51 protein-coding genes (2 of these 51 cut by a window edge) are annotated in these 56,995 nt (G+C 70.7%); 25 read left to right on the top strand and 26 right to left on the bottom strand.

What is annotated here, in order from left to right:
• Positions 1–173, bottom strand: partial view of a glycoside hydrolase family 2 TIM barrel-domain containing protein gene (locus GB932_RS02905; protein ID WP_156759213.1) — the 5' end (the start) only. Its footprint begins 2,779 nt before the window's first position; the window shows 173 of its 2,952 coding nt (coding positions 1–173); it begins with the start codon at positions 171–173; its stop codon lies off the left edge, out of view.
• Positions 174–367: 194 nt separating this feature from the next.
• Between GB932_RS02905 and GB932_RS02900 the strand changes: the two genes are divergently transcribed.
• From GB932_RS02900 to GB932_RS02885, 4 genes are read left to right on the top strand one after another with little or no spacing between them, the layout of a single operon-like run.
• Positions 368–1,633 (top strand): extracellular solute-binding protein, encoded by a 1,266-nt coding sequence (locus GB932_RS02900; RefSeq protein ID WP_156759212.1) that lies wholly within the window; start codon positions 368–370, stop codon positions 1,631–1,633.
• A 13-nt stretch (positions 1,634–1,646) separates the two neighbouring features.
• Positions 1,647–2,582 carry a carbohydrate ABC transporter permease gene (locus tag GB932_RS02895; RefSeq protein WP_156759211.1) on the top strand — a complete coding sequence of 312 codons (936 nt, stop codon included), beginning with the start codon at positions 1,647–1,649 and terminating at the stop codon, positions 2,580–2,582.
• The gene (locus tag GB932_RS02890) at positions 2,576–3,475 is read left to right on the top strand and encodes a carbohydrate ABC transporter permease (protein WP_156759210.1); all 900 of its coding nucleotides are present in this window, start codon (positions 2,576–2,578) and stop codon (positions 3,473–3,475) included. Before GB932_RS02895 ends, GB932_RS02890 begins: the two co-directional genes overlap by 7 nt.
• Before the next feature lies 1 nt (position 3,476).
• Positions 3,477–6,500: an alpha-mannosidase gene (locus GB932_RS02885; RefSeq protein ID WP_156759209.1), complete on the top strand. Its 3,024-nt coding sequence runs from the start codon at positions 3,477–3,479 to the stop codon at positions 6,498–6,500.
• A gap of 131 nt (positions 6,501–6,631) precedes the next feature.
• Here the strand turns inward: GB932_RS02885 and GB932_RS02880 are convergent, their stop codons facing one another.
• From GB932_RS02880 to GB932_RS02845, 8 genes are all read right to left on the bottom strand, one after another.
• Positions 6,632–8,674, bottom strand: coding sequence for a beta-galactosidase (locus GB932_RS02880; RefSeq protein ID WP_231915971.1), 2,043 nt, complete (start codon positions 8,672–8,674; stop codon positions 6,632–6,634).
• Positions 8,675–8,819: 145 nt separating this feature from the next.
• A complete protein-coding gene (locus GB932_RS02875) occupies positions 8,820–9,464 on the bottom strand; it encodes a hypothetical protein (protein WP_197517267.1) in 645 nt (214 codons plus the stop codon).
• A 5-nt stretch (positions 9,465–9,469) separates the two neighbouring features.
• Positions 9,470–10,309 carry a carbohydrate ABC transporter permease gene (locus tag GB932_RS02870; RefSeq protein ID WP_231915978.1) on the bottom strand — a complete coding sequence of 280 codons (840 nt, stop codon included), beginning with the start codon at positions 10,307–10,309 and terminating at the stop codon, positions 9,470–9,472.
• Between the two features lie 47 nt (positions 10,310–10,356).
• Complete coding sequence (locus GB932_RS02865) at positions 10,357–11,340, bottom strand: carbohydrate ABC transporter permease (RefSeq protein WP_156759205.1); 984 nt, start codon at positions 11,338–11,340, stop codon at positions 10,357–10,359.
• A gap of 55 nt (positions 11,341–11,395) precedes the next feature.
• A complete protein-coding gene (locus GB932_RS02860) occupies positions 11,396–12,694 on the bottom strand; it encodes an ABC transporter substrate-binding protein (RefSeq protein ID WP_156759204.1) in 1,299 nt (432 codons plus the stop codon).
• A gap of 166 nt (positions 12,695–12,860) precedes the next feature.
• Positions 12,861–14,153: an ABC transporter substrate-binding protein gene (locus GB932_RS02855; RefSeq protein WP_231915970.1), complete on the bottom strand. Its 1,293-nt coding sequence runs from the start codon at positions 14,151–14,153 to the stop codon at positions 12,861–12,863.
• A gap of 234 nt (positions 14,154–14,387) precedes the next feature.
• Entirely contained in the window at positions 14,388–15,302 is a 915-nt protein-coding gene (locus GB932_RS02850; RefSeq protein ID WP_156759203.1) for a DUF6807 domain-containing protein, read from the bottom strand.
• Positions 15,295–16,419: a Gfo/Idh/MocA family protein gene (locus GB932_RS02845; protein WP_156759202.1), complete on the bottom strand. Its 1,125-nt coding sequence runs from the start codon at positions 16,417–16,419 to the stop codon at positions 15,295–15,297. Before GB932_RS02845 ends, GB932_RS02850 begins: the two co-directional genes overlap by 8 nt.
• A gap of 412 nt (positions 16,420–16,831) precedes the next feature.
• Here GB932_RS02845 and GB932_RS02840 point away from each other — a divergent pair, with 412 nt between their 5' ends.
• Positions 16,832–17,260: a DoxX family protein gene (locus tag GB932_RS02840; protein WP_156759201.1), complete on the top strand. Its 429-nt coding sequence runs from the start codon at positions 16,832–16,834 to the stop codon at positions 17,258–17,260.
• Positions 17,261–17,414: 154 nt separating this feature from the next.
• On the opposite strand, the gene GB932_RS02835 is transcribed toward GB932_RS02840, so the two are convergent.
• Positions 17,415–19,184 (bottom strand): ABC transporter ATP-binding protein, encoded by a 1,770-nt coding sequence (locus GB932_RS02835; RefSeq protein ID WP_156759200.1) that lies wholly within the window; start codon positions 19,182–19,184, stop codon positions 17,415–17,417.
• A 58-nt stretch (positions 19,185–19,242) separates the two neighbouring features.
• Here GB932_RS02835 and GB932_RS02830 point away from each other — a divergent pair, with 58 nt between their 5' ends.
• Positions 19,243–19,914, top strand: a complete 672-nt coding sequence (locus GB932_RS02830) for a rhamnogalacturonan acetylesterase (protein WP_197517266.1) — start codon at positions 19,243–19,245, stop codon at positions 19,912–19,914.
• The gene (locus GB932_RS02825) at positions 19,914–20,930 is read left to right on the top strand and encodes a LacI family DNA-binding transcriptional regulator (protein ID WP_156759199.1); all 1,017 of its coding nucleotides are present in this window, start codon (positions 19,914–19,916) and stop codon (positions 20,928–20,930) included. Before GB932_RS02830 ends, GB932_RS02825 begins: the two co-directional genes overlap by 1 nt.
• 79 nt (positions 20,931–21,009) lie before the next feature.
• On the opposite strand, the gene GB932_RS02820 is transcribed toward GB932_RS02825, so the two are convergent.
• Positions 21,010–22,026, bottom strand: coding sequence for a LacI family DNA-binding transcriptional regulator (locus GB932_RS02820; protein ID WP_156759198.1), 1,017 nt, complete (start codon positions 22,024–22,026; stop codon positions 21,010–21,012).
• A 178-nt stretch (positions 22,027–22,204) separates the two neighbouring features.
• Positions 22,205–23,899: a glycoside hydrolase family 13 protein gene (locus tag GB932_RS02815; RefSeq protein WP_156759197.1), complete on the bottom strand. Its 1,695-nt coding sequence runs from the start codon at positions 23,897–23,899 to the stop codon at positions 22,205–22,207.
• A 121-nt stretch (positions 23,900–24,020) separates the two neighbouring features.
• On the opposite strand from GB932_RS02815, the gene GB932_RS02810 reads away from it, so the two are divergent.
• The 5 genes from GB932_RS02810 (at position 24,021) to GB932_RS02790 (ending at position 30,863) form a co-directional block, all read left to right on the top strand.
• Complete coding sequence (locus GB932_RS02810) at positions 24,021–25,265, top strand: sugar ABC transporter substrate-binding protein (protein ID WP_156759196.1); 1,245 nt, start codon at positions 24,021–24,023, stop codon at positions 25,263–25,265.
• A gap of 103 nt (positions 25,266–25,368) precedes the next feature.
• Positions 25,369–26,982, top strand: a complete 1,614-nt coding sequence (locus GB932_RS02805; RefSeq protein ID WP_197517265.1) for an ABC transporter permease subunit — start codon at positions 25,369–25,371, stop codon at positions 26,980–26,982.
• A complete protein-coding gene (locus tag GB932_RS02800; protein WP_156759195.1) occupies positions 26,982–27,866 on the top strand; it encodes a sugar ABC transporter permease in 885 nt (294 codons plus the stop codon). The genes GB932_RS02805 and GB932_RS02800 overlap by 1 nt, the downstream gene beginning before the upstream one ends.
• 107 nt (positions 27,867–27,973) lie before the next feature.
• A complete protein-coding gene (locus tag GB932_RS02795) occupies positions 27,974–29,590 on the top strand; it encodes an alpha-amylase family glycosyl hydrolase (protein WP_197517264.1) in 1,617 nt (538 codons plus the stop codon).
• Positions 29,591–29,708: 118 nt separating this feature from the next.
• Positions 29,709–30,863: an AI-2E family transporter gene (locus GB932_RS02790; RefSeq protein ID WP_156759193.1), complete on the top strand. Its 1,155-nt coding sequence runs from the start codon at positions 29,709–29,711 to the stop codon at positions 30,861–30,863.
• Between the two features lie 89 nt (positions 30,864–30,952).
• Here the strand turns inward: GB932_RS02790 and GB932_RS02785 are convergent, their stop codons facing one another.
• The gene (locus GB932_RS02785) at positions 30,953–31,228 is read right to left on the bottom strand and encodes a TetR/AcrR family transcriptional regulator C-terminal ligand-binding domain-containing protein (protein ID WP_156759192.1); all 276 of its coding nucleotides are present in this window, start codon (positions 31,226–31,228) and stop codon (positions 30,953–30,955) included.
• Between GB932_RS02785 and GB932_RS02780 the strand changes: the two genes are divergently transcribed.
• The gene (locus GB932_RS02780; RefSeq protein ID WP_156759191.1) at positions 31,229–31,501 is read left to right on the top strand and encodes an alpha/beta fold hydrolase; all 273 of its coding nucleotides are present in this window, start codon (positions 31,229–31,231) and stop codon (positions 31,499–31,501) included.
• Between the two features lie 66 nt (positions 31,502–31,567).
• Here GB932_RS02780 and GB932_RS02775 read toward each other — a convergent pair whose 3' ends face one another.
• From GB932_RS02775 to pgm, 4 genes are all read right to left on the bottom strand, one after another.
• Positions 31,568–31,777, bottom strand: coding sequence for a toxin-antitoxin system, antitoxin component domain protein (locus tag GB932_RS02775; RefSeq protein WP_156759190.1), 210 nt, complete (start codon positions 31,775–31,777; stop codon positions 31,568–31,570).
• Positions 31,778–31,906: 129 nt separating this feature from the next.
• Positions 31,907–32,380: a helix-turn-helix domain-containing protein gene (locus tag GB932_RS02770; protein ID WP_156759189.1), complete on the bottom strand. Its 474-nt coding sequence runs from the start codon at positions 32,378–32,380 to the stop codon at positions 31,907–31,909.
• A 157-nt stretch (positions 32,381–32,537) separates the two neighbouring features.
• The gene (locus GB932_RS02765) at positions 32,538–34,637 is read right to left on the bottom strand and encodes a PhoX family protein (RefSeq protein WP_231915968.1); all 2,100 of its coding nucleotides are present in this window, start codon (positions 34,635–34,637) and stop codon (positions 32,538–32,540) included.
• Between the two features lie 218 nt (positions 34,638–34,855).
• Positions 34,856–36,499, bottom strand: coding sequence for a phosphoglucomutase (alpha-D-glucose-1,6-bisphosphate-dependent) (gene pgm / locus GB932_RS02760; RefSeq protein WP_156759188.1), 1,644 nt, complete (start codon positions 36,497–36,499; stop codon positions 34,856–34,858).
• 83 nt (positions 36,500–36,582) lie between these two features.
• Between pgm and pheA the strand changes: the two genes are divergently transcribed.
• The 7 genes from pheA to GB932_RS02725 are packed head-to-tail and all read left to right on the top strand — an operon-like array spanning position 36,583 to position 44,433.
• A complete protein-coding gene (gene pheA, locus GB932_RS02755; RefSeq protein ID WP_156759187.1) occupies positions 36,583–37,533 on the top strand; it encodes a prephenate dehydratase in 951 nt (316 codons plus the stop codon).
• Between the two features lie 36 nt (positions 37,534–37,569).
• Positions 37,570–38,181, top strand: coding sequence for a phosphoribosyltransferase (locus GB932_RS02750; protein ID WP_156759186.1), 612 nt, complete (start codon positions 37,570–37,572; stop codon positions 38,179–38,181).
• A 42-nt stretch (positions 38,182–38,223) separates the two neighbouring features.
• Entirely contained in the window at positions 38,224–39,312 is a 1,089-nt protein-coding gene (locus tag GB932_RS02745; protein ID WP_231915967.1) for a FecCD family ABC transporter permease, read from the top strand.
• Entirely contained in the window at positions 39,309–40,112 is an 804-nt protein-coding gene (locus tag GB932_RS02740; protein ID WP_156759185.1) for an ABC transporter ATP-binding protein, read from the top strand. Before GB932_RS02745 ends, GB932_RS02740 begins: the two co-directional genes overlap by 4 nt.
• Positions 40,109–41,122 carry an ABC transporter substrate-binding protein gene (locus tag GB932_RS02735; protein WP_156759184.1) on the top strand — a complete coding sequence of 338 codons (1,014 nt, stop codon included), beginning with the start codon at positions 40,109–40,111 and terminating at the stop codon, positions 41,120–41,122. The genes GB932_RS02740 and GB932_RS02735 overlap by 4 nt, the downstream gene beginning before the upstream one ends.
• Before the next feature lie 3 nt (positions 41,123–41,125).
• Positions 41,126–42,805, top strand: a complete 1,680-nt coding sequence (locus GB932_RS02730; protein WP_156759183.1) for an ABC transporter ATP-binding protein/permease — start codon at positions 41,126–41,128, stop codon at positions 42,803–42,805.
• Positions 42,802–44,433, top strand: coding sequence for an ABC transporter ATP-binding protein (locus tag GB932_RS02725; RefSeq protein WP_156759182.1), 1,632 nt, complete (start codon positions 42,802–42,804; stop codon positions 44,431–44,433). Before GB932_RS02730 ends, GB932_RS02725 begins: the two co-directional genes overlap by 4 nt.
• A gap of 49 nt (positions 44,434–44,482) precedes the next feature.
• On the opposite strand, the gene GB932_RS02720 is transcribed toward GB932_RS02725, so the two are convergent.
• Positions 44,483–45,529 (bottom strand): LLM class flavin-dependent oxidoreductase, encoded by a 1,047-nt coding sequence (locus GB932_RS02720; RefSeq protein ID WP_156759181.1) that lies wholly within the window; start codon positions 45,527–45,529, stop codon positions 44,483–44,485.
• Between the two features lie 35 nt (positions 45,530–45,564).
• Positions 45,565–47,655 (bottom strand): acyltransferase family protein, encoded by a 2,091-nt coding sequence (locus GB932_RS02715; protein ID WP_156759180.1) that lies wholly within the window; start codon positions 47,653–47,655, stop codon positions 45,565–45,567.
• Positions 47,656–47,732: 77 nt separating this feature from the next.
• Here GB932_RS02715 and GB932_RS02710 point away from each other — a divergent pair, with 77 nt between their 5' ends.
• Entirely contained in the window at positions 47,733–49,529 is a 1,797-nt protein-coding gene (locus tag GB932_RS02710) for a cation:proton antiporter (protein ID WP_156759179.1), read from the top strand.
• Positions 49,530–49,533: 4 nt separating this feature from the next.
• Here the strand turns inward: GB932_RS02710 and GB932_RS02705 are convergent, their stop codons facing one another.
• Positions 49,534–49,944: a VOC family protein gene (locus tag GB932_RS02705; protein ID WP_156759178.1), complete on the bottom strand. Its 411-nt coding sequence runs from the start codon at positions 49,942–49,944 to the stop codon at positions 49,534–49,536.
• A gap of 90 nt (positions 49,945–50,034) precedes the next feature.
• On the opposite strand from GB932_RS02705, the gene GB932_RS02700 reads away from it, so the two are divergent.
• Positions 50,035–50,973 carry a helix-turn-helix transcriptional regulator gene (locus tag GB932_RS02700; protein WP_156759177.1) on the top strand — a complete coding sequence of 313 codons (939 nt, stop codon included), beginning with the start codon at positions 50,035–50,037 and terminating at the stop codon, positions 50,971–50,973.
• 307 nt (positions 50,974–51,280) lie between these two features.
• Here GB932_RS02700 and GB932_RS02695 read toward each other — a convergent pair whose 3' ends face one another.
• On the bottom strand, positions 51,281–52,057 hold the full coding sequence (locus GB932_RS02695; protein WP_156759176.1) for an SDR family NAD(P)-dependent oxidoreductase: 777 nt from the start codon (positions 52,055–52,057) through the stop codon (positions 51,281–51,283).
• A 61-nt stretch (positions 52,058–52,118) separates the two neighbouring features.
• Here GB932_RS02695 and GB932_RS02690 point away from each other — a divergent pair, with 61 nt between their 5' ends.
• Complete coding sequence (locus tag GB932_RS02690; protein WP_156759175.1) at positions 52,119–52,700, top strand: TetR/AcrR family transcriptional regulator; 582 nt, start codon at positions 52,119–52,121, stop codon at positions 52,698–52,700.
• A gap of 317 nt (positions 52,701–53,017) precedes the next feature.
• Here GB932_RS02690 and GB932_RS02685 read toward each other — a convergent pair whose 3' ends face one another.
• The 3 genes from GB932_RS02685 to GB932_RS02675 form a co-directional block, all read right to left on the bottom strand.
• Complete coding sequence (locus tag GB932_RS02685) at positions 53,018–54,412, bottom strand: dicarboxylate/amino acid:cation symporter (RefSeq protein ID WP_156759174.1); 1,395 nt, start codon at positions 54,410–54,412, stop codon at positions 53,018–53,020.
• Positions 54,413–54,600: 188 nt separating this feature from the next.
• Positions 54,601–55,026, bottom strand: a complete 426-nt coding sequence (locus tag GB932_RS02680; RefSeq protein WP_156759173.1) for a type II toxin-antitoxin system VapC family toxin — start codon at positions 55,024–55,026, stop codon at positions 54,601–54,603.
• The gene (locus GB932_RS02675; RefSeq protein ID WP_156759172.1) at positions 55,023–55,274 is read right to left on the bottom strand and encodes an antitoxin; all 252 of its coding nucleotides are present in this window, start codon (positions 55,272–55,274) and stop codon (positions 55,023–55,025) included. Before GB932_RS02675 ends, GB932_RS02680 begins: the two co-directional genes overlap by 4 nt.
• Positions 55,275–55,483: 209 nt before the next feature.
• On the opposite strand from GB932_RS02675, the gene GB932_RS02670 reads away from it, so the two are divergent.
• Positions 55,484–56,353, top strand: coding sequence for a hypothetical protein (locus GB932_RS02670; protein ID WP_156759171.1), 870 nt, complete (start codon positions 55,484–55,486; stop codon positions 56,351–56,353).
• 28 nt (positions 56,354–56,381) lie between these two features.
• Here the strand turns inward: GB932_RS02670 and GB932_RS02665 are convergent, their stop codons facing one another.
• Both GB932_RS02665 and GB932_RS02660 read right to left on the bottom strand, forming a co-directional pair.
• Positions 56,382–56,537, bottom strand: a complete 156-nt coding sequence (locus GB932_RS02665; RefSeq protein WP_156759170.1) for a hypothetical protein — start codon at positions 56,535–56,537, stop codon at positions 56,382–56,384.
• Between the two features lie 23 nt (positions 56,538–56,560).
• Positions 56,561–56,857 carry a HigA family addiction module antitoxin gene (locus GB932_RS02660; protein ID WP_156759169.1) on the bottom strand — a complete coding sequence of 99 codons (297 nt, stop codon included), beginning with the start codon at positions 56,855–56,857 and terminating at the stop codon, positions 56,561–56,563.
• A gap of 118 nt (positions 56,858–56,975) precedes the next feature.
• On the opposite strand from GB932_RS02660, the gene GB932_RS02655 reads away from it, so the two are divergent.
• On the top strand, positions 56,976–56,995 hold the 5' end (the start) of the coding sequence (locus GB932_RS02655; RefSeq protein WP_156759168.1) for a DNA alkylation repair protein. Its footprint extends 604 nt past the window's final position; the window shows 20 of its 624 coding nt (coding positions 1–20); it begins with the start codon at positions 56,976–56,978; the stop codon falls past the right edge of the window.

Raw genomic sequence — 56,995 nt, 5'->3', positions numbered from 1 at the left:
TCGCCCCACTCCGAGACGTCGCCGGAGTCCCAGGCCCCCGTCGGGGCGGCGCGCAGCGCGGGATTCAGGCGGAACCGCCACGTGCCGTCGAGCTGCTGGGCCGGCGCATCGGAGCGCAGGCGCGCGCGGGGCGGGAGGCTCCCCGCGCCGGGGGACATACGGGCGATCTGCATGGGGCTCCTTCTCGACGGCGAGAGACGTGGGCGAGCCTATCGCGGCGGCGGCGATCGGTAAACGCTTGCCGAATGGAGGCGATCGGACTACCGTATCGACGACAGGATGTCCTGACAAAGCGACATGGGGCGTCCTGATCCCATCCCCACACAGCCAGCGCGTTCGAGGGTGAACGCGAGATCGGATGTCACACATGAACCGTTCACGCACATTCCGCGCGGCGGCCGTCGCCGGCGTCGCCGTGGGAGGCCTCGTCCTCGCCGCCTGCTCGGGCGGTGCGGGCGACGGCGACGAGGTCGTCCTCGAGTTCGTCCAATCGGGCGACGTCAACCAGGGCGGCGGCTACGCGAAACTCGCTGAGAAGTACTACGAGGAGACGGGCGTGCGCGTCGACGTGGTCGAGGTGCCGAACGCCGACCTGCGCACGCGCCTGCGCACCGCGGCGCAGGCGAACGACGTGCCCGCTCTCGCGGCGTCGCCGTCGACGGACCCGGCCTGGACCGAACGGCTCCTCGATCTGACCGACGTCTTCGAGGGTGCGAACATCATCGACACGCTCAGCGTCGCGGATCCGACCGACGGCGCCGTGAAGGCGCTCCCGACGACCCTCACCGCCGTCGGAATGTTCCTCAACACCTCGCTCTGGGACGAGGCCGGCGTCGAGTATCCGACCTCGCTCGACGAGGAGTGGACCTGGGACGAGTACGTCGAGCGGGCGAGCGAGGTCGTCGAGAAGACCGACGCCGAGTACGGGGCCGTCATGGATCGCTCAGCCCACCGGCTGCGCGCGTTCCTGTTCGAGTTCGGCAGCCAGGGCGTGACAGAACAGGCCGATGGGTCGTGGGCGCTCGATGACGAGGGCGCCGAGGCGTTCGAGTACTTCAAGGGCATGCACGACTCGGGCTTCATGCCCCCGGCGGTGTGGGGCGCAGGCGACGACCCGAGCGCCACGTTCAAGAGCGGGCGGGTCGCGGGCTACATGTCGGGCGTCTGGCAGATCGCCGACTTCCAGGACAACATCGCCGACTTCGAGTGGGCGTCCGTGCCGCTCCCGCAGCAGCCAGTGCGGGCGACGAACTACGGCGCGGCGAGCTGGATCGTCGCGTTCGACGGCAGCGGCGTCGAGGACGAGACGCGTGACTTCATCGAGTGGCTGTACTCGGAGGAGAACTACCGCGAGTACTGCGAGGTCTCGGGCTGCCTGCCCGCCGTCGAGGGCCTGGAGATCGAGTACGAGGCGGACGCCGAGGCCTTCGAACTGTACAACGGCGAGATCGCCGCGTCTCCGCCTATCTCGGCCGTGCAGACGACCGACGGCCTCATCAACGGCTACCTCGGGCGCGCGATCGACACCGAGCCGCTCGAGGACGAGATGGTGCGCTACCTCACAGGTGAGGCCACGCTCGAGGAGGCCGTCGAGGGCGTGAACGAGGCGTCGACCGCGCAGATGACCGACTGATCGGGGCCGGAACATGACGATCGCTCCCTCACCGGGCGCCCCCGCACGCGCGGGGGCGCCCGCCCGGCGCCGCCGCCGCGCGTTCGGGCGCTACCGGCTGGCGCCGTTCCTCTTCACCGTCGCCACGGCGGCGCTGTTCGCGCTGTTCTTCCTCTGGCCGGGGGTGCTCGGACTGTCGTACTCGCTCACCGACTACCGCGGCTGGGGCGAGCCCGAGTTCGTCGGGCTCGACAACTACGCGTCGCTGCTGCGGGATCCCGACTTCTACGGCGCGCTCGGGCGCACGCTCATCTACGCGCTGTTCTCGGTGCCGCTCGGCTACTGCCTTTCGCTCGCGATGGCCGTCGCGCTGAACGCCGTCGGCTCGAAGGGCAAGACCGCCGCGCGCATCATCTTCTTCCTCCCGTGGCTCGTATCGCCCATCGTCACGGGTGTGATCTGGCGGTGGATGTTCGGCGAGAGCTTCGGCTTCGTCAACTACCTCATCGGGCTCATCGGCGGCGGCGGGCTGCCGTGGTCGTCGAACTCCGACCTGTCGCTGCTCGTCGTGATCGTCGCATCGGGGTGGGCGGGCGCGGCCTTCAACATGCTCCTGTTCATCGCGGCGCTCAACAACGTGCCGCAGTCGTACTACGAGGCCGCGGAGCTCGACGGCGCGAACGCGTGGCAGCGCTTCTGGCACATCACGCTGCCGAGCATCGCGCCGACGTCCGTGCTCGTCGTGCTGCTGTCGACGCTGTCGCAGATGAAGGAGTTCGCCATGATCCAGGCCCTCAACGGCGGCGGACCCGGTACGAGCAACCGCCTCATCGTGCAGTACATCTACGAGACCGGATTCGAGAGCTCCGAGATCGGGTACGCGAGCGCCGCTTCGATGGTGCTGCTCGTCGTGCTGATGATCATCGCCATCGTGCAGCTCTGGGTGAGCCGAAGGAGCAGCGCATGGTGACCGCACCGCCGACCAGGAGCACCTACGCCCTCACCGTCCCGGGGGGAGGCTCCCGGCCACGCCGGCGTGCCACGGGACGCTGGCGCCGAGCCGTCCTGCCGACGACGTTCCTCTGGGTGCTCGCCGTGCTCATGGCGTTCCCGCTGCTGTGGTTCCTGCTGTCGTCGTTCAAGCCGGGGAGCGAGCTGTTCAGCTACCCGCTGTCCTTCCTCCCTCGGGAGTGGACCCTCGACGCCTACGCACAGGCGTTCGAGCGCCTCGACTTCTTCCGATACCTCGCCAACAGCGCGATCGTCTCGACGGTCTCGACCGTCGTGACGGTGTTCCTCTGTGCGACGACGGGATACGCGCTCGCGAAGTACCGCAATCCGTGGCTGAGCGTTCTGGGCCTGTGCATCCTGTCGATGACGATGCTGCCGGGCGAGGTGATCCTCAACCCGCTGTTCATCGTGATCCGCGATCTCGGCATGTACAACTCGCTTCTCGGCGTGATCGTCCCGAGCGTCGTCACCCCGACGGGCGTCTTCATGTTCCGGCAGTTCTTCGTGTCGATCCCCGACGAGCTGCTGCAGGCGGCGCGCATCGACGGCGCGAGCGAGTACGGCATCTTCTTCCGCATCATGATGCCGCTGGCGCGCCCCATCATGCTCACTCTCGCCATCGTGTCGTTCCAGTGGCGCTGGAACGACTACATCCTGCCGTTGATCGTGCTCGGGGATCCGCAGAACTACACACTGCAGATCGCCCTGCGATCCCTCGTCGGCGCCGAGAACATCGAGTGGAGCATCCTCCTGGCGGCATCCGTGCTCTCGATGATCCCGCTCGTCGCGCTGTACCTCGTCTTCCAGCGGTACATCACGTCGTCGAACATCAACGCCGGACTGAAGGACTGACGTGCACGACGCGCCGCGACTCGCCCTCGACCGGATCGATCGCTTCCTCGGGGAGTTTCTCCCACGGGGCGTCGTCGCGGATCGTGTGCCGCTCGAGATCGCGGCGTGGGAGGTGACGGGCGAGCCCATCGCGTTCGACCGGATGCGGCGGGACGCCGAGTTCGCTCCCGCCGTATCGGGCGATACGTGGGGTGCGCCGTGGGGCACGACGTGGCTGCGCGTGCGCGGATCCGTGCCGGTGAGCTGGGCGGGCGCGGGCCGCGTCGAGGCGTCGATCGACCTGGGATTCAACGCTGCGAAGCCGGGATTCCAGTGCGAGGGCCTCGTACGCACGCCCGACGGCGCCGCGATCAAGGGGCTCGAGCCGCGCAACCATCACGTGCCGCTCACCACGGCACCCGGCGAGACGTTCGAGCTGTTCGTCGAGGCGGCATCGAACCCCGACCTGTCGGGAGGCGACGACTTCCGCAGCCCGCTCGCCTTCGCCGAGACGCCGTACGGCGACCCCGCGACGGCCGGCGACGGGCGGCTCTACCGATTCGGCGCGATCGAGGTGCGGGCGATCGACATCGAGGTCGAGTCGCTGCTGCGCGAGGCGACCGTACTGCGAGGGCTCGCGGACGAGCTGGCCGAGACGGATCCACGCCGTGCGCAGGTCATCGGTGCCCTCGAACGCGCGCTCTATGCGATCGACCCCGACGATCCCTCCCGCGATGCGGCCGCGGCCCGCGGGATCCTCGCCCCCGTCCTCGCCGCACCCGCGGCGGCATCGGCGCACCGGATCACGGCGACGGGGCACGCGCACATCGACTCCGCGTGGCTCTGGCCGAGCCGTGAGACGGTGCGGAAGGTCACGCGCACCTACGCGAACGTGCTCGCGCACATGGACGATGACCCGGAACTCGTCTTCGTCAGCTCGTCGGCGCAGCACTTCGCGTGGGTGAAGGAGGCGGATCCCGAGCTGTTCGAGCGGATCCGCGCGCGCGTCGCGGAGGGGCGCTTCGTGCCGGTCGGCGGCATGTGGGTCGAATCGGACGTGAACATGCCGTCGGGCGAATCGCTCGCGCGGCAGCTGCTGTACGGGACGCGGTTCTTCCAGAAGGAGTTCGGCGTGCGCAGCGAGGTGGGCTGGCTGCCCGATTCGTTCGGGTACCCGGGATCGCTGCCGCAGATCCTGCGCCGCGCGGGGATCCGGTGGTTCTTCACGCAGAAGATGTGCTGGAACGACACGAACACGATGCCGCACCACTCGTTCCGATGGGAGGGCATCGACGGCTCGCGGGTCTTCACCCATTTCCCACCGAACAACACCTACTCGGGCGATATGCGGCCGGCCGAGCTCGCACGGAGCGTGCGGAACTTCGCCGACCACGGCGGCGCGACGATGTCGCTCATGCCCTACGGATACGGCGACGGCGGCGGAGGGCCGACGCGGGAGATGACCGAGGCGGCGCGCCTGCAGGCCGACCTCGAGGGATCCCCCCGCGTCGTGATCGGCACGCCGCACGACTTCTTCGCAGCCGCCGAGGCCGAGTACCGCGACGCACCGGTGTGGTCGGGCGAGATGCACCTGCAGTTCCACCGCGGCACCCTCAGCTCGCAGTCGCGCACGAAGCGCGGAAACCGCCGGAACGAGTGGCTGCTCGTCGAGGCCGAGATGTGGTGCGCCGCCGCCGCGCTGCGGGCCGGGGCGGCGTATCCGCACGATGAGCTCGATTCCCTGTGGCGCGAGGTGCTGCTCCTGCAGTTCCACGACATCCTCCCCGGCAGCGCGATCGCGTGGGTGCACCGCGAGGCCGAGCGCTCGCACGCGCGTGTGACCGAGACGCTCGAGCGGATCATCGGCGACGCCCTGCGCGCCCTCGTCGGGGCGGGCGAGCGGCGGATCGCCGTGAATCCCGCGCCCGTCGCGCAGGAGGGCGTGCCCGGGCTCGCCGGCGGGACGCGCGCCGCCGTCGCCGTCGAGGCACGCGAGACGGCGGACGGGATCCGCCTGACCTCCGACGCCCTCGATGTGCGGATCGCGCCCGACGGCACGATCGCGAGCCTCGTCGACCGACGCTCCGGCCGCGACCTCCTCGCGCCCGGGCACCCCGCGAACGTCCTGCAGGTGCACGTCGACGCCCCCGCGCGATGGGATGCGTGGGATCTCGACCGCTCGTACCGCCTCGCGACCACGACGCTGCGCGGATCCGCACGCCTCGAAGGCGACGCTGTGCGCGTCGATCTCTCCCACGGCGAGAGCCGCATCACGCAGACGATCTCGCTGGATCCGACGGGCGCCGCCGTGCGGATCCGCACGGCCGCCGACTGGCGCGAGCGCCGACGCCTCCTGAAGCTCGCGTTCCCGCTCGACCTGCATGCGCATGACGCCGCGTTCGAGACGCAGTTCGGACACGTGCGGCGCGCGCTGCACCAGAACACGTCGTGGGACGCCGCGCAGGACGAGTCGTGCGCGCACCGCTGGGTGCACGTGGGCGAGCCCGGCTTCGGCGCCGCGATCGTCAACGACGGCATGTACGGCCACGACGCGGCGCGCGCGAGCGCCGACGGGCGCGTGATCACGACGGTCCGGCAGTCGCTGCTGCGGGCCCCGACGTTCCCGGATCCCGACGCCGACCAGGGCGCCCACGAGTTCGTGTCCGTCATCGCGCCCGCCGCAACGACCGACGAGGCGGCCGCGTGGGGAATGCGGGTCGGTGCGCCGCTGCGCGAGCTCGTCGGCGGATCCGCGCCCGAGGCCCTGGTTCGCACAGTCGGCGACACCTCGGCGACCGTTTCGGCGGTCAAGCTGGCGGCCGACCGGTCCGGCGACGTCATCGTACGGGTCTACGAGCAGCGCGGCGCCCGCGCCCGCGCGCGGCTCGAGTGGGGTTTCGGCGCCGTCTCGGCTGCCGAATGCGACCTCGTCGAGGAGCCGCTGGGCGTGGGATCCGGGGCGCTCGTCGGGGCCGACGAGAACGGGGCCGACGTCGTTCTGCGGCCCTTCGAGGTGCTGACGCTGCGCGTCACCACGGGCGGGTGAGGCGCGGCCGCGGCGGTCCGAGACGAGGAGAATGCGCGGAGACAAGGCGGGTTCCGCATCAGATCGCGGATCTCGGCGAGATCGCCTTGTCTCAGCGCGCCGCGTCGCAGACGGCGTGGCCGGATCCTGGATCAGCGTGGGGCGCGGAGGAAGGCGAACTCCTGCGGGGCGAGCGCGCGGGTGCCGAAGGCCTCGCCCGTGCCGAGCAGCGTGCCCGGGGCCGTGACCTCCACCGGCTCGGTGCCGTGGTTGATGACCGTCAGCAGCTCGCCGCGGCGGGCGACCTCGACGCCCGCGGGGACGTCGTCGAGCTCGCCGGCGACGCCCGCGTCGTCGAGCAGCGCCTCGAGAACGCCGTCGATCGCCTCGGCGTCGGGCATCGTCGCGAGGTACCAGGCGGATCCGGATCCGTGCGCGCGCCGCGTGACCGCGGGGCGTCCCTCGGATGGCCCCGATGCGAACGTCGCGACCTCCTCGGCGTCGTCGGCCCAGACGGCTTCGGCGACGAACGTCCCGGATCCGCGGAGCCGCCCGTCGAACGCGGCTGAGGCGCCCACACCGCCGATCGGCGCGGCGACCTGATCGGATCCCGCCCCCGCGGATCCCTCCTCGCCCGCGCGCTCGGCGACGACGTCGCGCGCCGGCGGGACGAGGGGACGGAAGTCCTCGAACGCCACACCGAGCGCCGGGCCGAGCTGCGTGAGGAACCCGCCATCGCGGAACCGGTCGTTCTCGTCGACGATGTCGGTGAAGGGGCCGGCGGCGAGCACGCCGCCGCCCTCGACGAACGACGTCAGCGCCGCGGCGCCGGCGTCGCGCAGCAGGTACAGGAACGGCGCGATCGCGAGGCGATAGCGGGAGTCGACCCGCTCGGGCGGCACGAGGTCGACCATGATGCCGCGGCACACGAGCGCCGCGTGCCAGTCGCGCACGAGCTGCAGATAGTCGAGGCGCGTCGGGTGCCCCTCGCCCTCGACGGCCCACCAGTTCTCCCAGTCGAACACGAGCGCGACGGGGGCGTCGTCGCCGGGCGACGGCAGCTCGGGCAGCTCCGCGAGCCGCTCGCCGAGCGCGACGGCCTCCTGCCACGTGCGGGTGCGCGTGCCGGCCTGCGGCACCATCGCGGAGTGGAACTTCTCGGCGCCCGCGCGCGACTGCCGCCACTGGAAGAACATGATCCCGTCGGCGCCGCGGCCGATCGACTGGGCGGTCTCGGCGGCGAGCTGACCGGGCATCTTCGACGGGTTCGACGGACGCCAGTTGACGGCGTCGGTCGCCTGCTCCATGAGGATCCACGGCTGACCGCGCTTGAGTGAGCGCACGAGGTCGCGCTGGAACGCGGTTGTGAACCGGCGCTGCGGATCCAGGGGATCGGGGTAGCAGTCGTCGGTGATGACGTCGATGTGCGGCGCCCACGAGGCGTAGTCGGCGGGCGGGAACGCGCCCATCATGTTCGTCGAGACGGGCTGCGGCGCACCCGCCGCGCGGATGATCCGCTTCTGGTCGAGGAAGACGTCGAGCCACGTGTCGGACATGAAGCGCTTGTAGTCGAGCACCTGCGAGGGGTTGCGGATGAAGGGGGCGTTCCTCGGCGGGAACACCTCGTCGAGGGATCCGTATCGCTGTGACCAGAACGCGGTGCCCCAGGCGTCGTTGAGGGCGTCGACGGATCCGTAGCGCTTCTCGAGCCAGACGCGGAACGCATCACGCGCGGCGTCGGAGAAATCCTCGTTCAGGTGGCAGCCGAGCTCGTTGTCGACGTGCCACATGACGACGCCCGGGTGGTCGCCGTAGCGCTCGGCGAGGCGGCGTACGAGCTCGGCGGCGAGGCGGCGCCACGTGGGCGAGGCGGGGGAATGGTGCTGGCGGGATCCGTGCCAGTACGGGGATCCGCTCTCATCCGCGGCGAGGATGTCGGGGTGCGCGGTCGTCATCCACGGCGGCGCGGAGGCGGTCGCGGTGGCGAGGTTCACGCCGATCCCGCCGGCATGCAGCAGATCGATGATGCGGTCGAGCCAGGCGAAGTCCCACGTATCGGGGGAGGGCTGGAGGCGCGACCACGAGAAGATCCCGAGGCTCACGGTCGTGACGCCGGCCTCGCGCATGAGGGCGACGTCCTCGGGCCAGATGTCCTCTGGCCACTGGTCGGGGTTGTAGTCGGCTCCGTACAGCACGCGTTCTCCTTCGGACAGCATTCGGTGGCCACGACACGCCCTGCCGGCGTGGGGATATCGTGCGTGTCGTGGCAAGTCATGGGGGGCGATCCACGCGGTAGCCGCGACACGCCCTACGCCCGCGCGCAGGCAGGGCGTGTCGTGGCTATCCGTTTCGGCGGCGGGCGCGGGCCGGGATGGCGACCGCCGCGAGCGCGGCGCATCCGAGCGCCGGGACCGCCAGCGGGATGAGCATCCACGCCGCGAGGCCGACGAAGGCCGCCGCGATCACGTGGTAGATCGCGCCGACGGGATCCGCTGAGACGGCTCCCGGGATCGCGCGGACGGCGCCGGACCAGCCGGCCGCCGGATCCCACGCGCCGCACGCGAGCAGCAGCGCGCCGCCCGCGAGGCCCGCGACGACCCATCCGGCCGCCGAGATGGCGGATCCGCCGGGCAGCGCGCCGGATCCCGCGAGCGCGATGTCGAGCGCGAGCGCGCCGGCGAGGATCGCGACCGCGACGCCGACGAGCAGGCCCGTCGGCAGGGCGCGCACGAGGTCGCGCCAGAACGCCTCGAGCGGGGAGCCATCGCCGTGCACATAGCGGCGCAGGTGACGGATCCCGGCCACCAGCGCGGCGGGCAGGGTCACGACGAAGACGCCGGCGACGGCGACGAGGATCCCCACGAGGAGGGCCTCGCCGAACAGGGCGAACGCGCCCATCGCGCCGGGATTGCGGGCCGGCGCGTCGTGCGTCGGACCGGATCCCGATGCCGCCGCGCGGCGCGCGGCGCGTTCCACCCTGCCCATGATCGTCAGCCCTTCAGACCCTGTGTGGCGACGCCGTTGACGAGGAACCGCTGGAACACGATGAAGAACAGCAGCACCGGGATCATCGCGAGGAACGACGCGGTGACGGTCGCGCCATAGTCGCTCGTCGACGTCTGGTCGTTGTAGAGCTTCAACGCGATCGGCAGCGGATAGTTCTCCGGGCTGTTGAGATACAGCAGCGGGGCGAGGAAGTCGTTCCAGGTCCAGATGAACGTGAAGATCGCGCTCGTGATGAGGGCCGGCTTGATCAGCGGGAGGATGATCGACCAGAAGATGCGGGCGTGGCCGGCGCCGTCGATGCGCGCGGCCTCATCCATGTCGCGCGGCAGGTTGCGGATGAACTGCACCATGAGGAACACGAAGAACGCTTCGGTCGCGAGGAACTTCGGCAGGATCAACGGCACGAACGTGTCGACGAAGCCGAGCTTGTTGAACCAGATGTACTGCGGGATGATCACGACGTGCACCGGCAGCAGGAGCGTGCCGATCATCGCCGCGAAGAAGATCCCGAGGCCCTTGAACTTGACGCGCGCGAACGCGTAGGCGGCGAGCGAGGACGACAGCACGGTGCCGATGACGGCCGAGACGGCGAGGATCGTCGAGTTCGCGAAGAACCGCCACATCGGCACGCCGCCGATGCCCTCCGACACGGTGCCGTAGTTCGCGAGCGTCGGCTCCCACGGGATCAGGCCCTGGTTCTGGCCGAACTCGGCGTTGGGCTTGAAGGTCGACAGCAGCAGCCATACCAGCGGATAGATCACGACCGCGGTGATGGTCAGCAGGGCGATGAACCAGATCACGGTCTGCCAGCCGCGGCGCGTCATCTTCTTGCGCGGCTGTGCGCTGCCGGTGGTGACGATGGCGGTGGAGGTCATCGGTCATCTCCCGAGTAGTGGACCCAGGACTTCTGGGTGCGGAACAGGATCAGGGCGATGATCGCGACCGCGATCATGATGACCCACGCGATCGCCGAGGCGTAGCCCATCTGTGAGTTCGAGAAGCCGCGCTCGTAGAGGTAGAGGGTGAGGAAGTTCGTCATGCCCGCGGGGCCGCCGGTGCCGTTCGAGATGATGTACGCCGACGCGAACACCTGGAACGCGCCGATCAGCTCGATGAGAAGGTTGAAGAAGATCACGGGCGAGAGCATCGGCAGCGTGACAGCCTTGAAGCGGCGCAGTGCTCCGGCACCGTCCATCTCGGCAGCCTCGTAGAGTTCTTTCGGCACCTGCTTGAGGCCGGCCAGGAAGATCACCATGGTCGCGCCGAACTGCCAGACGGCGAGCAGGATCATCATCGGGACGACGAGGCTGACGTTGCCGATCCAGCCGCCGAGGTTGATGCCGAACAGCGACAGGGTGGTGTCGACGGGGCCGTCGGTGTTGAACATGGCGCGCCACACGATGGCGACGGACACGGACGCGCCGACGAGCGATGGAGCGTAGAACGCCGACCGGAAGAACGCCGCCCCGCGGTCGCGGTAGTTCAGCAGCAGCGCGATCGCGAGCGCCGCGGCCAGCTTGATCGGCGTGCCGACGAACACGTAGACGAGCGTGATCATCGCCGACTGGATGAACTTCGGGTCGTCGGTGAACAGCCGCACATAGTTCGCCAGGCCCACCCATTCGGGCGCGGAGAAGAGGTTGTACGACGTGAACGACAGGTACAGGGAGTACGCCATCGGCCCGAGCGTGAGGCCGAAGAAGCCGACCAGCCAGGGCAGCAGGAACGTGTATCCGGTGAGGGTCTCCCGGAGGTGCTTCTTCCGCAGCGCGGGCGAGGCCGCGGGGCGCGTCCCGTTGGGCCGCCTGCCGCCGGATCCGGCGGTGACGACTCTTCTCGTCTCAGTCGTGCTCATGATCTCCCGATCGGTGGGGGGAGGGCGGGGCGCGAGGCCCCGCCCTCCGGGGGCGTTAGCTGAGGGCGGCGTCCATCTCGGTGAAGAAGCGGTCGACGGCGTCGTCGACGCTGATGGTGCCGTAGCCGAGCTCGATGCCGAGCTGGCGGAACTCCTCTTCGAGGTTGCCGTAGCCGACGACCGGGATCGGCGGCGCGTCGCCGAGGCGGTCGGCGATCGACGCTTCGTAGTCCCTGACCTGCTGCGAGAGCTCGTCGAGCTCTGCGGCCTCGAGGGCGGTCGTCGAGGCGGGCAGGCCGCGGTTGGTGCCGAAGACCTCACCCGAGTCGGGCGAGTTGACGAGGAAGTCCACGAGCATCGCGGCGGCCTCGGGGTGGTCGGTCGTCGCGGCGACCGAGTGCAGCATCGACGGCTTGAGGTAGAGGTCCTGCGCGCCGTCCTCGAGGACGGGCGGCGCCTGCAGCGTCAGCTCGGTGTAATCCTCGCCGAGGTTGCCGAGGTAGCCGGCGCCGAAGTTGTCCCACGTGCCCTCGCTGAGCACCTGGGCCGTGTCGAAGCCGCCCAGCGGATACGACTCCTCCGCCTTGCTCGCCGGGAACGACGCGCCCTCGCGCAGTTCGGATCCCTGCTCCCAGAAGGCCCGCAGGTCGTCCTCGGTGAAGTTCGGTTCGCCCTCCTCGGTGAAGAGGTCCTCGCCCTGCGCCCGCTGCTGCAGCTCGAAGAGCTGGATGCGGCCGGTCCAGTCGCTCGCGCCCCAGACGTCGTGCCCGCCTGCCTGGGCCGTCTCGGTGGCATCGATGATCCACTGCGTGTACTCGTCGTACGTGCCGCCCGCGAAATCGTCCACACCGACAGCGTCGAGCAGCTTCGGATTGCTGAACAGCCCCCACGCGTTGGTCGACGTCGTGATGCCGTAGTTGGCGCCGTCGAGCTGGCCGATCGCGAGGATCTCCTCCGACAGCGACTCGTCGCTGATCTCCTCGCCCACATGCGGCGACAGGTCGAGCAGGAGGCCGTTCTCGGCGTACTGGCGCAGGTACGAGTAGTCGAACTGCATGACGTCGGGAAGGCCGCCGCCGGCTGCCTCGGTCTGACGCTTCTCCCAGAAGCCGGGGAAGTCGAGGAACGAGCTGTTGATGGTGATGTTCGGGTGCTCGTCGGAGAACCGGTCGAACATCTCGTTGTACAGTGCGGCCCGCACATCGTTGCCCCAGAACGCGAAGTCGAGGGTGATCTCCTCGTCGGGGTCGTAGCCGTCGGATCCGCCATCGGATCCCCCCGAGCAGCTGGTCAGCACGAGGCCGCCGGCGACCGTGACGGCCGCCGCGGCGAGGAATGTGGTCTTGCGGAACATCGGTGTCCTCTCAGAACGTCTTCGTTCGAACCCGGATCTGCGAAGGCCGGGCGGCGCCAGGGAAAGCGCTTGCCGAGTATGGTACGTCGTTTCCGAAACGATTCACAAGGGGGAAGGCGATACCGGCCCCGCGTCGTTGTCGAACCGTGACGCGGGGCCAGCTGCGTCAGTCCTGGAGGATGACGTCGGCCTCGCTGAATAACAGCGCGACGGCGTCGTCGACCGTTGTCGTGCCGAGCCCGAGCTCCTTGCCGAGATCCCAGAACTCCTGCTCAAGGGATCCGTATCCCACGACGGGCGCGGGGGGCGCGTCGCCGATGCGGTCCTCGACAGAGGCGAGGAAGTCGGCGACCTGCTGGTCCGGGCCCTCGAGGGTCGTGCCCGCGAGCTTCGTCTCAGATGCGGGGAAGCCGACCGACGTGCCGAAGATCTCGCCCGCCTCGGGGCTGTTCACGACGAAGTCGAGGAAGATCGCCGCGGCCTCGGGGTGGTCGCTCGATTCCGAGACCGCCATCTGCAGGCCGGCCTGGCGGTAGAGGTCCTGAGACCCCTCCGACGCCGTCGGGGGCGCGACGATCGAGATGCTCTCGGCACCGGAATCGCCGAGGTAGGAGGCGATGAAGTTGCTCCAGCTCGCCTCGCTCGCCGTGAGGTTCGCGCCGAAGCCCGACACGGGGCTGATCTCCTCGAGTGCCTGCTGCGAGACGACGACGCTCTCGCGGTCGGCCGCGCCGGACTCCCAGAACTCGGCGAGCTCCTCCTCCGTGAAGCCCAGCTCTCCGTCCTCGGTGAAGAGGTTGCCGCCCTCGGCGCGCAGCACCATCTCGAAGTTCTGGATGCGCTGCGTGTAGTCGGTGCCGCCGTAGACGTCGCCGCCCGTGGCATCGGTGACGCCCGCCATCCACTCCGAGTACTCCTCGTAGCTCGTGCCGCCCTCGTAGGGGTCGATGCCGTGCTCGGCGAGGATGTCGTCGTTGAGGAAGACCGACCAGGTGCTGTATCCGATCGGCAGGGAGTACTGCGCGCCCTCGAGCTGCCCGGTGCCGAGCAGGCCCTCGTCGATCGCGTCGGTGTCGACGTACTCGCCGTACTCGCCGAGGTCGGCGAGCAGGCCGTTCTGCGCGTACTGGCGCAGGTACGTGTCCGAGAACTGCCACACATCGGGCAGCCCGCCGCCCGCGGCCTCGGTCTGGCGCTTCTCCCAGTACGAGGGGAAGTCCGAGAATGAGCCGTTCACCGTGATGTTCGGGTGGTCCTCGTTGAAGGCGTCGATCAGCGATTGGTAGCGCTGCGCACGGTCGTCGTTGCCCCACCAGGTGAAGGTGAGCTCGACCTCGTCGCCGGGCTCGTAGTCGCCGCCTCCGCCGCCGGCTGAGCAGCCGGCGAGGGCGATCGAGGCGACGCCGATTCCGGCGGCGATCGAGGCGGTGCGCCTGAGGTGTGGCTTCATTGCGTTCATGCTCCTCGTGCTCCTTTGCGGGCGATGCGAGCGCGATCCTGGGCGGGAAAGCGCTTCCCTGCACACGCTAGGGCACTCCGAAACGTTTCACAAGGGCCGATCTTGCCGGGCCACCTGCACAACGACGCCAATTCTGTGTCCGGGTCGACCGGTGCCCGCAGGATTCCGCAGGTCCGGGCCGATGCCGGTACAGAATTGGCGTCGTTGTGTATCGAAGGTGTATTGACGGGGGCGTCAGGGGGCGAGCTCGGACGCGAGCTCCGCGATCTCGTCCGGCGCGCAGACCCGGTCGATCACGACGAAGCGGTGCGCGAGGGCGAGCGAGGACCCGGGGGCGAGCGCGACCGTCTCGGCGAACGTCGGCGACGGGGCGAGCACGGGCGTCGGCTCCGAGCGCACGAACCAGCGGATCGCGGGATCCCCGGTCGAGGTCCCGGCGTACGCGAGGATCGTCGCGCCGCCGTCGACCTCGTCGTGCTGCCCCGAGAACGCGAGCCACGGCGCGTCGGATCCCATGACGGCGTCGGCATCGGCGCCCGCCAGCCCCGCATGGTCGGGCGTCGTGACGGATCCGCCCGCGAACGAGCGCGCGAGGCGGAGGAACATGCCGGAATAGCCGGCGTTCTCGCGCCCGTTCGTCGTCGGGCTGCCGAGCACGAGCTCGCGGCCTGCGATCGAGGTGAGCGTCGTGCGCAGGTCGAGGCTCCACAGCCCGTGTGTGGCATCGAGGCCGTGGAAGCGGTGCGTGCGGCGCTCCGACAGCCACTCCTCGCCCGCCTGCGTGATCCAGGTGAGCTCCTCGTCGATTGTCGCCGAGGGGCCGCCCACGAGCCGATTGAAACGTTCGTGGCGGATCCGGCCGACGTTGTCGAGCGGGAGGTATCCCGCGCCGCGCACGTACGTGTTGCCGCCCCAGAAGTTCTGGCCCGATACGTCGGTGAGGGTCATCTGCAGGCCCTTGTGCCAACGGTGGTCCCACGGCCGATAGCCCGTCAGGGGTGCCCCCGACAGCGTGCGCAGCGGGTGCAGGAACGGCTTCGGCCCCTCGAATGCGGGCGTGTCGTCGTCGAACACGTAGCGCGCGATCTCCGTGCCGGCCGCCGTGACCGTGAGCGCTGATCGACCCTCGGAGACCTCGAAGTCAGCCACGGGCCGACCGGATCGTCCCGGCGTGGATCCTCGCGGTCGCGTCGGCGGGGGCGGATCCCGCCATCGATGCGTAGAACGGATCCCCGGGGGCGAGCTCGTCGCGCGCGACCGAGCGCCCCGTGAGCGCCGACTTGTACATGCCGGCCGCGAGCTCCATGATCCGCCTGCCGTCGTCGCCGCTCGCGATCGGGCGCTCGCCATGCCGCATGCAGTCGATCACGTGGGCGAACTGCGGCGCATGGGATCCGCTCGACACGTTCTCCGTCGGCGCCCACGATGCGGCCTCGTCGGAGGGGACGCCGGGGGCGGGCGTCCACGTCCAGTGCGCGTTGTCATACCCGTAGAGGTGCTCGACCTCGACGGTCGCGCGCTCGAAGTCGATGCGCACCTGGCTCGTCTCGCGCGGCGAGAGGAGGCTGTTCGTGATGGAGCACATCGCGCCCGACGCGAAGCGCACGCTCGCCATCGACACGTCCTCGGTGTCGGTCTCGCGCGCGAGCGTCGACATGACGGCTGAGACGTCGGTCCACTCGCCGAGCAGCGACATCAGCATGTCGACCTGGTGGATCCCGTGGCCCATCGTCGGGCCACCGCCCTCCGTCTCCCACTTTCCGCGCCACGGCACGGCGAAGTACGACGGATCCCGGTACCAGAGCGTGTCGCAGCGCGCGACGAGCGGGCGGCCGAGGGCGCCGGTCGCGATGAGCTGGCGCAGGCGCACGGCGGCGGAGCCGAAGCGGTGCTGGAAGACGTACGACGCGTACGGGCCGCTCTCGCCCTCGTGCGACGCGATCTCGTCGTAGTCGGCGAGGGAGAGCGTCGGCGGCTTCTCCGACAGCACCCACGCACCCGCGTCGAGGGCGGCGATGGCGGCCTCCTTGTGCGCGATGGGCGGCGTCGCGAGCGTGACGAGGTCGGGCTTCTCGGCGGCGAGCAGCGCGTGGATGTCGGGGTAGACCGCGGGAACCCCGAACTCCTCCGCGAGGGCGCGGGCGGACTCCTCGCTGAGGTCGGTGACGGCGACGACCTCGACGAGGTCTCCGAGCGCCGCGAGGCTCGGCAGGTGCTGCACCCGGGCGATGGCTCCGGTTCCGACGACGGCGACGCGAATGGGCATGAGGCTCCTCTGCTGCGCGAGTGGGAAAGCGCTTGCCGACAGTGTATGCGGCGACGCGGGGAGGGTGCCAGTGGGATGCGCATCGTGCTGACCCCGGCCACCTGCCGGAGCGCCCGCGAGTCGACAGCCTCCGGCGTCCTCTGGCAGCACGACGCAGTCGATCTGGGCCGAATCCGCGCGAGGAACCGGGTTCTCGCCCGCCCGCCGTCAGATCGACTGCATTGTGTTGGCGCAGGCGCAGGCGCAGGCGCAGGCGCAGGCACCCGCGGTGCGCGAGCGTCTGCACCCTGCGCGGATCCTGTGCGCATTCTTGGTGCATCCTGTGCGGCGCGGCGCTCCCGTACGCTCGGAGGCGCCGCGCCGGCGATTCGGTGGCGGCATCCGCCGACGCCCCCTCAGAAAGGCTCCCCGAATGCCGTCGCAGAAGACCTCCCGCGCCCTCAACGACATCGGCCTCGTCGTCCTCCGCATCGTCGTCGGAGGGATCGCGTTCGCCCACGGCCTGCAGAAGATCCTCACGAACGGCGTCGACGGCACCGCCGGCTGGCTCGGATCCATGGGCGTCCCGCTCCCCGACGTCGCGGCCGTCGTCGTCATCGCGATCGAGCTCATCGGCGGACTGATGCTCGTGCTCGGCCTCGCCCAGCGCGTCGTCGGCATCCTCCTCGCCGCAGACATGATCGGCGCGATCGCCCTCGTGCACGCGCCCTTCGGCGTCTTCGTCGCCGATGGCGGATGGGAGCTCGCCGCGCTCCTCGGCGCCGCCGGCCTCGCACTCTCCCTCACGGGAAGCGGCGCCTACAGCATCGACGGCGCGATCGCGTCCCGCCGGCGCCGGTAGCGGGCCGCGCCTCGGCGCGCCAGCTCCGCGCGGCGGCGCCCCCGCGCTCCCGAGTGCGTACATGCCCGGCCGTCGCGCCTGTAGGGCGGATCCGCACTCGGGAACGCGGCGGCCGCCCGCGATCGCGTCCCGCAGCAGGCAGGGTGCCGTGCGCCTACACCGCCTGCGTGCGGTGGAGCTCGGCGTAGCGGCCGCGGCGCGCGACGAGCTCGTCGTGCGGCCCCTGCTCGACGATGCGCCCGCGCTCGAGCACGACGATGCGATCGGCGCTGCGGATCGTCGAGAGCCGGTGCGCGACGACGAGCGTCGTGCGCCCGCGCATGAGCCGCTCGAGCGCCTCCTTGACGAGCGCCTCCGACGACGGATCCAGCGCGCTCGTCGCCTCGTCGAGCAGCAGGATCCGCGGGTCCCGCACGAGGGCGCGCGCGATCGCGATCCGCTGGCGTTGGCCGCCCGACAGGCGCGCGCCTCGCTCGCCGACGACGGCGTCCCACCCGTCGGGGAGCTGCGAGACGAACTCCCATGCGTTGGCGTCGACGAGGGCCTCGCGGATCCGGTCGTCGGGCACGTCCTCGAGGCCGTAGGCGACGTTGTCGCGGATGGATCCCTCGAACAGCACCGACTCCTGCGGCACGACCGACACGTGGCGGCGCACCGACCGGAGGTCGAGCTCGTTCGCGTCGCGGCCGTCGATGAGCAGCCGCCCCGAGGTGGGGCGGATGAAGCCGAGCACGAGGTTGAGCATCGTCGACTTGCCGGATCCGCTGGACCCGACGAACGCGACGGTCTCGCCGGGCGCGATCTCGAGCGACACCTCCCGCAGGGCGGGGGCGTCCGCGTCGGGGTACACGTGCGACACGCGCTCGAGGGCGATCGCTCCCGTCACGCCGTCGACGTTGTCGCGCCCGTCGTTCTCCTCGAGGTCGGGCTCCTCGAGCACCTCGGCGATCGACCGCACCGATTCGACGCCGCGCGTCGCGACGGGGATGAGCATGAGGATCTGTGTGAGGCCCTGGGTGAGCAGGGCGAAGTACGCCGAGAGCATGACGACCTCGCCGGGCGAGATCGGCAGGATCCCCGTGAGGGCGAAGGTGGCCGCGAGCACGAGGCAGAAGGCGCCGAGCAGCTGCATCGCCACCCACGACATCGAGGCGATGCGCCCGTTGAGCATGTCGAGGACGAGGCCGATGCGCCGCACCTCATCGGCGCTCGACTCGACGCGGGTCACTGCAGTCCGCTCGAGGCCGTGCGCGCGGGTGATGGGGATGAGCGTCGCCATCTCGCCGACGCGGGCCGCGAAGCCCTCGACCTCGCGGCGGAAGCGCTCGTTGTGCACGCGCGATCGGCGTGCGGAGAACCAGCGGATCCCGAGGGCGAGCGGCACCGCGAGCAGGTAGACGGGCAGGAACTCGGGCACCTTGATCGCCGTCATCGCGAGCGCGCCGATGAGCACCATGATCGCCGACAGCAGCGGCTGCCCGATCTGCTGCAGCATGATCTCGATGTTCTCGACGTCGCGGACGACCTTCGTCTGCACGATCGACGCGCTCGTGCGCGAGTGGAACCCGATCGACAGGCCCTGGAGGCGCTCCGCGAGAGCGCCGCGGAGGTTCGCTCCGGTGTCGCGCACGACGCGCATGAACATCCGCGTGTACAGCAGGTGGTGGGGGTAGTTCTGCAGCAGCAGGGCCGATGCGAGGGCGAACCACCACCAGATCGCCGAGACCTCGCCGCCGAGCGAGACGATGTCGACGATCGCCGCCGTGACGACCGGCAGCGCCCACATGGGGATCTCCTTGAGGGCGAACGCGCCGAGGGCGACGGCCATTCGGCCGGGTCGGCGTGCCAGCAGGCGGAGGATCGTCCGCACCGGCCTCTGCCCGTCGACGACGAGTCGCGTGCGGGAAAGCGCTTGCTGAGGCATGATGTCCATCATGCCGTGTGGACATGCGATGCGGCGGCTCGACGATGAGAGGGAGACGATGACGTACCACCTGGCCGGCGACTCGACGGTCGCGGCGTGCCCGCCCGAGGAGCACCCCATGTCCGGGTGGGGGCCGCACCTCGCGCCCCACGTCGATGCGCCCGTGCGCAACCTCGCCTTCGGCGGCGCGACGACCGAGTCATTCCTCGCCACGTCGTGGTCCGAGCTGATCGGCGGCGTCGAGGCAGGCGACACGGTCGTGATCCAGTTCGGGCACAACGACCAGAAGGATCCCGCGCTGCTCGACGCCCGCGGTGGATACACGGATCGCCTCCGCCGCATGGTCGCCGAGGCGCGCGAGCGCGGCGCGACGGCCGTGCTGTGCACGTCATGCGAGCGGCGCTGGTTCGACGGATCCCGCGTCACACCGACCCACGGCGACTACCCCAACGCGGTCCGCGACCTCGCGGTCGAGCTCGGAGCGCCGCTCATCGACCTCACGGCCTTCACGACCTGGCTCTACGAGGACGCCGGGCCCGACGGATCCGTCGCCCTGCTCAGCCACTTCGCGCCGGGCGAGCATCCGCACTGGACCGAGGGCCTCGCCGACGACACCCACTTCCACGAGCGCGGCGCGCGGCGCATCGCGGCGTACGTGGGGCGCCAGCTGCGCGCGATCGCGCGCCTCGACGGCGACGGGCAGCCGCGGGGAAGCCAACTGGTGCACTGATGGACGCGCCCACCCTCAAGAGGATCGGGATCCGCGACGTCGCCGAGCACGCCGGCGTGTCGATCGCGTCGGTCTCGAATGCGCTCAACCGGCCGGAGCAGGTCAGCGACCGGCTGCTGCAGCGTGTGCGGGCGTCGGTCGACACGCTCGGCTATGCGCCGATGCCCGCCGCCCGCCAGCTCCGGCAGGGACGCAGCGGCCTCATCGGCATGACGGTCATCAACATCTCGAACCCGTTCTTCGGCGCGCTCATCGCGGGCGCCGAAGACGCCGCGTCCGAGGCGGGCATGCGCGTGCTCGCCGCGAACAGCGACGACGACGCGGCGCAGGAGCGCGACCACCTCGGACTCTTCGAGAGCGTGCAGGTCGAGGGAGCCCTCGTCGCGCCGTTCAGCGACACCCACACGCCCGTGAACCGACTCCGCGGGCGCGGGATCCCCGTCGTGCTCGTCGACGCGATGGACGACGCCGGCGAGCTGACCTCGGCGTCGTTCGACAACGTCGCGGGCGGACGCCTCGCCGCCGAGCATCTGCTCGCCACGGGGCGCCGACGCGTGCTGTTCCTCGGCGCGCGCGACGAGCTCGCGCAGGTGCGGGATCGGCGGCTGGGCGCGCGCGACGCGCTCGCCGCGGCCGGGATGGACCTTCCCGCCGAGCGGCTGCCTCGTACGGATCCTGCGTCCGGCCTCGAGTACGGCGCGCGGCTCGCCGCGGCGGATCCGGCTGACCGCCCCGATGCGATCATCTGCTCGAACGACCACCTCGCGATGGGGCTCGTGCGGGCGCTGCTCGACGGCGGCGTGCGCGTGCCGGAGGACATCGCGGTCGTCGGCTACGACGACACGCAGCTCGCGGCGGTCGCGGCCGTGCCGCTCACGTCGGTGCGGCAGCCGGCCGCGGCGATGGGGCGGCGGGCGGTCGAGCTGCTGCTGGGGCGGATCCGCGCCCCGCGCGCCCCGCGCGCGACGGTGGTCTTCGCGCCCGAGCTGACGGTCCGCGCCTCGACGGTCGGCTGAGCCCCGCACGTCCACAGCTCTTCGTCGAGTCCGCTGCGATTCGCTGCGGACTCCGCGAAGACCTGGGGAGATGAGTCGCCTACTCGGGCCGCGGGCGCGCGGTCGACGCGCGCACGACGAGCTCGAACGGCATCGACGTCTCGGATGGCGCGACGCTGCCCGGCTCGAGCTCGGCCATGAGCACGTCCACAGCGAGCGCGCCCTGCCGGCGCGGGAAGTGCGCGATGGTCGTGAGGCCGAAGAACTCCGCCATATCGTGATCGTCGATGCCGACGACAGACACGTCCTGCGGCACGACGAGCCCGAGGTCGCGGGCCGCGAGGATCGCGCCGAACGCCATCTCGTCCGACGCCGCGAAGACGGCGGTCGGGCGCGTGTCGGCGGGCGCGCCGAGCAGCTGCTTCGCGGCGCGATAGCCACCGGGGACGGTGAAATCGGCGCCGACGACGAGGGACGGATCCGCGGGGATCCCCGCCGCCGACAGGGCCTCCTCGTAGCCGTGGCGCCGCTTCGTCGGCAGGTGGAAGTCGACGTCGTACGCCGTGTCGCCGCCGATGTGCGCGATGCGGGTGTGGCCGAGACCCAGCAGGTGCTCCGTCGCGAGGCGCGCCGCGCGCACATCGTCGACGGCGAGCGTGTGCACCCCGTCGATCGGTCCGCCGACGCCGACGAGGGGCTTGCCGAGCGCGTGCAGGTGGGCGACCTCGGTCTCGGTCAGCTCGAGCGAGACCGCGATGACTGCGTCGACGCGGCGGCGCAGCAGGAAGTTCTCGAACACCTCCCGCCGCTCGAAGCCGTCTCCCTCGAGGTTGTACAGCGTCACGTCGTAGCCGGCGCGCATGAGGCGCTCCTGTGCGCCCGCGAGCACCTGCGTGAAGAACCACTTGTCGAGGAACGGCAGCACGAGCCCGACGTTGCGGTTGCGCCCGCTCGCGAGGGTCGACGCGGCCTGCGAGACGACGTATCCCAGCTCGTTCGCCGCCGCGATCACGCGCTCGCGGGTGACGGGGGAGACGGATCCCCGGCCCGACAGGGCGCGCGAGACGGTGGCGTTCGATACGCCGGCGGCCCGGGCGACCTCGGCGATGTTCACGATCGCATCATCTCATCTCGCCTCGGTGTGCCCCCAACACAACGCAGTCGATTCGGCAGCCGGCGGCGAGCGGATCGGCGTCCTGGCGCGGCCTCGGCCGGTCGCACATCGCGGATGGACTGTGTTGTGCTGGAAGCGGCGCGGGGAGGGGCGCCGGAATCGCCGAGCATCACGGTCCGGCTCACATGCGCGCCCAGACGGTCGTGTCGTACGGGACCCGGCCGTCGTCGAGCGCGCCGCTCGCGACGAGCACCTCGGCGCCGTCCGGCAGGGCGAGGGGATCCGCGCCGAAGTTGGCGACGACGCTCACCTCGCCGACGCGGAACGCGAGCGCATCGTCGGGCATCGGGTCGATCCACTTGAGCTCGCTCGTCGCGACGCCGAGGTCGCGACGCAGACGGAGGAGCTCGCGGTAGAGCTCGAGCGTCGAGCCCGCGAGCCCGCTCTGCTGATCGCGCGCGAACGCCGCCCAGTCATCGGGCTGCGGCAACCACGACGCCCCCGTCTCGCTGAAGCCGAACGCGGGGCGGTCGGACTCCCAGGGGATCGGCACGCGGCAGCCGTCGCGGCCGTAGCGTTCGCCCTTCAGGCGGAACCAGGTGGGATCCTGCCGCGCCTCGTCGGGCAGGTCGATCGCCTCGGGAAGCCCCAGCTCCTCGCCCTGATAGAGATATGCGGATCCGGGCAGGGCGAGCATGACGGCCGTCGCCGCGCGGGCGCGGTGCAGGCCCTCGCCCTGATCGGGGCGGCCGGGCGACCTCGGCCCGATGCCGTGTCCCTGCGGGAAGTCGGCGGCGAGCGAGAGGCGCGTCGCGTGCCGGATCACGTCGTGGTTCGACAGCACCCACGTCGAGGGTGCGCCGACGGCGTGGAAGGCGCGCAGAGACTCGGTGATGACGGTGCGCAGCACAGCCGGATCCCAGTCGCTCATCAGGTACTCGAAGTTGAACGCCTGGTGCATCTCGTCGGGGCGCACCCACTGGGCGATCTCGTCGACCGTCGGCAGCCAGGCCTCGGCGCAGAGCACGCGGTCGCCATCGTAGGTCTCGAGCAGCTTCCGCCAGTCGCGGTAGACGTCGTGCACGCCCTCCTGGCCCCAGTAGGGCACGGGTTCGACGCCGCCCATGGAGTCGGCGTCCTCCGGCGGCGTGTAGTCGGGCAGACCCTCCTGCTTGACGAGGCCGTGTGCGACGTCGACGCGGAAGCCGTCGACGCCCCGGTCGAGCCAGAAACGCAGAACGCGCCGGAACTCCTCGCGGACCTCCTCGTTGGACCAGTCGAAGTCGGGCTGCGAGCTGTCGAACAGATGCAGGTACCACTCGCCGGGGGCGCCGTCCTTCTCGGTGACGCGCGTCCACGCGGGCCCGCCGAAGATCGACTGCCAGTTGTTCGGCGGCAGGGATCCGTCCTCGCCCCGGCCTTCGCGGAACATGTAGCGGCCGCGCTCGCGGCTGCCGGGCACAGACGCGAGCGCCTCCTGGAACCACACATGCTGGTCCGAGGAGTGGTTGGGGACGAGGTCGACGATGACGCGGATGCCGAGCTCGTGCGCGCGGGCGAGCATCGCGTCGAAGTCCGCGAGCGTGCCGAACAGGGGATCGACGTCGCAGTAGTCGGTGACGTCGTAGCCGGCGTCCTTCTGCGGAGAGGTCATGAACGGCGAGAGCCAGACGACGTCGACGCCGAGGTCGCGGAGCGACGTGAGGCGGGCGGTGATGCCCTCGAGGTCGCCGACGCCGTCTCCCGAGGCATCGGCGAACGAGCGCGGATAGATCTGGTAGATCACGGCGGAGCGCCACCATTGGCTGTTCATAACGGACAAGCGTAACGGAGGGGCAACGAAATTGGAAACGCTTGCAATCCGTGTCTTCGTCATGCATGCTTGATTTTCGCGAGGGGATCCACCCGACGTGCATCTTGATGCCGGGGTCCTCTCGCGCCTACTGGAAACGCTTGCAACCTGGCAGAGCTGCCGGGCACAACGAAAGGGCACACCGATGACGGTGAAGAAGACGGGCCGCGCGTTCGCGGCCCTCGCCCTCGCGACGACCCTCGGTCTCGCGGGATGCGCGGGGAGCGACGACGCGGGAACCGACGACCAGACCTCGAACGGCGGCGACGGCCCCTCGACGACCCTCACCGTGTGGGTCGATGCCGAGCGCGTCGCCGCCCTGCAGGGCGCCGCCGACGCGTACACCGAGAAGACCGGTGTCGCGATCGACCTCGTCGGCAAGGACACCGCCGACATCAAGGACGACTTCATCCAGCAGGTGCCGACGGGCGAGGGCCCCGACGTCGCGATGGGCGCCCACGACTGGCTCGGCGAGCTGTCGACCAACGGCGTCGTCGCGCCCCTCGAACTCGGCGACTCGGCCGGCGACTACCTCGAGGTCGCGATCGACGCGTCGACCTACGACGGCAACGTCTACATGCTCCCGTACGCGGTCGAGAACATCGCCGTGCTTCGCAACGCCGAGCTCGTCCCCGAGGCGGCCGCGAGCTTCGACGACATGATCGAGGCGGGCCAGGCCGCGGGCCTCGACCAGCCGTTCGTCGTCGAGCAGGGCGCGGAGGGCAACCCGTACCACCTGTACCCGTTCCAGACCGCGTTCGGCGCACCCGTCTTCGGGACGACCGACGCCGGATACGATGCGACCGATCTGCAGATCGGAAATGCCGGCGGCGAGGAGTTCGCCGCGTGGCTGGCCGAGCAGGGCAAGAACGGCACGCGCGTGTTCAACACCGACATCGACGGCGACATCGCCAAGCAGGCGTTCCTCGACGGCACCGCGGCATTCTGGCTCACGGGCCCGTGGAACGTAGGGACGGCCGTCGACGCCGGCATCGACGTCGCGATCGACCCCGTCCCCAGCCCGACCGATGACGTGGCCTCGCCGTTCGCCGGCGTCAAGGGCTTCTTCCTCTCGTCCGAGTCGGAGAACAAGGTCGCCGCGACCGACTTCCTCGTCAACTTCCTCGGCACCGAGGACGCGCAGCTGTCGCTGTTCGAGACCGGCAACGTGCTGCCCGCCCTCTCGGCTGCCGCCGACGCCGCGTCGAGCGATGAGATCATCGCCGGATTCGCCGAGGTCGGCGCCGATGCCGTGCCGATGCCCGCGATCCCCGAGATGGGATCCGTGTGGGAGTTCTGGGGCGTCGCCCAGGCCGAGATCATCAACGGAGCCGACCCGACGGAGCGGTGGCAGAAGCTCGCCGCCGACGTCCAGGGCGCCATCGGCTGACACTCCGATCGATGGGTCGCCAGAAAGTGCGGGTGCGCGAGCATTCCGACTGGCACTTTCTGGCGACCCATTCGCGGTGCGGCCGAGGGAGCAGAGGAGAGACATGATCACCGAGACCGAACGGGTCACCACCGACCCCCGGCGCCAGAGGCGCCAGAATACAGCCCGCGGCATCGCCGACCAGGCCGGGGGCAGCCTCGGCGCCCTCGTCGTGAAGCTCATCCTGCTCGGCATCGTCGACGCGATCGCCATCTACGCGGTGCTCGTCCTCTTCTCGTTCGGAGAGTGGGGAATGATCGCGATCGTCGTCGCCGTGGCGGCGCTCGTGAACTGGATCTACTTCTCTCGCCGCAAGCTGCCCGCGAAGTACCTCGCTCCCGGCGTCTTCTTCCTCGCGCTGTTCCAGGTCTTCGTCCTCCTGTACACCGGCTATGTCGGCTTCACGAACTACGGCACGGGCCACAACGGATCCAAGGACCAGGCCGTCTCCGCGCTCATGGCGGCGGCCCAGGCCCGCGTCCCGGATTCGCCGGCCTACCCGGTCACGGTCGTCGAGTCCGGCGGCGAGCTGGGCCTCCTCGTGACGTCGCCCGAGGGGAACGCGCTCCTCGGAACATCCGAGGATCCGCTCACGGCCGTTCCCGACGCCGTCTTCGAGGGCGACACCGCCATCTCGGCGCCCGGCTGGACGACGCTGCAGTTCGCCGATGTGCTCGCGCGGCAGGGCGAGGTGACGGATCTGTCGGTGCCGTTCTCCGAGGATCCCAACGACGGCGCGCTGCGCACGCCCGATGGGCAGGCCGCATACCAGTACGTCTCGAGCATCGAGTACGACGAGGCGGCCGGTTCGCTCACCGACACCGACTCCGGCGTCGTCTACCGCGACATCGGCACGGGCGCCTTCACCTCCGAGGCCGGCGACGAGCTGCTGCCCGGCTGGAAGGTCACCGTCGGCTTCGAGAACTTCGCGAAGGCCGTCACGGATCAGCGCCTCGCCGGCCCGCTCGTCTACGTGACGCTGTGGACGTTCGCGTTCGCCCTCATCACCGTCGCCGTCACCTTCGCGATCGGGCTCTTCCTCGCGATCACCTTCAACAGCAAGCGCATGCGCGGGCGCCGCATCTACCGCTCGCTGCTGATCCTGCCCTACGCGATCCCGTCGTTCCTGTCGGCGCTCGTGTGGGCGGGCATGATGAACCAGAGCTTCGGATTCCTGAATCAGGTGATCTTCGGCGGTGCCGAGATCCCGTGGCTGACGGATCCATGGATGGCGAAGCTGTCCGTGCTGATCGTCAACATCTGGCTCGGATTCCCCTATATGTTCCTCGTCTGCACGGGGGCGCTGCAGTCGATCCCCGAAGAGCTGCAGGAGGCCGCGACCGTCGACGGCGCGAAGCCCTGGGAGGTCTTCCGCCTCATCAAGCTGCCGCTGCTGCTCGTGAGCATCGCGCCGCTGCTGATCTCGTCGTTCGCGTTCAACTTCAACAACTTCAACATCGTCTACATGCTCACGGACGGCGGTCCGCGCGACTCGAACGCGCCGATCCCCGTCGGGCATACCGACATCCTCATCTCAATGGTCTACAAGGTCGCCTTCACGGGCCAGACCCGCGACTACGGCCTCGCGAGCGCCTACACGATCATCATCTTCGTCATCGTCGCGATCATCTCCGTGATCGCCTTCCGACGCACCAAGTCGCTCGAGGAGCTGAACTGATGTCCGCTGCCGCACCCACGCGCCGTCGGGGCGGAACCCGACGCTGGTTCTTCGACACCGGCTGGCGCCACGTCGTCGGGATCGCCGTCCTCATCGTCGCGATGCTGCCGATCGTGTTCGTCATCTCGAGCTCGCTCAACCCGCAGGGCACCCTCACGGGATCCAACGCCCTGTTCTCCGCGATCGGCTTCGACAGCTACGCGCGCATGCTGAACGACCCGCAGGCGCCGTTCCTCGCCTGGTTCGGCAACACCCTCGTGATCTCGGGGATCACCGCGATCCTCACGGTGTTCCTCGGGGCGCTCGCCGCATATGCCTTCTCGCGCATGCGCTTCGCGGGCCGCCGGGTCGGGCTCATCTCGATCGTCATCGTGCAGATGTTCCCGCAGCTGCTCGCGGTCGTCGCGATCTTCCTCCTGCTGAGCGCGCTCGGCGAGTGGTTCCCGGCGATCGGCCTCAACAGCCGCATCGGCCTGATCCTCGTCTATCTCGGCGGCGCGCTCGGCGTGAACACCTACCTCATGTATGGGTTCTTCAACACGATCCCGCAGTCGATCGACGAGGCGGCTCGCATCGACGGTGCGAGCCATGTGCGGGTGTTCTTCACGATCGTGCTGCCGCTGGTCACGCCGATCCTCGCGGTCGTCGCGCTGCTGAGCTTCATCACCTCGGTCAACGAGTTCGTCGTCGCCTCGGTCGTGCTCATCGACTCGGACGTGCAGACCCTCGCGGTCGGCCTGACGAAGCTCGTGTCGAACCCGCGCTACGCCGACTGGAGCGCGTTCTCGGCCGGCGCCGTGATGGCAGCGATCCCCGTCGTCATCCTGTTCCTCTTCCTGCAGAAGTACATCGTCGGCGGCCTCACCGCCGGCGCGGTGAAGTAACTCATCCCCAACCCTTCATTTCTGGCACATCTCTGCACGGATTCCGCACCGGAGATGTGCCAGAAATGAAGGGTTGCCGGGCGTCCCCGCCGCTGAAGGGAGTCTCCATGGACGTGCGGTTCGACGCCGATCCGGCGCTTCTTCCGCGGGCCGCGCGCGGCGGGGTCCGGTTCGTCTACGACGCGGATCCGGGCGTCCGCACCGTGGCGCTGGCCGGGACCTTCAACAGCTGGGTGGGCGACGCCTGCCCGCTGGAGCGGGTCTCCGCCACGCGCTGGGAGGTGACGCTGCCGGTGCCGAGCGGGCGCCACCTCTACAAGCTCGTCATCGACGGAACGGAATGGATCCCGGATCCCGCCAATCCGTGGATCTCGGAGGACGGGCAGAACAACTCCTGCCTCACGGTCGACGAAGCGGGCGAGGTGTTCGTGCGGACGGCGGATCTGAGCGCCGCCGCACCCGGCCCGCTGCACGCGCTCGACGCGCTGGCCAGCCCCGCCTGGCTGCGCGACGGCGTCATCTACGAGCTGTCGGTGCGGGCCTTCGGCGGTGACGTCGACGGCGTGCGGGCCGAGCTCCCGTACCTGAGCGAGCTCGGCGTCGACGTGATCTGGATCATGCCGGTCCAGCCGATCGGCGTCGTGGGGCGGCGCGGCGCACTCGGGGATCCGTACGCCGTGCGCGACTTCGACGCCATCGACCCGGCGCTCGGCGACGATGCGTCGTTCCGTGCGCTCGTCGACGCCGCGCACGCGCGGGGCATGCGCGTGATCCTGGACTGGACGCTCAATCGCAGCAGCATCGACCACCCCTTCACCCGCACGCACCCGCACTGGTACACGCGGCGCGCGGACGGCAGCGTGTTCTACGCCGTCCCCGGGCGAGACGAGTTCGCCGGCTTCGACTTCGCGGATCCGGATCTGCGGCGCACGCTCATCGCCAGCATGCGCGGCTGGATCGAGCGCTTCGACATCGACGGCCTGCGCTTCGACGACTCCGACATCACCCCGCGCGACTTCCTCGAGGAGATCCGCGGATCCCTGTCCGCGCTGCGTCCCGACATCGCGCTCATCTCGCAGGCGTACGACGAGCTCCACCACCTGGCCGCCTGCGACCTGACCTACGAGGGCGGCACGCGCGAGATGCTGATCCGCGCCGCCGCGGGGCGGGACGACGGCGCCGCCTTCGCCCGCTATTGGATCCAGTCGACGAGCAGCTTCCCGCGCGGATCCCTGCGGATGCGCTGGCTGGAGGACAAGGAGCAGCCTCGCCTCTCGTCGCTCATCGGGCGGCAGGCGCATCGGCCCGCGGCTGCGGTGCTCCTCGCGATGGACGGCGTGCCGCACATCCTGATGGGGCAGGAGTTCGACGAACCCACGTGGACCGGGTGGCAGGTGCTGTTCGACGACTGGCGGCTCGACCGGGGATCCGCCTTCGACGACGACCTCTTCGCGCACTACCGGACGCTGATCGGCCTGCGCCGCGACCACCCGGCGCTGCGGATGGGATCCACCTCCTTCCTCGACGCGGTGCCGGACGGCGGCGTCGGCTTCATCCGGGAGAGCGAGGCCGAGCGCATCGTCGTCGTGGCGAACCTGTCGACGTCGCCGCTGGTGTTCGCGGGCGAGCCGGCGCGAGCCGAACCGCTGTACGCGCAGGGCTGGGACGGCGAATCACTCGCGCCGCACGGCTGGATGATCGGCGCGCTCCCGCTTGTGCGGTGAGGCCGTCCGGCCCAACCCTTCATCTCTGGCACATCTCCGCGGCGGAATCCGTGCAGAGATGTGCCAGAAATGGAGGATCAGCGGGCAGGATAGGAGCACATCGAGAAGGGGGATCTCCATGGTGTTCGGTCGTCGTCGTTCTGCGCCGCCTGTCTCCGCTCCGGTCGTCGCGCCTCCCGCGCGCGGCGCGTGGCGCGACGGGTTCGGCATCCTGGCCACGCGGTCCATCCAGATCATCGCGGTCGTCGTGCTGGCGGCGGGCATCATCTGGGGCATGCGATCGGTCACCGTCGTCGTGATCCCGGTGATCCTCGCGATCGTCTTCGCGGCCGCGTTCGAGCCCGTCATGGGGTGGATGCGCGCGCGGATGCCCTCCGTGCTCGCGACCGTGATCCTGCTGCTCGCGATCGTCGGCGTGATCGGCGGCATCGTCTGGGCGATGGTGCGCGCGGTCGCCGCGCAGTGGGAGGATCTCTACGCGAGCGCCCAGGAGGGCGTCGGGCAGGTGATCACGTGGGTCAACACGCTGCCGTACGCGCCCGATCAGGAGCAGATCGACGAGTGGTGGACCGCGATCCAGGACTTCGCGACGAGCGCACAGTTCGGCTCGAGCCTCGGCAGCGGCGCCGTCGCGGGGGTCAGTGCCGTCGCGAGCTTCGTCACCGGCCTCGTGCTCATGGTCGTCGTGCTGTTCTTCTTCCTCAAGGACGGTCCGCTGATCTGGGACTTCCTGCTGCGTCCCTTCCAGGGCGAGTGGCATGAGCGCATGCAGCGCGTCGGCACGAAGAGCGTCGACACGCTCGGCGCCTACGTGCGCGGCACGGCGGCCGTCGCCGCGGCCGACGCGATCGGCATCGGCATCGGGCTGTTCATCCTGCAGATCCCGCTGGCGCTGCCGCTGACGCTGCTCGTGTTCCTCCTCGCGTTCATCCCGATCGTCGGTGCGACGCTCGCCGGGATCCTCGCGGCGCTCGTCGGCCTCGTCGACGGCGGCTTCATGGACAACGGCCTGCTCGCGGCGATCATCATCGTCGCGATCGTGGTCGGGGTGAATCAGCTCGAGGGCAACTTCCTGCAGCCCGTGCTCATGGGGCGGGCGCTGAAGCTGCACAGCCTCGTCATCCTGATCGCCCTGACGATCGGCACCGTCCTGGCAGGGATCCTCGGCGCGATCCTCGCCGTGCCGCTCGCCGCCGTGGTCTGGGGCATCATCCAGGTGTGGGACGGCGAGAGCACCCCCGCCCGCTGGGCCCGCAAGAAGGATCGGGCGTAGCCCCGCCCCCGCTCGTATGACGCGAACCGCTCGGTCTCCTCACGGGACCGAGCGGTTTCGGTCATCTCAGGGAGGTGGGGTGGACGATCTCAGCGGGCGGGTGGGGCGAACACCCCCGCACGTGCCGCTGCCGACGTCGCCTCCGTCGACTGGCGCGCGAGCGCCGCGTCGAGGCGGCCGCCCACGAGCAGCAGCCGGAGGTGGATCGGCGCGACGAGGAAGTCGATCTCCGCGTCGGCGTCGGATCCTTCGGGAACCTCGCCCCGCTCGATCGCACGCTCGATGATCCGGGCGGACAGCATCCGGTTCGTGTTCGAGGCGTAGCGGCGGCGACGCGGCTCACCGGGCCGTGCGATTCTGGACACGTGCCTGATCTCGTCGTCTTCCTCGCCGGGGCCGGCGAAGTCGGATCCGTCTGGGACGAGCAGCGGGCGCGCATCGCCCCGATGCCGGCGCTCGCATTCGCGGGTGGCGACCTCGGGACCCCCTTCTCCTTCGATGCGGCGGTCGCCGCGCTCGACGAGCGGATCCGCGGTGCCGAACTGCGCATCCTGCCCGACGGCGGACACCAGTTGTCGACGGAGCGCCCTGACGTCTTCGCCGACGCCGTTCGGGAGGCGGGCGCTCAGGCTCGCTGACACCGGTTCCGCACCGCGGAGGCCGTGATGCCCCCCCTGGGCTCGCTGTCGCGTCGCCGCGGCCGCTCACATCCCGTCGAGCAGGCGGTCGATGATCTGCGGCACACGGATCGTGATCGCTCGCCAGAACACCTCGTGGTTCATCCCGTCGTACCCGGCGCGCGCGGCGATGTTCCGCGTCGTGCGGATCGCGTCGAGCTCGTCGGCCGTGAGCCGCTCCGCGAGGCGCTCGGACTCCGGGCGTTCGAGCAGCCCGGCGAGGCGGATGAGAGCCATGTTCGCGATGTCGTACGCGTTCGGCGGGATGACGAATGCGACGGAGCTCGAGGCGGAGATTCTCGTCGTCGTGCGCAGCCCGCGACCCGGCGTCGGAGCGCGGTCGCGGCGCGAGATGCGGTTCGTCGCTCATGAGAGCGCGACCGCCTCGGATCCGGCGCTCCGCGCGACTCGGGACTCTCCGGAGTCACTCACGACATCGACGTGGAACCCCGTGAGCCTCTGGACTCGATCCGCGAAGAGGGCGATATCGAAGAGATCCACGCGGGGATCCGCCGTCACGAGCAGGTCGATGTCGCTGTCGAAGTGATCGTCGCCGCGAAGGACGGACCCGAAGACGCGGACGTTCGTGAGACCGTGCTCCGCGGCGAGGCGAGAGATCTCGGAGGCGTGTTCAGCGAGCGAGAGCGATGGGCGGAAGTCCGCGGCACGCAGCACGCGCTCGAGCATCTCAGGGGATACGCCCCGTGCCCCCGACTCCATCTGTGCGAGACTCGGCTGCCGCAGGCCCGCGCGACGAGCGAGCTCGGCCTGCGTGAGCGCCGCGTCCGCGCGCGCGGCGCGGATGAGCGCACTCGCGCGTGAGACATCGAAACGGCCCATACAGGCGTGATGGCGCGCTGCTATCGCGGCGTGGTCGAATGAGCGATGCGCACACCCGTTCGAAGCGACGACGGACACGGTGCGGAGGCCACCCATATGACGAGAACCGCTCGATCCCCTGAGGAGACCGAACGGTTCGCGTCAAACGAGGCGGGCGTCAGGCGCGCGTGACCTGGATCACGCTGGGGCGCGGGCCGCCCCAGGCGCCCCCGTCGAGGGATCCCTCGGCGACGTAGTCGGGGAACAGCGAGTTCTGTGCGCCCCACGTGCCGTCCTCGCCCGGGTGCTGCACCGCGACGAAGACGCTGCCGTCGCGGTCGTGGATGACGGGGCCGCAGGTCTCGGCGTCGCGCGGCACGGCGAGGAACTGCTGCACGTGGCCGCGCTCGGCGCCCTCGAGCGGCACGAGGAACAGGCCGTCGTTGTATCCGATCGAACTCGGCTGCCCGTCGGTCGAGATCCAGAGGTTGCCCGCCGAGTCGAACGCGAGGTTGTCGGGGCACGAGATCGGCGAGACCTTGTCGGCCGGGAAGCCAGCGAAGTACGTGCGGGGGTTCGTCGCGGGGTCGCCGGCGAGGATCACGATGCTCCAGCCGAAGGTCGTGGAGCGCACATCGCCGCCCGCCTCGGTGATCTCGATGACGTGGCCGTCGCGGTTCGTGTTGCGCGGGTTCGCCTCGGTCGCGCCCTCGTTGCCGTCGACGCCGCGCGCCGAGTTGTTCGTGCAGGCGACGTACACGCGGCCCGTGTGCGGGTTCGGCTCGACGTCTTCGCAGCGGTCCATCTTCGTCGCGCCCACGGCATCGGCCGCGAGGCGGGTGTGGACGAGGACCTCCTCGGTCGTGAAGCCCTCGACAGCGCTCTCGCCGTCGACCATGAGGGGCAGCCACTCGCCCGTGCCGTCGAACAGGCCGTCGCTCGGCAGCGCGCCCGTGCCGGTGATCTCGGAGACGGGCGAGTCGCCCTCGAACTTCGCGACGTAGAGGGATCCCTCGCTCAAGAGGGTCTTGTTGTGGGCGCGCGCCTTCCAGCCCTTGCCCGGCTTCATCGCGTTCGTCGAGACGAACTTGTACAGGTAGTCGAAGCGCTCGTCATCGCCCATATAGGCCGCGACGTGGCGCGACGGTCCGACGTGGATGTTGGCGCCCTCGTGCTTCATTCGTCCGAGTGCCGTGTGCTTGACGGGCGCCTCGTCGGGGTTCTCAGGGTCGATCTCGACGATCCAGCCGAAGCGGTTCGGCTCGTTCTCGTACCCGGCCTGGCGCGCGTCGAAGCGCGGGTCGACGGCGTCCCAGCCGTAGCGCGAGTCGCCCTCGCTCAGGCCGTAGCGGTCGTTCTCGGGCGTGGAGTTCGCGCGGAAGTAGCCGTTGAAGTTCTCTTCGCCCGACACGATGGTGCCCCACGGGGTCGTGCCGCCCGCACAGTTCGCGAACGTGCCGTTGACGGTCATGCCATCCGGGTGCTCCACGGTCTTCAGCAGATCGGATCCGGCGGCCGGGCCGTCGAAGACCATGTCGGTGTCGGCCGTGATGCGGCGGTTCTTCGGCGCGCCGACGAGGTAGTTCCAGGGCTCGCCGCGGTGGCGGCGCTCGAGCTCGACGATCGAGAAGCCGTGCGCGGCCTTCGAGATGCGCAGCTGCTCGAGGCGCTCCTCCTCGCTCGCGGCGGGCGGGAACATGATCCCCGCGTTGACGTACTCGTTGTTCGCCGCGAGAACGGCGCGCTTGCCGTTCGGCTCGGCGATGATGTCGAGGTAGTCGTTGTTGTAGCCGAACTGGCGCTCCTGCTTCGCCGCGGTCTGCGCGTTCGGGTCGAATGCGTCGGCGGCGTCGAACAGCGGGTCGCCCCAGCGGATGATCGGCGTCCACACGAAGCCCTCGGGCACGGTGACGGCGTCGACGTCGGCGGGGACGGGCGCGATCGGCGTGAATCCGAAGGCCGCGCCGTTTCCGCGGCCGAGCACCTGCGCGGTCGTGGCGGCCTGGGCGGTGGATCCGCCGCCGACGGCCTGTCCGATGACGACGGCGGCCGCCGCGGCGGCGCCGCCTGCGAGCACCGCGCGGCGGCTGAGCGCGGCTCCCGCGATGTCGCGGAAGTAGCCGTTGTCGCTCGTGTTCGGCGCGGGGTGGAAGCAGGCGTTGTCGCACTTGTACATGCACGTCACGGGGCTGCGCTTGCCGTGCGTGCGGCCGGACATCAGCAGGTTGAGCAGCGGCCGGCGGCCGCGCTCGGCGCGGGAGGGCATGGTGTCAGTCATGCGGTTCACGGTGCCCCGGGAAGGTGCCGGTTACTTACCCGGGTGGTGAACGCGGGGTGAACCCCAGGGGAGGGATCCGTGACGTAGGCATGCCTTACCGGTGAATGGATCCGGGGTGCCCGGGGAGCTCCAGCGCGCCCGCACCCAGCTCGGATGACGCGAACCCACCACCTCAGGCCGTGAGGTGGTGGGTTCGGGTCATGCGAACGGCTGGGGTGTCAGGCCCCCAGAACCGCCGCGACGATCGCGCGGGCCTCGTCCTGCACCTGCGCGAGGTGCGCATCGCCCTTGAGGCTCTCGCCGTACAGCTTGTAGACGTCCTCCGTGCCGGAGGGGCGCGCGGCGAACCATGCCGAGTCGGTCTGCACCTTCAGGCCGCCGATCGCCGCGTCGTTGCCGGGCGCGTGCGACAGCTTCGCGGTGATCGGATCCCCGGCGAGGGTGTCGGCCGTGACGTCGTCGGGCGACAGCGACTTCAGCGCCGCCTTCTGCTCGGGCGTCGCGGGTGCGTCGATGCGCTGGTAGCTCGACGCGCCGTACTCGGCCTCGAGCTCGGCATAGCGCTGCGACGGCGTCTTGCCGGTCACGGCGATGATCTCGGCCGCGAGCAGGCAGAGGATGATGCCGTCCTTGTCGGTCGTCCAGACGCCGCCGTCGCGGCGCAGGAACGAGGCGCCCGCGGACTCCTCGCCGCCGAAGGCGACGGATCCGTCGATGAGGCCCGGGACGAACCACTTGAAGCCGACGGGAACCTCGAGCAGGCGTCGCCCGAGTGCCTCCGTGACGCGGTCGATCATCATCGACGACACGAGCGTCTTGCCGACGGCCGCATCGGCCGGCCAGCCCGGGCGGTGCGCGAAGAGGTAGTCGATCGCGACCGCGAGATAGTGGTTCGGGTTCATCAGCCCGGCGTCGGGCGTGACGATGCCGTGCCGGTCGGCGTCGGCGTCGTTGCCCGTGAGGACGTCGAACTCGTCTTTGCGCGCGACGAGCGACGCCATCGCCGACGGCGACGACGGATCCATGCGGATCTTCTCGTCCCAGTCGAGCGTCATGAACCGCCACGTCGGATCCACATCGGGGTTCACGACCGTCAGGTCGAGCCCGTAGGTCTCGGCGATGAGCTGCCAGTACTCGACGGACGCGCCGCCCAGGGGATCCGCGCCGATGCGCACGCCCGCGTTCCGGATCGCATCCATGTCGATGACCTCGCCGAGGTCGCGCACGTACGCGGCGCGGAAGTCGTGGGTCGCGACGGACTCGGCGTCGAGATCGGCGTAGCGCACGCGCTTCACATCGGCGAGGCCGGCGGCGATGATCTCGTTCGCGCGGTCGGCGATCCAGCCCGTCGCGTCGGCGTCGGCGGGGCCGCCGTGGGGCGGATTGTACTTGAAGCCGCCGTCGCCCGGCGGGTTGTGACTGGGCGTCGCGACGATGCCGTCGGCGCGCGACGGGTCGTCGGCCGCCTTGCCGCGATTGTGCACGAGGATCGCGTGGCTGAGGCCCGGAGTCGGGACCCAGGCGTCGCGCGCGTCGATGCGCACGTCGACGCCGTTCGCGACGAGCACCTCGATGGCGGTGCGCTCGGCGGGCAGGGAGAGGGCGTGCGTGTCGCGGCAGAGGTAGAGGGGGCCGCGGATGTTCTGCTGCGCCCGGTACTCGACGATGGCCTGCGTCGTGGCGAGGATGTGATCCTCGTTGAAGCTCGTCGCGAGGCTCGAGCCGCGATGGCCGCTCGTGCCGAACGCGACCTGCTGGGAGGGCGTCTGCGGATCGGGGTGTCGGTCGTAGTACGCCGCGATCAGCGCGTCGACGTCGACGAGATCCTGGGGCTCGGCCGGGAGGCCTGCTCGGCTGCTCATGAGCACAGTCTGCCAAAGGCGCGTGACCTTGTCGTGACTCGCCGGGATATTTCTGGTCCGGGCGCGGCCGGTACGGTAGGCGCATGACGAACGCTCCCGCCGGGTCCCGCACGTACAGCTATCTCGGGCCCGCGGGAACCTTCACGGAGGCGGCACTCGCGCAGGTCCCCGAAGCCGAAGGGCAGGACTGGCGGCCCGTCGCGAACGTCGCGCAGGCGCTCGCCGATGTGTCGGAGGGGCGCTCGCACGGCGCCATGATCGCGATCGAGAACACCGTCGAGGGCGGCGTCTCGAGCGCGCAGGATGCGCTCGCGAACACGCCGGGCCTGCGGATCGTGGGCGAGTACCTCGTGCCCGTCAGCTTCGTGCTCGTCGCGCCGCGAGGATCCCGGCTCGAGGGCGTCACCGACATCGCCGCACATCCCGTCGCCTACGCGCAGTGCCTCGAGTGGCTCGGCGCGCACGTGCCGGGGCACACGCAGGTGATCGCGGCGAGCAACGTCGCGAGCGCGATCGGCGTGCTCGACGGGACCCTCCCCGCGCACGCCGCGATCGCCGCGCCGGGCGTCGTGAAGCACTACGACGTCGACGTGCTGGCGGAGAACATCGGCGACAACCCCGACGCCGTCACGCGCTTCGTGCTCGTGACCCGCACGGTCACGCCCCCGCCGGCCACGGGCGCTGACAAGACGTCGCTCATCGTCGAGCTGCCGAAGGAGGTGCCGGGCGCCCTCGTCGAGATGCTCGAGCAGTTCGCCACCCGCGGCATCAACCTCAGCCTCATCCAGTCGCGGCCGATCGGGGATCGGCTCGGGCGATATCGCTTCGTGATCGACGCCGACGGGCACGTCGCCGACGAGCGGATGGCCGACGCGCTCATGGGCCTCAAGCGCTTCAGCCCGCACGTGATGTTCCTCGGCTCGTACCCGCGCGCCGATCGCGAGGCCGTGGCGCACCATGATCGCTACAGCGATGCGTCGTTCGCCGACGCGCGCGACTGGCTGCGCGGCCTGCTCTCGGGCGTCGAGGACTGACCCCACGCGGGAGCGCCGCCGGCGTAGCCTGACGATATGGCCCTGTTCGCCGACCGCGAGGACGCGGGGCGGGCGCTCGCCGCGGCGCTCGTGCCGGGGCCGGACGCGGTCGTCTACGGGATCCCGCGCGGCGGCGTCGTCGTCGCGGCGGAGGTCGCGCGGGCGCACTCCCTGCCTCTCGACTGCGTCGCGGTGCGCAAGCTGGGCGCGCCGATGAACCCCGAGGTCGCGCTCGGCGCGATCGCCGAGGACGTGCTCGTGATCTCGCCCGAGGCGCAGCGGATCCCGGGGCTCACGAACGACCAGTTCCAGCTCACGAAGGACATGGAGCAGGCCGAGCTCACGCGCCGCGCGCGCCTGTACCGCGCGCTCAGCCACGACCCGGCGGGGCGTGAGGCGATCGTCGTCGACGACGGCGTCGCGACGGGGGCGACGGCTGTGGCGGCCTGCCTCGCGCTCGAGCGCCGGGGCGCCTCCCGCGTGGTGCTCGCCGTTCCCGTCGCCCCCGAGGGCTGGTCGCCGGGCGAGGTCGCCGACGAGTACCTGTGCCTGTCGCGTCGCGACGACTTCCTGGCCGTCGGGCAGTTCTATGACGAGTTCGACGAGACGAGCGACGGCGAGGTGCTCAAGCTGCTCGATCTGACGTGAGTCATTTGGTGATGATAGTGATTCTCATTAACATCGCTTGATGTGACCTCACCCGCCGTCGCGCCCGTGCGCGGCCGACATCGCCAGCAGCGCCGCACCTGGATGCTCTGCGCCGCGCTCATCGTGGCGAACTGCGCCCTGATCATCGTCTCGGGCGCCGTCGGATCCGTGGCGGTGAGCGCGACGGAGGCGGCGCAGATCGTCGTCGGTCACCTCGTCCCCGGCATGCCGTGGATGTCCGACGGCTCGCTCACTCCGCTGCAGGATCAGGCGGTGTGGCAGTTCCGCATGCCGCGCACGCTGCTCGCCGCCCTCGCCGGTGCGGGCCTCGCGCTCGCGGGTGCGCTCATGCAGGTGACGGTGCGCAATCCGCTGGCCGAGCCCTACATCCTCGGCGTCTCGTCGGGCGCGAGCGTCGGCGCCGTGCTCGTGATCGTGCTCGGATCCGCCGCCGTCGGCGGGCTCTCGCTCAACGCGGCCGCGTTCGCGGGGGCGCTCGCCGCGTGCGTCGCTGTCGCGATGCTGGCGCGCCGGAACGGCACGCTGTCGCCCACGAGGATGATCCTCGCGGGCGTCGCGCTCGGGACCCTCCTCAGCGCCGTGACGAGCTACCTCACGATCTCGACCGACGCGCAGAACGTCGTCGGCGTGCTGTTCTTCCTGCTCGGCAGCGTCTCGGCGGCGACGATGGCGAGTCTCATCGGCCCCGCCGTCGCGCTCGTCGCATCGTGCATCGTCGCGGCGCTGCTGGCGCGCTCGCTCAACGCGCTGATGACGGGCGACGAATCGGCGGTCTCGCTCGGCGTGAACGCGTCACGGCTGCGCGGGCTGCTGCTCGTGATCGCCTCGCTGCTGACGGGCACGGTGGTGTCGGTCGCCGGCGGGATCGGCTTCGTCGGCCTCGTCATCCCGCACATCGCGCGGATCATGGTGGGCGCGGATCACCGGCGGATGCTGCCGGTGACCGTGCTGAGCGGATCCCTGTTCCTCGTCGCCGCCGACCTGCTCGCCCGCACGGTCGCGGCGCCGACGGAGATCCCCCTCGGGATCCTCACGGCGTTCGTCGGCGCGCCGTTCTTCCTCTGGCTGATGCGCCGCGGCGGCGCCGACAAGGCGGGGTTCGGGCGATGAGGGTCGACTTCGACGACGTCACGGTCGCCCTCGGCGGGAGCGACGTCGTGCGGGGTGCCTCGGCGAGCGTCGAAGCGGGGGCGATCGTGGGGCTCGTCGGCCCCAACGGATCCGGGAAGTCGTCGCTGCTGCGCACCCTCTATCGGGCGGCCGCGCCGCGCCGCGGCGTCGTGCGCGTCGACGGGCGCGATGTGCGCGGCCTCGGCGGGCGCGAGCTCGCCCGCACCGTCGCCGTGATGCTGCAGGATGCGCCGACCGACTTCGATCTCAGCGTCGAGGAGACCGTGCTGCTCGGACGCGCGCCGCACCACGCATCCTTCGGGCGCGACACCTCTGAGGATCTGCGGATCGTCGACGAGGCGATGGCGCGCACCGGGATCCGCGAGCTCGCCGATCGCATGGTCACGACCCTTTCGGGCGGGCAGCGCCAGCGCGTCATGCTGGCCAGGGCGCTCGCGCAGCAGACCCCCGTCCTCGTGCTCGATGAGCCGAGCAATCACCTCGACATCAGCCACCAGCACGACCTGATGAGCACCGTGCGGGGCCTCGGCTGCACCGTCATCGCGGCGCTGCACGACCTCAACCTCGCGGCCCAGTACTGCGACGGCATCGTCGTGCTCGCGGGCGGCGAGGTCGTCGCGGCGGGCACGGCGGATCGCGTGCTCACGCCGGCGCTGATCCGTTCCGTCTTCGGCGTCGACGTACGCGTGCTCCGTGACGACGACGGCCCCGTCTTCGCCTTCCGTCGACTGGGCGCGAGCGCGCCCGACACCCTCACCGAAAGCAGCGTGATCCGATGATCCCCCTCCGCCGTCCCCTCTCCCGTGCCGCCGCCGCGACGGGCCTCGCCGCAGCGCTGCTGCTCGTCGCCGGATGCGGATCGGGGGTGATCGCCGACGCCGCGCCCGATGACGCAGGCGCCTCGACGACGATCGAGAACTGCGGGCGCGAGGTCGTCGTCGACGGCGCGCCCGAGGCCGCCGTGGGGATGCACCCCGCGCAGACCGAGCTGCTGCTGCGGCTCGGGCTCGCCGATCGGCTCGTCGGGCAGGCGCAGGCCGCGTCGCAGGCGCTGCCGGACGACGTCGCCTCGCTCGCGGCCGATGTGCCCGTGCTCGGCGACGTCGCCCCGCCCAGCAGAGAGGACCTGCTCGCCGTCGAGCCCGACTTCGTCTACTCGCCGACGACGTACGAGTTCTCGGCAGATCAGGGCTTCGCGAGCATCGAGCAGCTGGGTGACGCCGGCGCCGCCGTGTATGTGGCGGCGGGCGGCTGCCAGGATCGCCGCATGTCCGGTGAGGTCGCCGACCTCTTCGCGGATCTCGAGAACCTCGGCGAGATCTTCGGCGTGCAGGACGCGGCGGAGGAGCTGATCGCGGACAGCCGCGCCGACCTCGACGCCGTGTCGGCCGCTGTCGCCGACGTCGAACCGCTGCGCGTCGCGCAGGTGTTCTACGACGGGGGCGCGCTGCAGGCGATCGGGGCGGGCGTCGAGTACGACATGCTGCGCCTCGCCGGCGCCGACAACGTCTACGCGCCGGATCAGGACGCGTTCTCGGACTTCTTCGCCGCGGCGATCACACCCGAGTCGCTGGCCGCCGAGGAGCCCGACGCGATCGTCTTCTCGACCTACGACGACGCGCACGAGGCCGCCACGCGCGACTACCTCACGACGACGTTCCCGGACATGCCCGCTGTGCGCGAGGGCCGACTGATCGCCGTGTCGTCGTCGGACGTCTTCCCCGGCACGCTCGGGAACATCGCGGTGGTCGAGCAGGTCGCGGAGGGCCTCTACCCCGAGGCGTTCTGACCCGTGATCCATCGTCGACTGCTGCAGCTGGCGGGGGCGGCTCCCGGTGCGATCGCGCTCCTCGCCGCGATGGGGCTGCTCCTCTCGGCGCTCCACGTGGCCTTCGCGATCACGCTGGGGTCCGCGATCGCCGCGCTCGTCACCGGCGGCGGAGACCCCGTGCGCGCCGTCGCAGTCCTCGCCACCGTCATGGTGGTCCGCGGCGTGGCGATCTGGGCGCGCGAGCTCGTCGCGGCGCGCGCGGGCGCGCGGGTGCGGATCCGCCTGCGCCGCCGCCTGCTCGGCCAGCTGTCGGCGGTGCCCGTCGCCGAGCGCGACTCGGGAGCCGCGGCCGCGGTCGCGATCGACGGCGTCGAGGGGCTCGACGCGTACTTCACGCGCTATCTGCCGCAGCTGATCGTCGTCCTCGTCGTGCCCGCGGTCGTCGTCGTCCTCGTCTGGCAGCGTGCGGCCGCCGCCGGCGCCGTCCTGGCCGTCGCGGCGGCGATCGCCGTGTTCGCGCCCCGCGCCTGGGACGCGCGGCTGCTGAAGACGGGCCGCGTGCGGTGGGAGAGGTTCGAGCGGCTGTCGTCGGGCTATGTCGAGGCCCTGCAGCAGATCCCCCTCCTGCGCGCGTTCGGCGCATCGGGCCGCGCGGCGGAGCGCCTTGCGGCAGACGCGGACCGGCTGCGTGACCTCACGATGTCGCAGCTGCGGCTGTCGCTCGTCGTGACCGTCATCAACGGCCTCGCGATGCACCTCGGGGCCGTCCTGTCGGTGCTCGCGGCGGTCGGCGCGGTCATGTCGGGGAAGGCCTCGGCGGTGGGGCTCGTCGTCGTGCTCATGCTCGCGCGCGAGTGCTTCCGGCCCCTGCTCGACCTCGCCGACAACTGGCACGCGGGCTATCTCGGGCTCACGGCCGTCGACGGGCTCGAACGTCTGCTGACGGCGCGTCCCGGTGTCGTGGAGGACGGCGCCCACGACATCCCCGCGCGCGCCGGCGTGCTCGAGCTCGACGCGGTGTCGTTCCGCTACCCGGGCGCCGATCGCCCGGCGGCGGATCTCTCGCTGCGGATCGCCCCCGGCGAGACGGTCGCGCTCATCGGCCCCTCCGGATCCGGGAAGAGCACGATCGCCCGCCTGCTCGAGCGCGATGTCGACCCGACGAGCGGCGTCGTCCGCATCGACGGGTGGGATCTGCGCGCGTACTCGCCGGGCGCGCGGAGCCGCAGCATCGTCGTCGTGCCGCAGGATCCGGTCCTGTTCGCGTGGTCCGTCCGCGAGAACCTGCGCCTGCATCGCCCGGACGCGGCCGACGACGAGGTCGAGCGGGCGGCGCGGGTGGCGGGGATCCACGACGTGGTCCGCGCCCTGCCCGACGGCTACGACACCCAGCTGGCTGAGAACGGAGAGCAGCTCTCGGGCGGGCAGCGCCAGCGGCTCGCGATCGCCCGCGCGCTGCTGTCGCCCGCGCCCGTGCTCGTGTTCGACGAGGTGACATCGGCGCTCGACATCGAGACCGAGCGCGCGGTCGTGGACGCTCTCGCCCGTGAGGGCGCGGGCCGGACGATGCTCCTCATCGCCCACCGCGAATCGGCGTGCGTCCACGCGAGCCGGTGGATCGGCCTCGACGCGGGACGGATCGTCTCGTCGGGGGACGGCGCTCCGACCGTCGGGGCCTTCGCGCGGGAGCCGGCGCGATGAAGGCGGTGCTGCGGCTGCTGCCGCTCGTCGCGACGCGACGGGGCCTGTTCATCGAGACGGTCGTGTGGGGAGCCATCACCCAGATGGCCGTGCTCGGCATCGCCCTCGGGCTGTCGTGGACGATCGGCCGCGTCATCGCGGGCGCGGAGGCGCCGCTTCCCATCCTCACGGCCCTCCTGAGCGGCGCCGCCGTGCTCGCATCTCTCGCCGCGTGGCGGGAGTCGTGGGTCGGGCACGATCTCGCCTATCGCCTGCTCGGGACGATGCGCGGACACCTGTTCGAGGCGCTGCGCCGCAGCCTGCCGTCGCGCACGCGGCACCGCCGCACGGGCGACATGACGACGGCGGCGCTCGCCGATGTCGAGACCCTCGAGTGGCTCTACGCCCACACCGTCGCTCAGCTGCTCACGGCCGCGCTCGTCCTCTCGGTCAGCACGGCCGTGTCGGTCGCGATCACCCCCCTGCTGCTGTTCGTGTGGGTGCCGCTGCTCGTCGTCGGCGTCGTCGTCCCGCTCCTGACCGCGCGGCGGGCGGGCCGGGACAGCGCGGCGCTCGCCGCCGGATCCGCCGTGCTGCGCGCCGACGCGCTCGACACGGTCCGCGGGATGCGTGACCTGACGGGTGCGGGCGCTCTCGAGCGCCAGCTGGACCGGCTCACGGCGCGGACGCGCGAGATGGCGCGGCTGCAGGCACGGGAGGCGTCCCGGATCGGCGCCGAGCGCGGCATCGCCGACATCGCGCTCGCCCTCGCGGCGCTGGGAGCGATCCTCATCATGCTCCTCGGCGGCGACCGGATCGCCCGCGAGGACATCCCGCTCGCCGTGACGGTCGCGGTGGCGGGCCTGGGGCCGGCCGCGCAGATCGCCGACCTGCTGCGAGGCGTGGGTGGCCTGCGCGCGGCGGCCGAGCGCATCGGCGACCTCCTCGCGATGCCGCCCGCGGTCGCCGATTCGCGGGGCGCGCATCCGCCGCGCGAGGGCGAGCGGGGTCTCGTGCTCGACCGGATCCGCTTCTCGTATGGCGGCGGGGATCCGGTGCTCGACGGCTTCGCCCTGCGGATCCGCCCGGGCGAGGTGGTCGCGCTCACGGGCCCGTCCGGCGCCGGCAAGACGACGGCCGCGCGCCTGGCGCTGCGGATGTGGGATCCCGACGGCGGCGCTGTGCGCATCGACGGGGTCGACATCCGCGACCTTCCGGACGGCGAGCTGCGCACCCTCGTCACGGCCGTGCCGCAGTCGTCGCCCCTGCTGCGCGGCACGATCCGCGAGAACATCGTTCTCGGGGATCCTCGCGCCTCGGAGGAGCGGATCCGCGAGGCCGCGGATGCCGCCGGCCTCCTCGACGCTGCGACGGGGCTCTCCGCGGGGCTGAACACGCCGATCGGCGAGCATGGCACAGGGCTGTCGGGCGGGCAGCGCGCCCGCGTCGCGATCGCCCGCGCGCTGCTGCCGCGGCCGCGCGTGCTCGTCCTCGACGAGCCGACCGCCTCGCTCGATCCCGAGGCGGACGCCGCGATCCTCGACGTCATCCGGCGCACGAGCGACCGCGCCGTGCTGCTGATCGCCCACCGCCCCGCCACGATCGCGGCGGCGCACCGCCGGGTCGAGCTGGGGTGCGCCATCCCGTAGCCGCGACACGCCCTGCGGTCGGGGGCAGGGCCTGTCGCGGCTGCGCGGCCTACGCCATCGCGCCGGCGAGCAGCTCCAGCGTCTGGATCCGTGCGGGGGTCTCGTCGAGCGGCTCGGACGCGTATGCTCCGGAAGCCGCCGAGATCATGACCTCGTCGACGCCGTGGGCCTCGGCGAAGCCGCGCAGCTCGTCGGCGACCTGCGCGGGCTCGCCGATGAACCAGCGCCGGCGATTCTGCTGAATCAGCGAATCCTCGAGCGCGTCGGACGGATCCCCGCGCACCTCGTCGATCGTCTCCATCTTGCGCATCGGCTTGTTCGAGCGCAGGCGGGCGAACTGGCGCAGCTGCGGCAGGGCGCGCTCTTCGGCCTCGTCGCGGGTCGGCGCGACGACGACGTTCGCGGTGAGGAACGACTCCGGCGCGGGGTGGCGCTCGCTCGGCTGGTACTCCTGCCGGTACAGGCCCATCGCCCGCTCGACGCCGTCGCCCGCGAAGTGGTTCGCGAAGACGTACGGCAGGCCGAGCTGCGCCGCGAGCTGCGCGGAGAAGTCGCTGGATCCGAGCAGCCAGACCGTCGGGGATCCGACCGCGTCGGGCGTCGCGTGCACGTCGTAGGTGCCGCCGGAGGTGAAGCGGATCGTCTCGCCTGCGGCGTCCATCAGCCGCATGATCTCCTGCACGTGATCCGGGAACTGCTGAGCCTCGCTCGTCGTGCCCGTGCGGCGCAGCAGCTGTGTGATGACGGGATCGGATCCGGGGGCGCGGCCGAGGCCGAGGTCGATGCGGCCGGGCGCGAGCGCCTCGAGCGCCGCGAACTGCTCGGCGACGATGAGCGGCGCGTGGTTCGGCAGCATGACGCCGCCGGATCCCACCCGGATCCGCGACGTCTGGGTGGCGACCGCGGCGATGAGCACGGGCGGCGAGGTCGAGGCGACGGCCGGCATGTTGTGGTGCTCGGCGAACCAGTAGCGGCGGAAGCCGAGGCCGTCGGCCGCCTTCGCAAGGGCGATCGTCGACGTCAGCGCCTGCGCCGAGGTCTGGCCCGTGCGCACGGGGACGAGGTCGAGGACGGACAGTGCGGGAGAGGTGCTCATCGAGAAGTGCAACACCCGTCGACGTCAGGTATTCCCTAGTTCAGGGCATCCTCGAGCTCGCGGCCGAGGGCGGGCGCGATGTGCTCCACCCAGAGCCGGTTGAGGTGCGAGCTGTCCTCGTAGAGCGGCACATCGCCCGCGAAGAGCGGGCAGCCGTCGTCGGTGCACACGAAGCCCGCGGTGTCGAGGTAGACGGCGCCGGCGTCGTCCACCCGCTCCTGAGTGATGTCGTTGCTGTGGGCCTCGATGCTCTCGCCCGACACGACGCAGTCCGACTGATCGCCGCCGGGGCTGTCGACGCAGTCCTTCGGCTCGGCCTCGTCGCGTGCCGGCACGTCGCCGAGCGCGATGACGCGATCCGACACCGCCTGGTACCCCGTGACCGCTTCGGTCACGGCGTCGGCCCACTGCTCGTCGACGGTCTCGCCGTCGCGATCGGCCATGTTGAGCTGTCCGCGCGCGCCGAGGACCACGGCGTCGGGGCGCAGGTCCTCGACCTCGTCGCGCGTGAACGCGCGGAACGCGTCGCAGTCGTCCTGGTTGTGGCCGTCGGCGTCCTGGATCGCGGGATACGCGCCGCACGCCATCTTCGCGAAGAGCGCGACGCGGAAGTCGTGCTCTTGGCCGATGATGTCGAGCGCCGGCAGCCACATCGCGGCGTGCGAGTCTCCGACGAGGGCGACCGTCGTGGACGCATCGGTGTCGCCGTAGAAGCAGACATCGGATTCCTGCTCGCCCTCGGACGCGTAGCAGTCGCCGTCGGCGACGTCGGTCCACATCGCCGCGCGCAGCTCGTCGGAATCGATGTCTGGCGGGATCGGGGCACCCGATTCGGCGACCTCGACGGCCTCGCCGAGCTCCTCCTGCACCTCGTCGACGTCCTGCCCCTCGACCTGCTGATAGCCGTGCTCGTCGAAGTACTCCTCGGCGGCCGCCTGCTGCGCGGCCTGGCGCGCGTCGCCGAACGCGGCGGCGCCGAACGCGACCGAGAGCACGACGGCGACGCTGATCGGCCAGAGCCACAGCGTGCGGCGGTCGCGCGAGAAGGCAGGGACGCGCTTGGTCTGGAACGGCCGCTCCACGTAGTGGAACGTCAGCGCGGCGAGGAACATCGACACCGCGATCGTGGCCGCGGCCGTCGCGAGGAACGGCGCGTCGTGGGGCGCCGCGGCCTCGACCGCCATCGCGACCGGCCAGTGCCACAGGTAGAGCGAGAACGAGATGTCGCCGATGTAGCGCACGGGGCGCCACGAGAGGGCGCGCCCCGTCCAGGTGTCGGGGCCGGCCGACAGCAGCAGCATCGTGCCCGCGACGGGGACGAGGGCGTACCAGCCGGGGAACGGGGTCTGCTCGCTGAAGGCGACGGTCGCGATCGCGATGAGCAGGATCCCGATGGTCGCGGACCCGTGCCGCCAGCGGGAGGCGAGCGGGGACGCGAGCGCGCACGCGAGCAGCGCGCCGCCCGAGAGCTCGAACGCGCGGGCCGCCGTGTTGAAGTAGGTCGCCTCGGGGGCGACGCCCGTCGCCCAGACCGAGTAGGCGAGGGATCCGGCGAAGACGATCGCCGCGGCGGCCGTGAATGCGCGGCGTCCGACGCGCGGCACGAACGCCAGCACGAGCAGCGGCCAGACGAGGTAGAACTGCTCTTCGACCGCGAGCGACCAGTAGTGCTGGAAGAGGCTCGGGTCGGAGACCGAGAAGTAGTCGGTGCCCGAGAGCGCGAAGTGCCAGTTCGCGAGGAACACGCTCGACCAGCCGGCGTCGGCCGCCGCCTCGTGCAGTCGGCCGAGCGGCAGGAAGATCGCGGCGTAGACGACGACGGCGGCCGTGACGACGGTCGCGGCGGGCAGGATCCGGCGCGCGCGGCGCACATAGAACTGGGTGATGCTGACGGTGCCCGAGCGGTCGACCTCGCGCAGCAGCAGCTGCGTGATGAGGAAGCCCGAGATCACGAAGAAGATGTCGACGCCGATGAAGCCGCCCTCGAAGCCGGGGGTGCCGACGTGCGCGATCACGACGAGCACGACGGCGAGCGCGCGGAGGCCCTGGATGTCGGGCCGCCACGTGCTGGGCGCCTGCGGCGCGCGCGTCTCGTCGCGGGGACGGACGGCGGTCGTGTCGATCATCCTTACCAGGATAGTTACCGTTTTGTGATCTATCTGGGAGTCGGCAGATGTATTGCGGCGCCCCGTAGCCTGATCCCATGCAGGTCGAGCTCTTCTCCGTCCTCGTCGGAGCCGTCGTCGTCGCCGCCGTCGCGCGCTGGCGCGGCTGGCCCGCACCGCTCCTCGTGACGGCGGTCGCGCTCGCCGCGTCGCTGCTGCCGTTCGTGCCCGATCTGGAGATCGACGGCGAGCTGCTGCTCAGCCTCACGCTGCCGCCGCTGCTGTACTCGGCCGCCCTCGACGCGTCGTTCGTGAGCTTCCGCCGATCCATGCCGCACGTGCGGCGGCTCGGCGTCGGGCTCGTCGCCGTGACGGCGCTCATCGTCGGTCTCGTCGCCTGGCTGATCATGCCGGAGATCACGTTCGCGGGCGCCCTGCTGCTCGGCGCCATCGTCGGCCCGCCCGATGCCGTCTCGGCGGCCGCGATCGGTCGCAAGCTGGGGCTGCCGCGGCGCGTCATGACGGTCATCAGCGGCGAGAGCCTCATCAACGACGCGACATCGCTGACGCTCGTGCGCGTGTTCGCGGCGATCGTCGCGGGCGCGACCGTGACGGTGTGGCAGGGGCTCGGCGAGTTCGCGCTCGCCGTCGTCGTCGGCGTGGCGGTCGGGGTCGTCGCCGGGGTCGTCCTGCACGCGCTGCGGATGCGGTTCGACGATCCGGTCGTGACCGGCACGGCGGGGCTCCTCCTGCCCTTCGGCGTGTATGCGGGGGCCGAGCATCTGCATGGATCCGGCGTGCTGGCGGTCGTCGCGATGGGCCTCTTCGTCGGATCCCAGGCGCCGCGCACCTCGTACACGCAGCGCCAGCAGGAGAAGCCGATCTGGCGGTCGGTCGATTTCCTGCTCGAGTCGTTCGTGTTCGCCTACATCGGGCTGCAGCTGCCGACTGTGCTCGACGCGGTCTTCCAGAACGACGGCGTGCGCACGATCCTGCTCGCCTTCGCGGTGCTCGCGGCCGTGCTCGTCGTGCGACCCCTCTTCGTGTTCGGCTCGTACCAGTGGGGGCGCGCATGGGAGCGCCTGCGCGTCGTGCGGTGGAAGAAGGCCGTCGAGGCGTTCCAGCGCGATCCGGCGAGCAGGCGGGCGCGCCTGGTGCGGCTCGCGAAGAGGAAGCACGCGGGCGACGATGCGGTGGCAGTGAAGCGCGCGATGAGCGAGCGGCTGCACGAGCCGCGGCTGTCGTGGCAGGAGCGCACGGTGATCTCGTGGGCGGGGATGCGCGGCGTCGTGACGCTCGCGATGGCGGCGGCCCTGCCCGACCTGACGGAGCAAAGCATGCCGGACGGCCACGTCGAGGTGCTCGTCGCCGTCGCCTTCATCGTGACCGTCGGCACCCTGCTGCTGCAGGGTCTGACCCTGCCAGCGCTCATCCGCGGGCTCGGCGTCTCGAGCGACGACGATGCGGCCGCCGATCGGCGGGCGATCGCGCGGGTGCGCGCCGAGAGCAAGAAGGCCGGCATCGAGTTCCTGCGCACCCGCCAGACCGCGTGGGAGGAGACCCACGGCCCGGAGGGCGCGGAGCTGCTCAAGGCGTTCTCGCGGCGGCTGCTGCGGGTGGAGCGCGACACGGAGCGCGGTGACCGCGACGCGGTACGCGGCGATGGCGACGCGGCCCGCGCGGCGCAGGAGGCGTCGCGGCGCCAGGCGCTGAAGCGCGATGTCGCGGACGAGATCGCCGAGCTCACCCGCGGCTGGCTCACGGTGCGCCGCGAGGTGCTGATCGAGCAGTGCCGCCTCGGCAACGTCAGCGAGGAGGTCATGCGCGACCTCTTCGACGCGATGGACGCCGAGGAGCTCGCGCTCGACTCGCGCGGGGCGATCCGTCCGGAGTGATGCGTCAGTCACCGCGCGTCTCCGCCACCACGTCGAGGTAGTGCTGGTTGTACATGACGCCCAGCACGTTGCCGAAGGGGTCGACGACCGACGCGGTGACGAATCCGGGCCCCTGCTCGCGCGGCTCCTGGTGGCTCGTCGCGCCCTGCGCGATCAGCCGCTCGTACGCCGCATGCACGTCGTCGACGGCCCAGTAGGTCATGGATCCGCCCGTTCCCTGCAGTTCGGGCGCGAAGCGGCGCGCGATGAAGCCGAGCTCGTGCGAGAAGTCGCCCAAGCGGTACTCGATGTAGGCGAGCTCGCCGGCGACCTCGCGGTCGAAGTACGGCTCGACGCCGAGCAGCTCGCTGTACCAGCGGCGTGCTTCGGCGAGGTCGTCGGCGGTGAAGGTGACGGTCGTGAGTCCGCGGAGCATGGTGGTGATCCCTCTCTGTTGTGCGATGTGAGACCAGTTTCGCGGGGATAAGTAGTCACCCTGTGACCACTTTTATGGGATCCTCGGAAGATGCGCGCAGATCGCCTCGTCGCCGCCCTCCTGCTGATGCAGGCGCGGGGGCGGGTGACGGCCGCCGAGCTGGCAGAGGAGCTCGAGGTGTCGGTCGCGACCGCGCGCCGCGACCTCGTCGCGATGTCGACGGCGGGCTTCCCCGTGTATCCGCAGCCGGGGCGGGGTGGCGGGTGGCAGCTGCTCGGCGGGGCGCGCACCGATCTCACTGGCCTGACGGCACACGAGGCGCGGGCGCTGTTCCGGCTCGTCGGCCCTGGCGCCACGGCGTCGGACGAGGCGAAGTCGGCGCTGCGGAAGCTCATGCAGGCGCTCCCCGAGACCTTCCGCGAGAGCGCGGAGCTCGCCGCGGACGCGACGATCATCGATGCCTCGCGCTGGGGCGAGCGCGAGACGCGCGAACCGGTGCTCGTCTCGCGCTTGCGGACCGCAGTGGAGGAGCGCCGCCGCGTGCGGCTCATCTACTGGGGGCGGGGAGCGGGGCCGACGACCCGCGAGATCGACCCGTGGGGCCTCGTCGACAAGGACGGCGTCTGGTACCTGCTCGCGGGCACGGACCGCGGCCGCCGCACGTTCCGCGTCGAGCGCGTGGTCTCCGCCGAAGTCCTGGACGAGCGCGCCGAGCGCCCCGACGACTTCTCGCTCGAGGACGCCTGGGCGAGCGCCGTCGACGAGGTCGAGAACATGCGCTCGATCACCCAGGCGGTCGTCGAGATCGACGGCCGGCACCTCGCGGTGCTGCGGCGGCAGTTCGGGCGGCACTGCGACGTCGAGGGCGCTGAGGGCGGCGTGCTGCGCGTGCGGATCGGCGCGTCCACGGCGCTCGACATCGCCCGCCACCTCGCCGGCTGGGGCGCCGAGGCGAGGGTCATCGAGTCGGACGAGGTGCGCGCCGAGATCGCGCGCATCGGCGCGGAGCTGACGCGGGCCTACGGGTGAGGCGGGCCCGCCTCGCGGCGGGCGAGTGACAGTCCTGCCCAGAACACAACGCAGTCGATCTGCCCTGCCCGCCGGCCAGGTTCCACGGAATCCCGGGGACCTGCCCGGTCGTCGCCGGCAGATCGACTGCATTGTGTTGGGTGGGCACGGCTGATCGGCAGCCGGCCCCGCGGCGCCGCGGGCGGCGAGGGGCGCGCCACCCACCAGCACAATGCAGTCGATCTGCGTGCGGTGGCGGTGACAGGCCCCGGATTGAGGCGGGTCGAGGCGACTGCCAGACGCGTATTGACTGCATTGTGCTGGGGGATCAGCCCATCATGCGCCCGGTGATCGCTAGCGTCGCGCGGCGGGGGAGGATCCCGGGGAGGGTGGCGAGGACCGCGTTGCGCCACCCCGTCACGACGCTCGCGGGCCGCGATCGCGCGTCGAGTGCGCGCAGTGCGCGGTCGACGACCTGCTCTGCGGTCTGGAACCCGCCCGGGCCGGCGATCTCGTCGCCGACGACGTCGAAGAACTCGGTGCGGGTCGTTCCCGGGCTCACGGCCAGGATGCGTGCGTTCGTGCCGCGCGCCTCGTAGGCGATCGCCTCGGTGAAGCTCAGCACATAGGCCTTGCTCGCGCCGTACGCCGCCATCGTGGGGAACGGCTGGTAGGCGACGGCGCTGGCGATGTTCACGAGCATCCCGTCGGCGGCGAGGATGTCGGGCAGGAACTCGCGGGTGAGGGAGGTGAGCGACGCCACATTGAGCTGGACCATCGCGTCGAGCCGCGCGGGATCCGCCTCGGCGAGCGGGCCGTGCATGCCGAAGCCCGCGTTGTTGATGAGCCCGTCGATGCGGATCCCGGCGTCGTCGAGGCGCTCGCGCAGGAGCGCCGAGGCGTTCGGCTGTCCGAGGTCGAGGGGGATCACGTCGACGCGGACACCGCGATCGCGCGTGAGGCGCTCGGCGATCTCGCGCAGGCGGTCTTCGCGACGTGCCACGAGCACGAGGTCGCTGCCGCGGCGGGCGAAGCGGTCGGCGAACTCGGCGCCGAGGCCGGAGCTCGCGCCGGTGATGAGCACGGTGCGGGGTGAGATCGTCATGATCTCAATGTAGACAGTGACATCATTGTTGTCAATGTCTACTTCACGCTATCGTGGCCGGATGACCGAACGCTCCTACCACCACGGCGATCTGCGGGCGGCGCTGCTCGCCCGAGCCGTCGACGAGGTCGATGCCCGCGGCGCCGAGGGGCTCTCGCTGCGCGGGCTCGCGCGCGATCTCGGCGTCAGCCACGGCGCGTCGGCGCGGCACTTCCGCGACCGCGCGGCGCTGCTCGACGCCGTCGCGATCGAGGGCTTCGAGCGGCTGCTGCGTGCGATGCAGGAGGCATCGGAGGCGGACCCGATCACGACCGCGGCGCGCGCATACATCGCCTTCGCGATCGCGCACCCCGGCCTGCTCGCGGCGTCGTTCGCGGCGAAGCGCGCCGAGGATCCCAGCCACGCGCTGCGCGAGGCGGGCCAGGGCGTGCTCGACTTCGTCGTCGCCCTGCTGGCGCGCGGGCAGGAGGCCGGCATCGTGCGGGACGGGGATCCGGAGGAGCTCGCCCGCATCGCCTTCGCGATGGTGCACGGCATCGCGATGCTCGCCGTCGACGGCATGCTCTACGGGGTGGCGCCGGGGCAGGCGACCGACGAGGTCATCGCGTTCCTGGCGGAGGGCCTGGGCGCCGCGCGCGCGTAGCGCTCCCGCCGCCAACACAACGCAGTCGATCTGCTGTGCCCACCGGCCAGGTTCCGCGGGATTCCGCGGGCCCGCCGGGCGGGTGCCGGCAGATCGACTGCATTGTGTTGGGTGGGCACGGCTGATCGGCAGCCGCGCTCACGGCCGCGCGGCGCCACGGGCCGCGCGGCGTGTGGCAACCACCATCAACACAACGCAGTCGATCTGCGCGGTCGGCACGAGGGGCCCGCGGAATCGCGCGGGTCGTCCGTGCAGGTAACGGCAGATCGACTGCGTTGTGCTGCGCGCTCTCCCGAGACCGAGCCCCGGCGAGTGCCCTATCGCGCCGCGGTCCCGGCGCTGACGGTCGCCGAAGCCTCCTCCTCGTCGTCCTCGTGGAACGGCAGGCCCTCGCGGGGTGCGTTGTAGAGGTCGAGGTCGAGGATCTTCTCGCGCTTCGCGACAAGCGCCGGGATGAACGCCTGGCCCGTCACGTTGAGGGCGGTGCGGCCCATGTCGAGGATCGGGTCGATCGCGAGCAGCAGGCCGACGCCCTCGAGGGGCAGGCCGACCGTCGACAGCGTGAGGGTCAGCATGACGGTCGCGCCCGTCGTGCCGGCTGTTGCGGCGGATCCGACGACCGAGACGAGGATGATCAGGGCGTACTGGATGATCGTCAGCTGCACGTCGAAGAACTGGGCGACGAAGATCGCGGCGATCGCGGGGTAGATGGCGGCGCAGCCGTCCATCTTGGTCGTGGATCCGAAGGGCACGGCGAACGACGCGTACTCGCGGGGCACGCCGAGGTTGCGCTCGGCGACGCGCTGCGTGAGCGGCAGGGTGCCGATGGACGAGCGGCTGACGAATCCGAATTGCGTCGCCGGCCACACGCCGGTGAAGTACTGCTTGACCGAGAGGCCGTTGGCCGCGGCGAGCAGCGGGTAGACGACGAAGAACACGAGCGCGAGGCCGACGTAGATCGCGACGGTGAACCAGACGAGCGAGGTGAGGCGCTCCCAGCCGTACTGGATGACGGCGTTGCCGATGAGGCCGAGCGTGCCGATCGGGGCGATGCGGATGATCCACCACACGACGCGCTGGATCACCTTGAGCAGCGATTCGGTGAAAGCGAGGAACGGCTCGGCCTTCTTCCCGGCGCGCAGCGCGGCGAGGCCGATGACGACGGAGACGACGATGATCTGCAGGATGTTGAAGTTCACGGATCCGGCGAAGGCGCCGGTTTCGTCGTCGACGGATCCCGAGATGCCGAGGCCGAGGAAGTTCTGCGGGACGAGGCCGATGAGGAAGTCCCACCAGGATCCGACGTGCGACGGCTCGCCCGTCTCGAGGCCGGTGCCGGCGCGCGATCCGGGCTGGATGACGAGGCCGAGCACGATGCCGATCGACACGGCGATGAAGGCCGTGATCGCGAACCAGAGGAGGGTCTGGCCGGCGAGGCGGGCGGCGTTCTGCACGCGGCGCAGGTTCGAGATGCTCGCGACGATGGCCGTGAACACGAGGGGGACGACGGCGGCGCGGAGGATCGTGACGTACGAGGATCCGATGGTCGCGAGCGTCTCGGACAGCGGCGTCGCGTTGTCGGCGTCCGCGCCGAGCTGGCGGGCGAGCAGGCCGAGGGCGATGCCGACGACGAGCGCCGCGATGATCTGGAAGCCGAACGACGCGTAGAAGGGGCGCTTCTTCTTCGCGGCTCGGGGTGCGGTGGTGGTCATGGGGTCTCCGTGGGGTGGCGCGGGATCCGCGCGTGGTGGCGCGGGATCCGCGCGTGCGAGCGTCGACCGCCGCGCGCCCGTCAGGGCGTCGTGCGGCGGCACGGAGGGCCACAACTCACGCCTGGCCACAACTCACGCCTGGGGCGCGGTATTCCTGCGGGTTTCGGAGTGTGACGTGCGTCGGCGGATCAGCTCGGCAGCTGCCAGCGCACCTCGGGGAAGCGCTGGAAGTCGGCGTCGTAGGTGACGACAGTCGCGCGATGTTCGATCGCGAGCGACGCGATGTGCGCGTCGTTCACGAGGTTGCCCGCCGGCGAGGAGGCGTCGAGCAGACGCCGGAGGATGTCGCCGTGGCGGGCCGTTGGATGGAGGATCTGAGTGCCGGGGTGCGATGTCCACTGCGCGACGATGTCGGTCGCCTCCGCGCCCGTGAGCGGCGCCGGCATCAGTGTCGGGTGGGACGCGATGCGGATGAACGCGAGAAGCGGCTGCCACGCGAAGGCGACGACGTCGGATCCGGAGAGTGCCCGATCCAACCACGTGCGGGCTTCGTCGTGTTGCGGAGCAGAGGAGTTGATCGCGTTGAGGAGGACGTTCGCATCGACGAGTTTCATGCGCGCAGGTGCTTCGCGATGTCTTCGTCGTCGAGGCCTGCGGCGATGGAGTTCGCCTTCGTCAGATCCGTCGTGGGTTGGCCGAGGTCGAAGACGGGGGTGTGAAACGGGGTGCCGATGTCGCCGCGGTCTCGGGCGGAGTCGCGGACGGCGTCGTTGAGCGCACGCTTGAAGCTCACGTGCTCACGCGCCATCCGCTCGCGGAGGGCGCGTTCGACGTCGGGGTCGAGCGTGACGGTCGTGCGCATGGTGACAGCATAGCGTCTGAAGAGCGATGCCTTGCTGTCAATGACGCGCTTGTGTGCGAGGTCAGCGGCGGTGTTCGCTGCGCTCGCAGTCGGTGTGCTCGTCGGTGAGGCGGTGATCTCAATGGCGGTCGGCCTGTCATTCTCCATGTGGCGATGATGTCGGGGAGTTCCGACATTCGTGCGGACGCGGCGCTCAGTAGGGTGGTCGCATGCGGCCTCTCCGTTGGCTCATCCCGCTTCTGCTCGTGCCGGTGACGTTCTACGGATGCGGAGCGCTAAGTGCGTGGCTGTCGCGGACGTACGAACACGATGGGTCGGCCGCCGGTGGGTGGATGGTCGCTGTGTTCATCGTCGTGTATCTCGCCATGTTCGTCCTGCCGCTCACCGCATTGATCGTGTGCATCGTGCAGGCAGTGAAGGTGCATCGCCGCTGGCGGCGATCCCGCGGCCGGTTCACGAAGAGCGAGCAGGGTCAGATCGAGTCGCACCGCAGTGACGCGACCGCCTGGAATCACGCGGCACATCTTCGCAGAGCGCTGATCGCGCGCGAGGTGCCGGCGACGATCGGCCGACCGTGGGAGATCGTGCCGTATCCCGACGAGGAGTTCTTCCTCGACGCGCCCGCGCAGTACTCGCGCTATTACGGACAGGACGTCGCGTACGACCAGACGTCTGCTTTCGTGTTCGGGCACCCCGCGTTCGTCGTCGGTGCGCTTGCCGTGACGGCGATCTCGAACGGCGCCGCGCGCAACGCCGCCCGCCGGCAAGCGGCGGAGCAATGGCGCGAGCACCAGGCGGTACGGGTGATCGTCACGAACCGGCGATTGATCTGTGTCGTCGGGGGACGACCGCTCACGTTCGACTACACGGCGATGGTCGCCGTGTACCCGGAAGTCGCGCAGCGCACCCTCGTCTGCCAGTTCGACGGCGCCGAACCGCTGATGTTGCACGGCATACACGTGCCGCCGATGGCCGTGCTGACGACGATGATGACGCTCGGCCCTGACGCAGTCGCGCGGCACCCGAGCCTGACCGTGCTGGACCTGCAGATCGATCCGGATCGACACGCCGTCGTGTAGGTGGGTGACGTCAGGGCCTGCGTTGGTGCTATGCGTCGTCGACGCGGCGGGAGCGGATCCGTTCGACTTCGCGGTGGATCATCCCGAGCAGCAGGTCGTTGAGTTCGAGGCCCTGTGCCGCGGCTTCGGTGGTGAGCGCGGCGCGCAGCTCGTCGGAGACGTCGACGTCGATCGTTGTCGTCACAGGTCACTCGTTCTGTCGTGCGCTCAGGCGACGAGCGGCGCGATCGCGTCGATCTCGTCCTGGTGCTTGTCCTTCTCGACCTCCAGATCGAAGTCGAGTTGAAGGTTGAGGAAGAAGCGCTCGCTCATGCCGAGCGCCTTCGAGATGCGGATCCCCGTCTCGGGGGTGATTCGTCGCTTGCCGTGGACGATCTCGTTGATGCGCCGGGGCGGCACGCCGATCGTCTTCGCGAGGCGATACTGCGAGATCCCCATGGGCCGCAGGAACTCCGCGAGCAGAACCTCGCCCGGCGTGATCGGATCGTATGCCTGCTCTGTCATCGCCCCTCCTGTCGCGCCTTCGCCGTCGTTGCGTTTGCACGGGACGGCAAGCCGCGCCAATAGTAACGCGACGCGTTAATACCTGTCGAGCGTCCTGTCCGCGCGCTTCACTGGATCCATGGACGCCGAGCCCACGAC

The organism is Microbacterium karelineae (assembly GCF_009745985.1).
Classification (GTDB): Bacteria; Actinomycetota; Actinomycetes; order Actinomycetales; family Microbacteriaceae; genus Microbacterium; species Microbacterium karelineae.
Note: the sequence above shows the minus strand (reverse complement) of the source record. Positions and strands in the feature narration are given on the sequence as shown.

Coding starts and splice junctions, on each gene's coding strand:
- GB932_RS02900 (WP_156759212.1), top strand. CDS start 368: ATGAACCGTTCACGCACATTCCGCGCGGCGGCCGTCGCCGGCGTCGCC.
- GB932_RS02895 (WP_156759211.1), top strand. CDS start 1,647: ATGACGATCGCTCCCTCACCGGGCGCCCCCGCACGCGCGGGGGCGCCC.
- GB932_RS02890 (WP_156759210.1), top strand. CDS start 2,576: ATGGTGACCGCACCGCCGACCAGGAGCACCTACGCCCTCACCGTCCCG.
- GB932_RS02875 (WP_197517267.1), bottom strand. CDS start 9,464: ATGGGCAGGGTGGAACGCGCCGCGCGCCGCGCGGCGGCATCGGGATCC.
- GB932_RS02870 (WP_231915978.1), bottom strand. CDS start 10,309: ATGACGCGCCGCGGCTGGCAGACCGTGATCTGGTTCATCGCCCTGCTG.
- GB932_RS02865 (WP_156759205.1), bottom strand. CDS start 11,340: ATGAGCACGACTGAGACGAGAAGAGTCGTCACCGCCGGATCCGGCGGC.
- GB932_RS02860 (WP_156759204.1), bottom strand. CDS start 12,694: ATGTTCCGCAAGACCACATTCCTCGCCGCGGCGGCCGTCACGGTCGCC.
- GB932_RS02855 (WP_231915970.1), bottom strand. CDS start 14,153: ATGAACGCAATGAAGCCACACCTCAGGCGCACCGCCTCGATCGCCGCC.
- GB932_RS02845 (WP_156759202.1), bottom strand. CDS start 16,419: ATGCCCATTCGCGTCGCCGTCGTCGGAACCGGAGCCATCGCCCGGGTG.
- GB932_RS02840 (WP_156759201.1), top strand. CDS start 16,832: ATGCCGTCGCAGAAGACCTCCCGCGCCCTCAACGACATCGGCCTCGTC.
- GB932_RS02835 (WP_156759200.1), bottom strand. CDS start 19,184: ATGCCTCAGCAAGCGCTTTCCCGCACGCGACTCGTCGTCGACGGGCAG.
- GB932_RS02830 (WP_197517266.1), top strand. CDS start 19,243: ATGACGTACCACCTGGCCGGCGACTCGACGGTCGCGGCGTGCCCGCCC.
- GB932_RS02825 (WP_156759199.1), top strand. CDS start 19,914: ATGGACGCGCCCACCCTCAAGAGGATCGGGATCCGCGACGTCGCCGAG.
- GB932_RS02815 (WP_156759197.1), bottom strand. CDS start 23,899: ATGACGAAGACACGGATTGCAAGCGTTTCCAATTTCGTTGCCCCTCCG.
- GB932_RS02810 (WP_156759196.1), top strand. CDS start 24,021: ATGACGGTGAAGAAGACGGGCCGCGCGTTCGCGGCCCTCGCCCTCGCG.
- GB932_RS02805 (WP_197517265.1), top strand. CDS start 25,369: ATGATCACCGAGACCGAACGGGTCACCACCGACCCCCGGCGCCAGAGG.
- GB932_RS02800 (WP_156759195.1), top strand. CDS start 26,982: ATGTCCGCTGCCGCACCCACGCGCCGTCGGGGCGGAACCCGACGCTGG.
- GB932_RS02795 (WP_197517264.1), top strand. CDS start 27,974: ATGGACGTGCGGTTCGACGCCGATCCGGCGCTTCTTCCGCGGGCCGCG.
- GB932_RS02790 (WP_156759193.1), top strand. CDS start 29,709: ATGGTGTTCGGTCGTCGTCGTTCTGCGCCGCCTGTCTCCGCTCCGGTC.
- GB932_RS02775 (WP_156759190.1), bottom strand. CDS start 31,777: ATGGCTCTCATCCGCCTCGCCGGGCTGCTCGAACGCCCGGAGTCCGAG.
- GB932_RS02770 (WP_156759189.1), bottom strand. CDS start 32,380: ATGGGCCGTTTCGATGTCTCACGCGCGAGTGCGCTCATCCGCGCCGCG.
- GB932_RS02765 (WP_231915968.1), bottom strand. CDS start 34,637: ATGACTGACACCATGCCCTCCCGCGCCGAGCGCGGCCGCCGGCCGCTG.
- pgm (WP_156759188.1), bottom strand. CDS start 36,499: ATGAGCAGCCGAGCAGGCCTCCCGGCCGAGCCCCAGGATCTCGTCGAC.
- pheA (WP_156759187.1), top strand. CDS start 36,583: ATGACGAACGCTCCCGCCGGGTCCCGCACGTACAGCTATCTCGGGCCC.
- GB932_RS02750 (WP_156759186.1), top strand. CDS start 37,570: ATGGCCCTGTTCGCCGACCGCGAGGACGCGGGGCGGGCGCTCGCCGCG.
- GB932_RS02740 (WP_156759185.1), top strand. CDS start 39,309: ATGAGGGTCGACTTCGACGACGTCACGGTCGCCCTCGGCGGGAGCGAC.
- GB932_RS02735 (WP_156759184.1), top strand. CDS start 40,109: ATGATCCCCCTCCGCCGTCCCCTCTCCCGTGCCGCCGCCGCGACGGGC.
- GB932_RS02725 (WP_156759182.1), top strand. CDS start 42,802: ATGAAGGCGGTGCTGCGGCTGCTGCCGCTCGTCGCGACGCGACGGGGC.
- GB932_RS02720 (WP_156759181.1), bottom strand. CDS start 45,529: ATGAGCACCTCTCCCGCACTGTCCGTCCTCGACCTCGTCCCCGTGCGC.
- GB932_RS02715 (WP_156759180.1), bottom strand. CDS start 47,655: ATGATCGACACGACCGCCGTCCGTCCCCGCGACGAGACGCGCGCGCCG.
- GB932_RS02710 (WP_156759179.1), top strand. CDS start 47,733: ATGCAGGTCGAGCTCTTCTCCGTCCTCGTCGGAGCCGTCGTCGTCGCC.
- GB932_RS02705 (WP_156759178.1), bottom strand. CDS start 49,944: ATGCTCCGCGGACTCACGACCGTCACCTTCACCGCCGACGACCTCGCC.
- GB932_RS02700 (WP_156759177.1), top strand. CDS start 50,035: ATGCGCGCAGATCGCCTCGTCGCCGCCCTCCTGCTGATGCAGGCGCGG.
- GB932_RS02695 (WP_156759176.1), bottom strand. CDS start 52,057: ATGACGATCTCACCCCGCACCGTGCTCATCACCGGCGCGAGCTCCGGC.
- GB932_RS02690 (WP_156759175.1), top strand. CDS start 52,119: ATGACCGAACGCTCCTACCACCACGGCGATCTGCGGGCGGCGCTGCTC.
- GB932_RS02685 (WP_156759174.1), bottom strand. CDS start 54,412: ATGACCACCACCGCACCCCGAGCCGCGAAGAAGAAGCGCCCCTTCTAC.
- GB932_RS02680 (WP_156759173.1), bottom strand. CDS start 55,026: ATGAAACTCGTCGATGCGAACGTCCTCCTCAACGCGATCAACTCCTCT.
- GB932_RS02675 (WP_156759172.1), bottom strand. CDS start 55,274: ATGCGCACGACCGTCACGCTCGACCCCGACGTCGAACGCGCCCTCCGC.
- GB932_RS02670 (WP_156759171.1), top strand. CDS start 55,484: ATGCGGCCTCTCCGTTGGCTCATCCCGCTTCTGCTCGTGCCGGTGACG.
- GB932_RS02660 (WP_156759169.1), bottom strand. CDS start 56,857: ATGACAGAGCAGGCATACGATCCGATCACGCCGGGCGAGGTTCTGCTC.